General features: G+C 64.7%; 49 protein-coding genes and 1 pseudogene (2 of these 50 only partly in view). 35 read left to right on the top strand and 15 right to left on the bottom strand.

Annotated features, from left to right (window positions below):
- Positions 1 to 245: the beginning of a class I SAM-dependent methyltransferase gene (locus E0E39_RS12490; protein WP_130875037.1), read on the bottom strand. The gene continues 520 nt to the left of window position 1, outside the view; 245 of the gene's 765 nt are visible here — the first part of the coding sequence; its start codon is at positions 243 to 245; its stop codon lies off the left edge, out of view.
- Positions 246 to 340: 95 nt separating this feature from the next.
- On the opposite strand from E0E39_RS12490, the gene ssd reads away from it, so the two are divergent.
- The 5 genes from ssd (at position 341) to E0E39_RS12465 (ending at position 6,459) form a co-directional block, all read left to right on the top strand.
- Positions 341 to 1,363 (top strand): septum site-determining protein Ssd, encoded by a 1,023-nt coding sequence (gene ssd / locus E0E39_RS12485; RefSeq protein WP_165444782.1) that lies wholly within the window; start codon positions 341 to 343, stop codon positions 1,361 to 1,363.
- Complete coding sequence (locus E0E39_RS12480) at positions 1,363 to 2,502, top strand: TadA family conjugal transfer-associated ATPase (protein WP_130875035.1); 1,140 nt, start codon at positions 1,363 to 1,365, stop codon at positions 2,500 to 2,502. The genes ssd and E0E39_RS12480 overlap by 1 nt, the downstream gene beginning before the upstream one ends.
- A 5-nt stretch (positions 2,503 to 2,507) precedes the next feature.
- Positions 2,508 to 3,296, top strand: coding sequence for a type II secretion system F family protein (locus E0E39_RS12475; protein WP_207302493.1), 789 nt, complete (start codon positions 2,508 to 2,510; stop codon positions 3,294 to 3,296).
- Positions 3,293 to 3,904 carry a type II secretion system F family protein gene (locus E0E39_RS12470; RefSeq protein ID WP_130875033.1) on the top strand — a complete coding sequence of 204 codons (612 nt, stop codon included), beginning with the start codon at positions 3,293 to 3,295 and terminating at the stop codon, positions 3,902 to 3,904. The genes E0E39_RS12475 and E0E39_RS12470 overlap by 4 nt, the downstream gene beginning before the upstream one ends.
- A gap of 260 nt (positions 3,905 to 4,164) precedes the next feature.
- Positions 4,165 to 6,459, top strand: coding sequence for a DEAD/DEAH box helicase (locus tag E0E39_RS12465; RefSeq protein WP_165444781.1), 2,295 nt, complete (start codon positions 4,165 to 4,167; stop codon positions 6,457 to 6,459).
- 18 nt (positions 6,460 to 6,477) lie between these two features.
- Here E0E39_RS12465 and E0E39_RS12460 read toward each other — a convergent pair whose 3' ends face one another.
- The 3 genes from E0E39_RS12460 to E0E39_RS12450 are packed head-to-tail and all read right to left on the bottom strand — an operon-like array spanning position 6,478 to position 7,552.
- The gene (locus E0E39_RS12460; protein WP_165444780.1) at positions 6,478 to 6,834 is read right to left on the bottom strand and encodes an Rv3654c family TadE-like protein; all 357 of its coding nucleotides are present in this window, start codon (positions 6,832 to 6,834) and stop codon (positions 6,478 to 6,480) included.
- Positions 6,831 to 7,325 carry a hypothetical protein gene (locus tag E0E39_RS12455; protein ID WP_130875031.1) on the bottom strand — a complete coding sequence of 165 codons (495 nt, stop codon included), beginning with the start codon at positions 7,323 to 7,325 and terminating at the stop codon, positions 6,831 to 6,833. Before E0E39_RS12455 ends, E0E39_RS12460 begins: the two co-directional genes overlap by 4 nt.
- Positions 7,326 to 7,330: 5 nt before the next feature.
- Entirely contained in the window at positions 7,331 to 7,552 is a 222-nt protein-coding gene (locus E0E39_RS12450) for a DUF4244 domain-containing protein (protein WP_130875030.1), read from the bottom strand.
- Positions 7,553 to 7,887: 335 nt separating this feature from the next.
- On the opposite strand from E0E39_RS12450, the gene E0E39_RS12445 reads away from it, so the two are divergent.
- The 3 genes from E0E39_RS12445 to E0E39_RS12435 are packed head-to-tail and all read left to right on the top strand — an operon-like array spanning position 7,888 to position 12,110.
- Complete coding sequence (locus tag E0E39_RS12445; RefSeq protein WP_130875029.1) at positions 7,888 to 9,381, top strand: SIP domain-containing protein; 1,494 nt, start codon at positions 7,888 to 7,890, stop codon at positions 9,379 to 9,381.
- A gap of 12 nt (positions 9,382 to 9,393) precedes the next feature.
- Positions 9,394 to 10,395, top strand: a complete 1,002-nt coding sequence (locus E0E39_RS12440; protein ID WP_130875028.1) for an ABC transporter ATP-binding protein — start codon at positions 9,394 to 9,396, stop codon at positions 10,393 to 10,395.
- Entirely contained in the window at positions 10,395 to 12,110 is a 1,716-nt protein-coding gene (locus E0E39_RS12435) for an ABC transporter ATP-binding protein (protein WP_130875027.1), read from the top strand. The genes E0E39_RS12440 and E0E39_RS12435 overlap by 1 nt, the downstream gene beginning before the upstream one ends.
- 78 nt (positions 12,111 to 12,188) lie before the next feature.
- On the opposite strand, the gene E0E39_RS12430 is transcribed toward E0E39_RS12435, so the two are convergent.
- The gene (locus tag E0E39_RS12430) at positions 12,189 to 12,593 is read right to left on the bottom strand and encodes a carboxypeptidase-like regulatory domain-containing protein (protein ID WP_130875026.1); all 405 of its coding nucleotides are present in this window, start codon (positions 12,591 to 12,593) and stop codon (positions 12,189 to 12,191) included.
- Between the two features lie 282 nt (positions 12,594 to 12,875).
- Between E0E39_RS12430 and E0E39_RS12425 the strand changes: the two genes are divergently transcribed.
- From E0E39_RS12425 to E0E39_RS12410, 4 genes are all read left to right on the top strand, one after another.
- Positions 12,876 to 14,342: a DUF7059 domain-containing protein gene (locus E0E39_RS12425; protein ID WP_130875025.1), complete on the top strand. Its 1,467-nt coding sequence runs from the start codon at positions 12,876 to 12,878 to the stop codon at positions 14,340 to 14,342.
- 145 nt (positions 14,343 to 14,487) lie between these two features.
- Positions 14,488 to 15,957 (top strand): leucine-rich repeat protein, encoded by a 1,470-nt coding sequence (locus tag E0E39_RS12420; RefSeq protein WP_165444779.1) that lies wholly within the window; start codon positions 14,488 to 14,490, stop codon positions 15,955 to 15,957.
- A 244-nt stretch (positions 15,958 to 16,201) separates the two neighbouring features.
- Positions 16,202 to 16,525: an immunity 53 family protein gene (locus tag E0E39_RS12415; protein ID WP_130875023.1), complete on the top strand. Its 324-nt coding sequence runs from the start codon at positions 16,202 to 16,204 to the stop codon at positions 16,523 to 16,525.
- A complete protein-coding gene (locus E0E39_RS12410) occupies positions 16,522 to 17,481 on the top strand; it encodes a hypothetical protein (RefSeq protein ID WP_130875022.1) in 960 nt (319 codons plus the stop codon). Before E0E39_RS12415 ends, E0E39_RS12410 begins: the two co-directional genes overlap by 4 nt.
- Positions 17,482 to 17,493: 12 nt before the next feature.
- Here the strand turns inward: E0E39_RS12410 and E0E39_RS12405 are convergent, their stop codons facing one another.
- Positions 17,494 to 17,886: a DUF1304 domain-containing protein gene (locus E0E39_RS12405; RefSeq protein WP_130875021.1), complete on the bottom strand. Its 393-nt coding sequence runs from the start codon at positions 17,884 to 17,886 to the stop codon at positions 17,494 to 17,496.
- Positions 17,887 to 17,976: 90 nt separating this feature from the next.
- Between E0E39_RS12405 and E0E39_RS12400 the strand changes: the two genes are divergently transcribed.
- Positions 17,977 to 18,597, top strand: a complete 621-nt coding sequence (locus E0E39_RS12400; RefSeq protein ID WP_130875020.1) for a TetR/AcrR family transcriptional regulator — start codon at positions 17,977 to 17,979, stop codon at positions 18,595 to 18,597.
- Positions 18,598 to 19,613: 1,016 nt separating this feature from the next.
- Here E0E39_RS12400 and E0E39_RS12395 read toward each other — a convergent pair.
- From E0E39_RS12395 to mutA, 5 genes are all read right to left on the bottom strand, one after another.
- A complete protein-coding gene (locus tag E0E39_RS12395; protein ID WP_130875019.1) occupies positions 19,614 to 20,075 on the bottom strand; it encodes a hypothetical protein in 462 nt (153 codons plus the stop codon).
- A 17-nt stretch (positions 20,076 to 20,092) separates the two neighbouring features.
- Entirely contained in the window at positions 20,093 to 20,503 is a 411-nt protein-coding gene (locus E0E39_RS12390; RefSeq protein ID WP_245988312.1) for a helix-turn-helix domain-containing protein, read from the bottom strand.
- 33 nt (positions 20,504 to 20,536) lie between these two features.
- Positions 20,537 to 21,037 (bottom strand): hypothetical protein, encoded by a 501-nt coding sequence (locus tag E0E39_RS12385; RefSeq protein WP_130875018.1) that lies wholly within the window; start codon positions 21,035 to 21,037, stop codon positions 20,537 to 20,539.
- A 98-nt stretch (positions 21,038 to 21,135) separates the two neighbouring features.
- Positions 21,136 to 23,328: a methylmalonyl-CoA mutase gene (gene scpA / locus E0E39_RS12380; protein ID WP_061787214.1), complete on the bottom strand. Its 2,193-nt coding sequence runs from the start codon at positions 23,326 to 23,328 to the stop codon at positions 21,136 to 21,138.
- 3 nt (positions 23,329 to 23,331) lie between these two features.
- Positions 23,332 to 25,200, bottom strand: coding sequence for a methylmalonyl-CoA mutase small subunit (gene mutA / locus E0E39_RS12375; RefSeq protein WP_130875017.1), 1,869 nt, complete (start codon positions 25,198 to 25,200; stop codon positions 23,332 to 23,334).
- 285 nt (positions 25,201 to 25,485) lie between these two features.
- Between mutA and E0E39_RS12370 the strand changes: the two genes are divergently transcribed.
- Positions 25,486 to 25,863, top strand: coding sequence for a DUF2218 domain-containing protein (locus E0E39_RS12370; protein WP_130875016.1), 378 nt, complete (start codon positions 25,486 to 25,488; stop codon positions 25,861 to 25,863).
- Positions 25,864 to 25,900: 37 nt separating this feature from the next.
- Here E0E39_RS12370 and E0E39_RS12365 read toward each other — a convergent pair whose 3' ends face one another.
- A complete protein-coding gene (locus tag E0E39_RS12365; RefSeq protein WP_130875015.1) occupies positions 25,901 to 26,488 on the bottom strand; it encodes a histidine phosphatase family protein in 588 nt (195 codons plus the stop codon).
- Between the two features lie 111 nt (positions 26,489 to 26,599).
- On the opposite strand from E0E39_RS12365, the gene hpt reads away from it, so the two are divergent.
- Both hpt and E0E39_RS12355 read left to right on the top strand, forming a co-directional pair.
- The gene (gene hpt, locus E0E39_RS12360) at positions 26,600 to 27,151 is read left to right on the top strand and encodes a hypoxanthine phosphoribosyltransferase (RefSeq protein WP_130875014.1); all 552 of its coding nucleotides are present in this window, start codon (positions 26,600 to 26,602) and stop codon (positions 27,149 to 27,151) included.
- Positions 27,152 to 28,013: 862 nt separating this feature from the next.
- Positions 28,014 to 28,802 carry an AfsR/SARP family transcriptional regulator gene (locus tag E0E39_RS12355; protein WP_130875013.1) on the top strand — a complete coding sequence of 263 codons (789 nt, stop codon included), beginning with the start codon at positions 28,014 to 28,016 and terminating at the stop codon, positions 28,800 to 28,802.
- A gap of 64 nt (positions 28,803 to 28,866) precedes the next feature.
- On the opposite strand, the gene E0E39_RS12350 is transcribed toward E0E39_RS12355, so the two are convergent.
- From E0E39_RS12350 to E0E39_RS12340, 3 genes are all read right to left on the bottom strand, one after another.
- Positions 28,867 to 29,739, bottom strand: a complete 873-nt coding sequence (locus E0E39_RS12350; protein WP_130875012.1) for an SDR family oxidoreductase — start codon at positions 29,737 to 29,739, stop codon at positions 28,867 to 28,869.
- A gap of 237 nt (positions 29,740 to 29,976) precedes the next feature.
- Positions 29,977 to 30,861 carry a nitroreductase family protein gene (locus E0E39_RS12345; protein WP_165444778.1) on the bottom strand — a complete coding sequence of 295 codons (885 nt, stop codon included), beginning with the start codon at positions 30,859 to 30,861 and terminating at the stop codon, positions 29,977 to 29,979.
- A gap of 179 nt (positions 30,862 to 31,040) precedes the next feature.
- A complete protein-coding gene (locus tag E0E39_RS12340) occupies positions 31,041 to 31,688 on the bottom strand; it encodes a 4'-phosphopantetheinyl transferase family protein (protein WP_130875010.1) in 648 nt (215 codons plus the stop codon).
- Between the two features lie 240 nt (positions 31,689 to 31,928).
- Between E0E39_RS12340 and E0E39_RS12335 the strand changes: the two genes are divergently transcribed.
- The 19 genes and pseudogenes from E0E39_RS12335 to E0E39_RS12245 all read left to right on the top strand — a co-directional run.
- Positions 31,929 to 32,183, top strand: a complete 255-nt coding sequence (locus tag E0E39_RS12335; RefSeq protein WP_165444777.1) for an acyl carrier protein — start codon at positions 31,929 to 31,931, stop codon at positions 32,181 to 32,183.
- Positions 32,180 to 33,796, top strand: coding sequence for an aminotransferase class I/II-fold pyridoxal phosphate-dependent enzyme (locus tag E0E39_RS12330; protein ID WP_207302492.1), 1,617 nt, complete (start codon positions 32,180 to 32,182; stop codon positions 33,794 to 33,796). Before E0E39_RS12335 ends, E0E39_RS12330 begins: the two co-directional genes overlap by 4 nt.
- Positions 33,793 to 35,337 carry an amino acid adenylation domain-containing protein gene (locus E0E39_RS12325; protein WP_130875008.1) on the top strand — a complete coding sequence of 515 codons (1,545 nt, stop codon included), beginning with the start codon at positions 33,793 to 33,795 and terminating at the stop codon, positions 35,335 to 35,337. The genes E0E39_RS12330 and E0E39_RS12325 overlap by 4 nt, the downstream gene beginning before the upstream one ends.
- Positions 35,321 to 42,556 carry a type I polyketide synthase gene (locus tag E0E39_RS12320; RefSeq protein WP_130875007.1) on the top strand — a complete coding sequence of 2,412 codons (7,236 nt, stop codon included), beginning with the start codon at positions 35,321 to 35,323 and terminating at the stop codon, positions 42,554 to 42,556. Before E0E39_RS12325 ends, E0E39_RS12320 begins: the two co-directional genes overlap by 17 nt.
- A complete protein-coding gene (locus E0E39_RS12315) occupies positions 42,499 to 43,353 on the top strand; it encodes a thioesterase II family protein (protein ID WP_342770201.1) in 855 nt (284 codons plus the stop codon). Before E0E39_RS12320 ends, E0E39_RS12315 begins: the two co-directional genes overlap by 58 nt.
- Positions 43,341 to 44,375: an SAM-dependent methyltransferase gene (locus tag E0E39_RS12310; RefSeq protein ID WP_130875005.1), complete on the top strand. Its 1,035-nt coding sequence runs from the start codon at positions 43,341 to 43,343 to the stop codon at positions 44,373 to 44,375. Before E0E39_RS12315 ends, E0E39_RS12310 begins: the two co-directional genes overlap by 13 nt.
- Entirely contained in the window at positions 44,372 to 47,008 is a 2,637-nt protein-coding gene (locus E0E39_RS12305) for a PEP/pyruvate-binding domain-containing protein (protein ID WP_130875004.1), read from the top strand. The genes E0E39_RS12310 and E0E39_RS12305 overlap by 4 nt, the downstream gene beginning before the upstream one ends.
- Positions 47,005 to 49,272 (top strand): polyketide synthase, encoded by a 2,268-nt coding sequence (locus E0E39_RS12300; protein WP_130875003.1) that lies wholly within the window; start codon positions 47,005 to 47,007, stop codon positions 49,270 to 49,272. Before E0E39_RS12305 ends, E0E39_RS12300 begins: the two co-directional genes overlap by 4 nt.
- Positions 49,269 to 50,426 (top strand): acyl-CoA dehydrogenase family protein, encoded by a 1,158-nt coding sequence (locus E0E39_RS12295; RefSeq protein ID WP_130875002.1) that lies wholly within the window; start codon positions 49,269 to 49,271, stop codon positions 50,424 to 50,426. The genes E0E39_RS12300 and E0E39_RS12295 overlap by 4 nt, the downstream gene beginning before the upstream one ends.
- Positions 50,427 to 50,432: 6 nt before the next feature.
- Positions 50,433 to 50,768: a RedY protein gene (locus E0E39_RS12290; RefSeq protein ID WP_130875001.1), complete on the top strand. Its 336-nt coding sequence runs from the start codon at positions 50,433 to 50,435 to the stop codon at positions 50,766 to 50,768.
- Positions 50,765 to 51,991 (top strand): class I SAM-dependent methyltransferase, encoded by a 1,227-nt coding sequence (locus E0E39_RS12285; protein WP_130875000.1) that lies wholly within the window; start codon positions 50,765 to 50,767, stop codon positions 51,989 to 51,991. The genes E0E39_RS12290 and E0E39_RS12285 overlap by 4 nt, the downstream gene beginning before the upstream one ends.
- Positions 51,972 to 52,403: a DUF6041 domain-containing protein gene (locus E0E39_RS12280; RefSeq protein ID WP_130874999.1), complete on the top strand. Its 432-nt coding sequence runs from the start codon at positions 51,972 to 51,974 to the stop codon at positions 52,401 to 52,403. Before E0E39_RS12285 ends, E0E39_RS12280 begins: the two co-directional genes overlap by 20 nt.
- A 295-nt stretch (positions 52,404 to 52,698) precedes the next feature.
- A pseudogene (gene ftsH, locus E0E39_RS12275) lies at positions 52,699 to 54,787 on the top strand (ATP-dependent zinc metalloprotease FtsH); the annotation flags it as partial.
- Positions 54,702 to 55,268, top strand: a complete 567-nt coding sequence (gene folE / locus E0E39_RS12270) for a GTP cyclohydrolase I FolE (protein ID WP_014845543.1) — start codon at positions 54,702 to 54,704, stop codon at positions 55,266 to 55,268. The pseudogene ftsH and the gene folE, both read left to right, overlap by 86 nt.
- 4 nt (positions 55,269 to 55,272) lie before the next feature.
- The gene (gene folP / locus E0E39_RS12265; RefSeq protein WP_130874997.1) at positions 55,273 to 56,073 is read left to right on the top strand and encodes a dihydropteroate synthase; all 801 of its coding nucleotides are present in this window, start codon (positions 55,273 to 55,275) and stop codon (positions 56,071 to 56,073) included.
- A 72-nt stretch (positions 56,074 to 56,145) separates the two neighbouring features.
- The gene (folB, locus tag E0E39_RS12260; RefSeq protein ID WP_130874996.1) at positions 56,146 to 56,514 is read left to right on the top strand and encodes a dihydroneopterin aldolase; all 369 of its coding nucleotides are present in this window, start codon (positions 56,146 to 56,148) and stop codon (positions 56,512 to 56,514) included.
- On the top strand, positions 56,495 to 57,058 hold the full coding sequence (gene folK, locus E0E39_RS12255) for a 2-amino-4-hydroxy-6-hydroxymethyldihydropteridine diphosphokinase (RefSeq protein WP_130874995.1): 564 nt from the start codon (positions 56,495 to 56,497) through the stop codon (positions 57,056 to 57,058). The genes folB and folK overlap by 20 nt, the downstream gene beginning before the upstream one ends.
- On the top strand, positions 57,055 to 57,552 hold the full coding sequence (locus E0E39_RS12250) for a DUF3180 domain-containing protein (RefSeq protein WP_130874994.1): 498 nt from the start codon (positions 57,055 to 57,057) through the stop codon (positions 57,550 to 57,552). The genes folK and E0E39_RS12250 overlap by 4 nt, the downstream gene beginning before the upstream one ends.
- Positions 57,553 to 57,638: 86 nt before the next feature.
- Positions 57,639 to 57,671, top strand: partial view of a cell division topological specificity factor MinE gene (locus tag E0E39_RS12245; RefSeq protein ID WP_130874993.1) — the beginning only. The gene runs 624 nt beyond the window's last position; 33 of the gene's 657 nt are visible here — the first part of the coding sequence; the start codon lies at positions 57,639 to 57,641; its stop codon lies beyond the right edge, outside the window.

Raw genomic sequence — 57,671 nt, 5'->3', positions numbered from 1 at the left:
AACACCACGTCGAACTGGCAGGGATCGATCGGGATGGCCTCGGGGCGCGCCCAGAAGGGGGTGATGCCCTGGAGGGCGAGCAGGCGACGCATGTCGCGGTCGGTGTCGGCCATGGCGAAGACGGTGTGGCCCGCCTCCTCGAGGCGCTGGGGCAGCAGGCTGCCCCCAAAGGTCAACCCCCGCACCCCCGGCCAGACGGCAAGCCAGGTCAGTGCTTCAGGAGGCAGGGGATCGGTGGTGGTCATCTCTTCCCGGGTCGTTCTTCAGGTACATCAAACAGGTTATCCACACCCTCGAGCGGAAACGGAGAATCAACCCCGCCGGTTCCCACAGTGAGGACGTGAACACATCGGAGATTACCGGTCCATTGCTTGCGACGCGGGAAGCCGCGCTCGCGGATTCCGTGCTCGCCACCACGCTGGCCCTCGGAGTCGATCTGGAGGTCGTCACGGACCGGGAAGAGCTCAGGCGACGCTGGCGCACCGCCACGCTGCGTCTGGTGGGCGCGGACATGGCGTCGCGGGCCGCGACGTTCGGGGCCGTGCCCGGGGTGTGGGTGGTCGGTTTCGACTCCGAGGAGTTGCTGCAGGCCTCGGCGGAGCTGGGAGCGCCCGCGCTGCTGCTGCCCGGCGAGTCGCAACGCCTGGCGGAGGTCCTCACCAACGAACTACCGGGCCGGGACGCGGCGCAGATACTGGCACTGACCGGGGCCTCCGGCGGGCTGGGGGTCAGCTCCCTTGCGGTGGCGGTGGCGACACGGGCCGCAGAGACGGGTCTGCGCTCGGCGGTGGTGGAGCTGGCGAGCTGCGGTGGCGGCCTGGATCTGCTGTTCGGGGCCGAAACCCAGGAGGGCATGACCTGGGAGGAGCTGCGGCACGCCGTCGGTGAGATCGGCGACCTCACCCCACACCTGGTCCCGGCGGAACGGGTCTCGGTGCTGGCGCTGGGCAGACCCCACGGAGACTCCCCCGACGAGGCGGCGTTGTCGGCGGTGCTCAGGTCGCTGGAACGCAGCCACGACCTGGTGGTGATGGACATGGGCGACGGCGCACGCCTGGCGGAGCTGGGACGTCGCGCCGTTGCGTTGCTGATGGTCGGCGCGGACGTGCGGTCGGTGGCCGCGGCCCGGATGCGGGCCCGCCGGATCGACCTGACCGGGGCGCTGCTGGTGGTGCGGGTCGGAAAGGGTCGCGGGCTGCCGCCCGACGCAGTCTCCGATGCGCTGGGGTTGCCGCTGGCCGGGGTGGTGCGCGACGACCCGAGGGTGCCGCGGCTCGCCGCCCAGGGAGCCAGCGTCGGGTCACGGCCCGCGGCCCGGCTGCGCCGGGACTCGGCACGGCTGCTGAAGGAGGTGCGTCTGTGATGCTGGAGGAGCTGCAGGCCAGGCTGGGCAGGCTCGGACGTCCCCACACGGCCGCGGACGTCGCCACCGCGATGCGCGGCATGGGTTTGGTGGTCACCGACACGGCCCTGCGGCAGGCCATGGACCAGCTGCGCCGAAACTCCGTCGGCGCCGGGCCGCTGGAGGAGCTGCTGCGGGAACCCGGGGTCTCCGACGTGCTCGTCAACGGCCCGGACGCGGTGTTCGTGGATCGCGGCGCCGGGTTGGAGGCCGCGGATGTGCGGTTCGTCCACGACGAGGCGGTCCGCAGACTCGCCATCCGGTTGGCAGCCACCGCGGGCAGACGCCTGGACGACGCCCAACCATTCGTCGACGGCCGGCTACCGGGCGGGGTGCGGCTGCACGCCGTGCTGGCGCCGCTGGCCAGCCCGGGGACGTGCATCTCGCTGCGGGTCCCGGCGTCGCGGACCCTGACCCTGGAGGAACTGCACACCGCCGGGTCGCTCACCGACGAGGCCCTGGAGCTGTGCCGGAGGGTGATCGCCCGCAAGGTGCCGTTCCTGATCTCCGGCGGCACCGGGACCGGCAAGACCACGCTGCTGGCGGCGCTGCTGGCCGAGGTGCCGGCGACGGAACGGATCGTCGTGGTGGAGGACGCCCGGGAACTGACCCCCCGGCACCCGCACTGCGTGCGCATGGAGGGCAGACCCCCCAACAACGAGGGCAGGGGCGCGATCACGCTCACCACCCTGGTGCGGCAGGCCCTCAGGATGCGCCCCGACCGGGTGGTGCTGGGTGAGGTGCGCGGCGCGGAACTCACCGACCTGCTCTCGGCGCTCAACACCGGGCACGAGGGCGGTTGCGGCACCGTCCACGCCAACTCCGTCGCCGACGTTCCCGCCCGCCTGGAGGCCCTCGCGGCGCTCGGCGGGCTGGGTCGCGAGGCCTGTCACGCGCAGCTCGCCGCGGCCCTGCGGCTGGTGCTGCACCTGCGTCGCGGCCCCGACGGGAAACGCTGGCTGGCGGAGGTGGGGGCGTTCAGGCGGGGCACGGACGGGCTGGTCGGGATCGTGCCCGCCATGACCTTCACCGACGGGAAGACCACCCGGGGGCCGGGAGCGGACCTCGTGTGCGACTGGCTGGGGTGGTCGCGATGCTGATCTGCGTGGTGTTTTTTGCCCTCGCTGCTGCGCTGCTCGTCGGGAAGGAGCAGAATTTGAAGAGGCTGGGAGACCCAGCCCGTCGCGGGTCGGGACGTGACAGCTCAGCTGCTGTGAGGAAGACGTCCCGGCCCGTGGTGCTCATCCTCGGCTCCGGTCTGGCCGCGGTGGCCGTGGTGTTCGGCATCAGGGAAGCGGGGTGGGGGCTCGTCGCCGTCATCGCCGCCGGAACCGCCGCGTGGGTGCTGCGGCGTTCCGCCCAGGAACGCGCCCGGCGCAACCGGGCCGACGAGACCACCCGGGTGACGGTGGGCCTGGCCATGCTGCTGCGTGCCGGGCAGATCCCCACGGCAGCACTCGCCGAGGCCGCCACGGACTGCGACGCCCTGGCACCCGTCGCGGCCGTCGCCAACCTGGGTGGGGACGTTCCCGCGGCGCTGCAGGAGGTGGCGCAGACACCGGGACGCGAGGGTCTGGCGCGGGTCGCGGGGGCGTGGCGGGTGGCGGAACGCACCGGAGCGCCCGTCGCCTCCGTGCTGCTGCAGGTCGCGGAGGGGCTGCGGGCCGAACGGGAACTCGCGGGGGTGGTCGAGGCCGAACTGGCGATGGCGCGCGGCAGCGCCCGGATCATGGCCTTCCTGCCGCTCGGGGCGCTGCTGCTCGGCTCCTTCGTCGGGGCCAATCCCCTCGGTTTTCTGCTGGAGAACCCGCTCGGGCTGGTGCTGGCGCTCTGCGGGGTGGGGTTGGCGGCCGCCGGGGTGGTCTGGACCGAGAAACGGGCGGCCCGCCAATGAGCACCGCGGTCCTGATCGGTTTCCTCGTCGCCGCGGCCGTCCTGGCGTGGTGGGCCCCGCCGCCCCTGAGCAGGCTGGAACCCCGGCCGTCGCCGCTGCCCGGCTGGGTGGGGAAGGCGTGCGATTGGGCGGCGAAACGGTGGAGTGGTCGCAGGAAGGCGGACCGCGCCGTGGTGCGGGAGCTTCCCGAAACCCTGGATCTGCTGGCCGTCTGCCTGGAGGCCGGAGCCCCCATGATCAACGCCATCACCACGGTGGCCGAGATCAGCCCAGCCGCCACGGCCGCGATCCTGCACGGGGTCCACGCGCAACTGCAGGTCGGCAGGGACCCGCAGGACGCCTGGGGCAGCCTCGCCGATCACCCCGACTGGGGCCCACCGGCCCGCGACGCCGCCCGCTCGGCCCGCTCCGGAACCAGCCTGGTGGAATGCCTCCGCGTCCACGCCGACGAGGCGCGCCGCCGCCGTCGCGAACAGGAAACCAAACGGGCCAGGTCGGTGGGGGTGAAATCGGTGCAGCCACTCGCGCTGTGCTTCCTGCCCGCCTTCGTGCTCATCGGGGTGGTGCCGCTGGTGGCGTCGCTGCTCGGCACCTTCACGGGCCGCTGAACCGGAAAACCGAAAGTCGGTTGAGCCGGCCTGCTCACTTTGCGAGTGGGGCGTGTCGATGGTGGTTGAGCCGGCCTGCGAGCGGCAGCGAGTGGGGCGTGTCGAAACCATGGTGACCTTGTTCGGGGATTTGTGGTCGGGTGTGTTTTTCGGGCGCGGGTGGTTTCGACTCGGGCTGCTCGTTCCTCGCGGCCCGGCTCAACCGGCTTCATGAAGTGGGTCCGGCCCATTCAGTGGGCGGGGGTGGCAGAGTTGGGCGGGTGAACTGGGAGTGGGTGACCGGGGCCGAGGAGGCGGTGGTGGTGCGCCGTCGGCCCGCGTCCCCGGGGGTACGGGCCGATTGGCCCGGTTGGCTCGATGCGGAACTCGTCGACGGGTTCCGGGCCGCGGGCATCGACCGGCCCTGGCGGCACCAGGTGGAGTTCGCGGAACTGGCCCGCGCGGGCAGGCACACCGCGATCTGTACCCCCACCGGTTCCGGGAAGTCGCTGGCCTACCTGATGCCGGTGCTCGCCGCGCTACGGGAACCCCGGGCGGGCCGAGGGAGGGGATTCGCGCTGCGCCGCCCCACCGCGTTGTACCTGGCGCCCACCAAGGCCCTGGCCCACGACCAGGCCCGGGCGGCCGAGACCCTGGTCTCGGGGTTGGTGCGGATCGGTGCCCTCGACGGCGACTCCGACGAGGCCGAGCGGCGGTTCGCCCGCGAACACGCCACCCTGGTGCTCACCAACCCCGACATGCTGCACTTCTCCGTGCTGCCGAACCACCGGCGCTGGTCGGCGCTGCTGGGCGGGCTGCGCTACGTCGTCGTCGACGAGGCCCACCGCTACCAGGGGGTCTTCGGGGCGCACGTCGCGCAGGTGCTGCGGCGGTTGCGGCGCCTCGCCGCCGCCCACGGTGCCGAACCGACGATCCTGCTCAGCTCCGCCACCGCGCCGAACGCCGCCGACTTCGGGGGCGCCCTGATCGGTGAGGAACGGGTGGACGTGATCGCCGACTCGGCCGCCCCGGCAGCCGCCCGCACCGTGGTGCTGTGGCAACCCTCCACCAATCTCAACCGCGACACCTCCCGGCTGCTGGCGGGCCTGGTCGACGACGCCACCCAGACCCTCGCCTTCGTCGCATCCCGGGCCGGCGCGGAACTGACCAGCCTGGAGGCCGCGGAACTGGCCGCCGAACCGGCGCGGATCGCGTCCTACCGCGGTGGCTACCTGGCCATGGAACGCCGCGATTTGGAGGCCGCGCTGCACACCGGTGAAATCCTCGGGCTGGCCACCACGAACGCGCTGGAGCTCGGCATCGACGTCTCCGGCGTCGACGCGGTGCTCGTTTCCGGGTTCCCCGGGAAACTCTCGGCCTTCTGGCAGCAGGCCGGACGGGCGGGCCGCGCGGGCAGGGAGGCGCTGGTGGTGCTGCTGGCCCGCGAGAACCCCCTCGACGCCTACCTGCTGCAACACCCCGACCTGATCCTCGACGCCCCCGTCGAGGCCGCGGTCTGTCACCCGCAGAACCCGCACGTCCTCGGCCCACACCTGGCTGCCGCCGCGCAGGAACACCCGTTGACGGCCGCCGACGAACGCTGGTTCGGGCCCACCGCCCTGCCGCTGGCCGCGCACCTCGCCGCCGGGAAGGTGCTGCGGGACCGCGGCGGAACGTGGTACTGGACCCGAGCGGACCGCGCCGTCGACCACATCAACCTGCGTTCCACCGCGCCCCGGCCCGTGGAGATCATCGAACGCTCCACCGGGCAGGTGATCGGGGTGGTGGACCCGGCGGCCGCCGACCGCACCGTCCACCGGGGCGCCGTCTACCTCCACCGGGGACGCTCGTTCGTGGTGACCGAACTGGACGTCGAGGAGCGCCACGCCATGGTGGTGGCGGTCCACAACCCCTGGTACACCCAGGCCGAATCCACCCAGGACATCGCGGTGCTGCGGGAGCACCGGTCGCGACCACTCGGCTCGACGACCGTGCACTTCGGTGACGTGCGACTCAGCTGGCAGGTCACCGGATACCTGCGCCGCGACGAGACCACCCACGAGGTGCTCGACTCCACCCCACTCGACTGCCCGGAACACACCCTCACCACGCAGGCCGTGTGGTGGAGCGTCCCGGAGACCCTCGAACGGGAACTGGGCTGGGGTTCGCTGCGGCTCGGGGCCGCCGCGCACGCCGCCGAACACACCTCCATCGGACTGTTGCCGGCGTTCGCGCCCTGCGACCGCTGGGACATTGGCGGGGTCTCCACGGCTCGCCACCCGGACACCGGCCTGGCGACGGTGTTCGTTCACGACGGCCTGCCCGGGGGAGCGGGTTTCGCCGCCCGCGCCCACGAGGTGGCCGAGCAGTGGTTGGCGGCGACCTTGGAGCGGCTGCGCACCTGCCGCTGCGAATCGGGCTGCCCGGCCTGCGTCGTCTCCCCGAAATGCGGCAACGCCAACCAGGTCCTCGACAAGGCGGCGGCCGCCGAGCTGCTGCGCCGGATCCTCCGGGAACCCGGCGGGCGGGACGACCCGGCCGGATCCGGCGCGGCCCGTCCACGGAACCCCGGATGATTTTCACACCGCCTCCTTTCACACCGTCCCCGCGGTGGCGCTGCGCTCCACGTCGGCGGGGTTGAAACCACGCCCCTCCAGCAGCGGCAGGGCCGTCGTCACCTCGACCACGAACCGGGGACGCTGCCCCCGCACCTCGCAGCCGGTGAGGCGCCCACCGTTCTCGGCGGCCACCCTCGCGGCCTCGGCGCAGGCGTCACCACCATCCGCCTCGACCGCTGCGGCGGCCAGGGCCGTCAGGTCGGCGACATCCTGGGCCTTCTCCGCGCGGGCCAGCCACCCGACGATCAGTGCGGCGGTGGCCGCGACCATCACCAACCCCAGGCAGATCCCCGCGACCAGCACCGTCCCCACTCCCCGCTCGTCGTGCGTCACGGCCCGACCCCCGGCTCCCAGTGCGCCCAGGCGGTGGCCTCAAGTGGAATGACACCGACGTTGAGAACCGGGACGTCCAGGCGGGTCGTCACCCGCACCCCGGCCTCGGCGCGTTCGATCTCGATGCGCGCCCGCTCGGGCGCCTTCTGCCTGGTTCTCTCCGCCAGCGCGTCATCGCCCCGGGACAGGTGCTTGGCCAGGTCAGAGCTGATGGTCTGGATGCCCGACTGGCACACCCCCAGCAGGACGATCCCGACCAGGGCCGAGACCAGCAGCACGATGGTGATCAGTCCGATGGCGAACTCCACCGTCACCATTCCCCGCTGCCCACGACGGGCCCTGCGCCGCCCGAACCAGCCGACGCGCCCCGCTCGTCCTCGGCGAGGTGCCGGGGAAACCGGGGGTGCGGCTTCAGCCGTCGCTGTCTCCTCGCCCCACGCCCCCGGCTCACCCACCCGGAGGCGTGGGGCGGATGCATCCGCCCCACGCATGCCGATCAGTTGTCCTGCTGGGCGACGTTGACGAAGATGTCGGTGACCCACTTCATGATCGTGTCGAAGATCGAGTTGTCATGGAAGACGCGGATCAGCAGCATTGCCGCGGCCGCGGCGCCCAGCAGACCGATGGCGTATTCGACGGTGGTGAGCCCCCGTTCGGCAAAACGACGGGACAGCGGTTTCTTCTCGATGCGGGCGATGCTCGTGGTGGACTCGTTCATGGCTTCCCCTTTCACACGTCCACCGGACGCCTTTCATCCGGTGACACCCTCACCTTGGGCATCGTGATCCCCGCGAATTGCCTTTTCCACATTCAGCCGTCCGGGTGACAACACCCGGACTCTCCCGGACAACACATTCGGTTTTCGCAACAACACCACCCGTAGGAGGAGGCCGAGGTCCGTTTCGACGACGGACGACCCTGCCGTTGCTCCTCGCCCGGTCGATGAGATGGAAGGCCTGTGCCCGCGTCCTGTCGCCTCGGACAGGGCCAGGCTGGGTGACGAATTCCCATTCGCCACTATGGATGGGCAAAACTTCCTGAAAGGATTCAGCCATGGGTAAAGGGATCCAGGGGGCGGTGCTCAAGAGCCTCGGGGCCACGGAGCACGTTGTGACGGTGATGGGGCGCGAACACCGCGCGGATCACTTCGTACGTGTGTTCCTGCGGTCCGACACGCTGCTCGCTCCTGCCGGGGAGGCGCCCGGGAACTGGGTGCGTGCCTGGTTTCCTGATCCCGATGGCGGGGCGAAACAGTTCCAACGTGGGTATACGTTGGCCGAGGCGGATCCGGGGACCGGTGAATTTGCCATTGACTTCGTCATTCACCATCCGATGGGTCCTGCGGCATATTGGGCCACGACGTGTGAGCCGGGTGATCAGATCGTGGCGATGCGGTTCGGCGAGGAACCCTTCGAGCTGCTGGATCCCGCACCCAGGGGGTATCTCTTCCTGGTAGATCTGGCGTCCTACCCTGCGATCCATTCCCTGGCCTGCTCGATCCCACCGGAACATCCGGTCGTGGTGTACCTGGAGCAGCATGATGAGCGCGACGCCGAGCTGCCGCTACCGGAGGGGCCGAACATCACGGCCAGCTGGGTGGAGGAATTGCCCGACGGGCAGGGTTTGGCGCAGGCCATTTCCGGGCGGGACTGGACCGGGTGGTACGCGTGGGTGACGGCTGAGTCCCTCGCGACCCGGCGTGCCCGCACCCCGCTGGAGCGTGAGTTCGGTTTGAACCGGGCAACGCTCCATGCTCAGGCCTACTGGGTGAAGGGGCGAGCCATGGGTAAATCGCGTGTCCTGGAACAGGCCGCTCGGGAACAGGAACCACACCCCACGGCGCCGTCCACCGTTTCACCCGCCCCGGAGCGGGTCCTGGCCCCGGCTCGTGGCGCGTTGGTCGTGGGTGGCACAGCGCAGGGTCTGCTCGCCGTGTTGCAGGTCGTACCGCTCGTCCTGTTCGCCGAGGTGGCCCGCCTCTTCCTTCGTGGCGCAGGTGTGGACGAGTTCATCGCGGTGGGCTTCACGGCCCTGTGGGTCATGGCCCTGAGCGCTATCGGCACCACGGCGTTGCTGTTCGGCATGCACATCTACGACGCCCGATTCGCTGCTGCGTTGCGACAGCGTCTGATGGACAAGCTGAGCACACTGCCACTGGGCTGGTTCACCAACCGCAAAGCAGCTGATGTGAAAACTTTGGTCGGCGACGACGTGGCAGCGCTGCACCATGTGGTCACTCATTCGGTGCTCGACCTCGTAGCTGCGGTCGTCACACCGGTTGTGACCCTGGGGTACCTGTTCGTGGTGCAGTGGCAGCTCGCCCTGGTGCTGCTGCTTCCGCTGGTCGTGTTCCTGTCCGTGATGATTCGGATCTCCCGGCGCGACGCCGACGCAAACGTTCTCGTGCAGCGCACCTCGGCTCTGGCCTCGGGGCAGGCACAGACCTTCCTCAGCACGATCGACCAGGCCCGGGTGTTCGGTCCGAAGGCTGTTGTCGACCTGCAGGGCACACTGCGCCGGATGGGTGATGTCGTGGAACAGTGGTAGGAGGAAACCTCGGTGGCGAAAACCCAGGCCGTCATGATCAACCGCCCGACGACGGTGCTGGGCCTGTTGGTGCTGGCCGGATGGACATTCATCTCGGCGGGCTGGATGCGTCCTGAGGAGTTGATCATCTTCCTGATCGTGGGCACCTCGTGCGGGGTCCAGCTGATCGGGATCGCGTCGAGCATCGGTGTCCTGACGCAATCCTTCGCGGCCCGCGACTCCCTGGAATGGCTGCTCGGCACGCCGGGTCTGACCTCCTCCGACAACCGGCACGAGCCCCCGGGGCACGTCCGATTCTCAGGCGTCAGGTTCAGCTATGGGGCGGGACCCACGGTGCTACCGGCGTTGGACCTGGAACTTCAACCCGGTCAGGTCACGGCACTGGTCGGTCCCTCCGGAGCAGGTAAATCAACGGTGGCCGCGCTGCTGGCGCGGATGTGGGATCCGCAGGCCGGAATCGTCAGCATCGACGGTGTCGACATTCGCAGCCTCTCCTCCGACGAGCTGTACTCCAAGGTCGCGATCCTGCTGCAGGACGTGCAGCTGCTGCGAGCCAGCGTGCGCGACAACATCGCCTTGAGCCGGCCGAGCGCCACCGACGAGCAGGTGCGGGCCGCGGCGACGGCGGCCCAGATCCACGAGCGCATCATGCAGTTGCCTCAGGGCTACGACACCATGGTCGACAACACGCGCCTCTCTGGCGGGGAACGTCAACGCATCGGGATCGCCCGAACGCTGCTGGCCGACACCCCGATCGTGGTCCTGGACGAAGCCACCGCCGCGGCCGATCCGGACTCCGAATGGGCGATCCGCCAAGGGCTGGACCATCTGCTCACGGGACGCACCGTTCTCATGATCGCCCACCGGCTCCACACCATACGGGACGCCGACCGGATCGTCGTGCTGCGCGACGGCGCCATCGCCGAATCCGGCACCCATCAGGAACTGCTCGACCGGGACGGAATCTACACCGAGTTGTGGCGCGCAGGCTCCGCGCATGAGGGGAGTCGGTAATGCTGCGACACCTGCACGCCATCACAGCCAAACGTGATTTCTGGACCTACTTGGTCTTGGCCGTCGTCTCCGCGACACTCCAGGCGGCCGCGATCCTGGTGTTGTTCCCCCTGGGCAGATCCCTGTTCGGCGGCTTCCCGGCCAGCGGCGCCCCGTGGGTGGCGGCGCTGCTGGGGTTGATCGTCGCGGCCTGGGGCATGGACGTGCTCACCGCTCGGCGCGGACTGCGTCTCGGGGTCAGCATGATGCGCACCATCCAGCAGCGCACCCCCGGAGCGGTCCTGGCGTGGCCCGACGTGACTCCGCAACGGGCCGCGGCACTGCGCACCCTGATGGCCAGCGGGGCCACCGAGGCCACATCCGGGGTGATCCTGCTGATCACCCCGGTGGTAACCGCCGTGGCTTTCACGCTGGCGCTTGGAATTGGGCTCCTGGCCATCTCGCCTCCCGTTGGGGCGGTCACCCTGGTTGGCGGAATCCTGGCGTTGGCGGCGTTGTGGGCCAGCACCGCGCTGGAATCGCGATCCCAACACGCCTACACTGCAGCGACCCAGGAACTCGACGACCGGCTCTTCGAGTTCGCCTGGGCCCAGCCGTCACTGCGCACAGCACGCAACCTGTCCTTGGGGAACCGGTTGGTCACCGACGCCATAGGGAAAACTCAACGCCGGATACTGAAACTCCTGCTGTGGCAGATCCCCAGCGAGTTCCTGTTCAGCCTCGTCCTACAAGCGGTGCTGCTCGGTTTCGGTTTCACGGCGTGGCTGGCCCTCGACTCCGGTGCGATCGATGCGATCACCGCAGCCACCCTGATCATCGTGCTGCTGCGAGTCCTCGAGCAGGTCACCACGGTGGCGGGTACCGTCGCCGGAGTTGTCGCGATCAACCGCAACCTCCGAGAAGTCCACGCCATCATCGACACCACCCCGATCAACCTCTCACCTCCCATGTCCGAGGCACCGCACCTGCGGGCCCGGAATCTGAAACTGACCTACCCCGACGGCACCGTCGGCCTCGCGGATGTGAACCTGGACCTGTTACCGGGAACAGTCACCGTGGTGATCGGAAGGTCCGGCTCGGGCAAAACCACCCTCATCAGAACCCTGGCAGGGCTGAGCACTCCCGACACGGGCACCATCGCACTGGGCGGAAACAACAGCCCAACCGAGACCACGACGAGCCACCTGCGAAGCAATGCGGCCATGGTCTTCCAGGACACGGTCCTGGCCGACGCGTCCCTGCGGGACAACCTACTGGCCATCAACCCCGAACTCGACCAGGCCGACCTCGATCACATTGCCGACGCCGCCATGCTGGCCCCTCTCCTGAATGGGACACCCGCAGGCTGGGACACACCGGTGGGTGAACTGGGCAGCCAGCTTTCCGGCGGGGAACGCCAACGGGTGGGCATCGCCCGCGCCCTGGCGAAAAAAGCACCCCTGCTCCTGATCGACGAGGCCACCTCGGCCCTCGATTTCCGCAACGAACAGGCCATCATCGACAGCATCAACCAGATCCGCCACAACCACACCACCGTGGTGGTGACCCACCGGCCCGCGATGCTGGAACTCGCCGATATCGTCGTCGTCATGAGCGAAGGACGCATCGTCGAACAAGGCGTCCCGGCCGTTCTGGCGGCGGCATCCGGGGAATACGCACGACTCCTCCGGGAATGGCGAGCAGCCGCGCAGTGGAGTCTCCGGGCAACACGGTGATGCGGCACTCAACGCGGAAAACGCCCCGTTCCACGCCCGGAAACGCGTCGAGCGCTGCGCTACCGGGGAAACCTTGGGCTATTTCCTGCGGACCGTGAAGGTCTGCTCGAACGTGTCGGTTTCCGGCACCTGAACCGGGAACTCCTCCTCCTGGTGGATCTGGTGCTTGTCGCAGTTGATGACGATGCGCTGCGGGCCGCGGCGGATTCCGACGGAGAACATCCCCGAGGTGTCGGTGACGATGGCCATTTCCCTCGAATCCCCCTTGATCGCGATGAGGCAGTCCTCGACCGGCTCGCCGTTCTCGTCGAGGACCGTGCCCTTCAGTGTGGCGCCGGATTTGTCCCCGCTGGGCTGGGGATCCGTGTTGCTGATGGGGCTGGCCTGCATGGTTTCGCTGGAGGGGGTCGCGGGGACAGTGGTTGAGCAGCCGAGCAGGCAGAGCGCCGGCAGCAGCCCCGTGATGATGTGCCTGGTGTTCATGTTCTCGCCTCGTTCCGGTTCTCGGGTCGATGGGAGACGCTCCGGTGGTCCCGGCCCGCTGGGTCGCGCGTTGCGGGACGCCGTGTTCTCGACGCTAAACGCCGGCGAAAACGAAGTCAAGGCGCTCGCAGGCGGGTCCGCGAGACGACCGGGAAGCGCGGGGGAGTTGTGTTGGCGCGGATGACTCCACGGGCGGGGAAACGGCTCGCGGGCACTCGTGGCTCGCGGGCACTCGTTTCGCGGATACCACGAACGCCGGCGCGAGGGTCCTATGGTTTCGGCATGGACATTTCCCGGCTGCGCGACCGGCTGATTGAGATCGACTACACCACCGACTCCGTGCTGGAACGCATCGGGCAGGCCGGGCAGGCCGGGTTGCACCGCAACTGCACCCTGCCCGCCGACGTCACCCTGGCCGGGGCGGACGACTCCCTCGCGACGCTGATCCGCCTGTTCCTGCTGAGGCAGCAGGTTCCATCCGGGGCGGCGGAACGCGCCTTCGGCGGGTGTTTCCCGGACGTGGTGGCGCAGGGAATCATCGCCGCGGACGGGGGATCCGCGCGGGCCGTGGTCGAACTGCGGCCCTACGCCTCACCCGACGACGGCGCCTCCGGGTGGCTGGTCAGCGACCTCACCCCCGGGCTCGACGGCATCGTGGAACCCACCCGGCCCGACTACGTGCTGGGTGCCTCGCCCGCGTCCCTGACCCTGGCGGAGATCACCATGCGGCGCCACGTCGGCCGGGCCCTCGACCTCGGCACGGGATGCGGGGTGCAGAGCTACCACCTGTCCCGCCACGCCGACCGGGTGGTCGCCACCGACCTCAACCCGCGCGCCCTGCGTCTCGCGCGCCTCGGCGCGGCGCTGAGCGGCATGGACGTCGACTTCCGGGAGGGATCGCTGTACGAGCCGGTGGCAGGGGAGCGGTTCGACCTGATCGTCTCCAACCCGCCCTACGTGATGAGCCCACCCGGCGGGGAACGCCTCACCTACCGGGAATCCACCTTCACCGCCGACGGCCTGGTTGAGGCCGTCGTCCGCGACGCCCCCGCCCACCTGAACCCGGGGGGCAGCCTCCAGCTGCTGACGAACTGGGCCATCCTCCGGGAGCAGCCGTGGGAGGAGCGGCTCGCCTCGTGGGTTGAGGGCTCCGGCTGCGACCTGTTCGCCATCGAACGCGAACGCCTCGACAGATTCGCCTACATCGAGATGTGGCTGACCGACGCGGGCCTGACGGGCCGTCCCGAATGGGAACCCACCTATCGCACATGGCTGGCCTACTTCGACCGCCTCGGCATCGACGAGGTCGGCATGGGCTGGATCCTGCTCACTAACGCCGGCCGCGAGACACCCGAGGTCCGGTGCGAGTCGTGGCCGCACGCCGTCGCTCAGCCCGTCGGGGAGGTGTTCGCCGCCCATGCCGCGGCCGTCGACGCCGCCCGCCTCGAAGCCGCCGAGCTGCTGTCGCTCACCCCACGCCTGACCGACGCTGTCGTCGAGACCACCGGCCGGCCCGGGGCCGCCGACCCCGAGTATCTGGTGCTGCGGCAACGCACGGGACTGCTGCGCGGGATGCGGCTGAGCACCGTCACGGGCGCGGTGCTGGGGGCCCTCGACGGTGACCTCACGGTCGGACGCACCATCGCCGCCGTGGCCCACCTGCTGGAGATCCCGGCCGCGCAGGTCGCATCCGAGGCGATCCCCGCTCTCCGGCGGGCCCTGGCGGAGCAGTACCTCACCGCCCACTGACCGAGGCCCGGTCCGTCAATCCCGAGGACGGCCCGAAACCTACCGGTGCTGGAACGTGCACCCGCCACTTTCGTTGATTGCTGGATGACCGGGCCGTGGATTCCGTGGCATGCTTTCCCGGTCCAGTAGGAAAGGCAAACCTCATATGTCTCGTCTGTTCTTCCGTCGAGGGTTCGTGATGGCCCTCGTGGCCGGCCTGGGATTCGCTTTCCAGGCCCCGGGCGCCCACGCCGCCACCGTCGACGTCGAGGTGGACGCGGTGACCTATCGCGTCGACCCGGATGCGCCCGGGCAGGGGGCGACGGTGGTCGGTTTCAACCGCACCGGGATCGCCCGCACCCTCACCATCCCCGCCAGCGTCACCCACGACGGCACCTCCTACCCGGTCAAACGTATCGGCGAGGAGGGGCTGCGTTCGGCCCGTCTGAAGGCCGTCACGCTGCCCGACGGGCTCGAGGAGATCGGCAAGGCCGCCTTCTACGGCAACTCCATCGACGACCTGGTGATCCCGGACTCGGTGACCGGCATCGGCGAGCAGGCTTTCATGAACAACCACATGAAAACCGTCGTGCTGCCGAAGAAACTCACCGAGATCAAGGCGTCCACGTTCGTCAACAACAACCTCACCTCGATCGACCTTCCCGCCGGGCTCACGACCATCGGCCCGGCGGCCTTCGCGTCGTGCCGCCTGACCTCGCTGGCGCTGCCCGAGTCGGTCACCTCCGTCGGCGCCTCCGCGTTCGAGGCGAACGCCCTGACCAGCGTCACCATCCCCAGGGGGTTGACGTCGCTGGCAGCCGGGGTTTTCTCCAACAACAAACTCACATCCGTGGAGATCCCGGAAACCGTGACGTCGCTGGGCAAGGAGGCGTTCGCGGGCAACAAACTCACCTCGCTGAAACTGCCGGGATCCATCACCACCATCCCGGAGCGGGCCTTCCACAGCAACGACCTGACCTCCGTGACCCTGCCGGAGGAGCTCACCGAGATCCAGGAGGCCGCATTCGAGTACAACAACCTCACCTCACTGACCATCCCGGCCAAGGTCACCACCATCGCGAAACGCGCCTTCGGCAGCAACGCCCTGACCTCGGTGAGGATGGAGGGTCCCGCACCCACCATCCAGGCGCCCGGCCGCTGGAGCCCCAACACCGGTTCCTTCGGTGATCCCCGTGACCTGAAGGTCAGCCACTACTGCCATCTCGCCGACGGCTACACCAAACCCACGTGGAGCGGCTACACCATCGCCGACGAGTGCATCGTCGTCACCGACAAGGGCGACGGCGCGACGGAACCGGCCAGGCCGTCCTTCGACGTGAACGCCGACGACGACGGCGACGGTTTCACCAACGGCGAGGAGGTGGAGGCCGGAACCGACCCGTTCGACCCGGACAGCCACCCGACCCGGCCCGCTCCGGTTCCCTCCACCTCGCCCTCGGCGACGGCCTCCCCGGCTCCCTCGGAGTCCCCGTCGCCCCTCAACCCCGGGACCCAGGACCCGACGGACCCGGCTCCGACGAGCACACCGCCCGCGTCGACACCGTCGGGTGCGGCGGCCAGCCGGGCCGTCACACCGGTTCATCCGGGTCTGCCGAAAACCGGGGCCTTCCTGTGAGAATGCGCTGTGGGGCCGGCCTCCAGCCACCGAATCCCGCAATGAGGGCTGTCAATTTTTCCCATCCCGGGGTGCGGTCTGTGACACTGTCGCCGATTGCAGATGAGCAGGAAACACAACATGGACATGCAACGGACAATCCCGCCGGGTGAACGGGGCGAGGGCGACTGGGGGGCGTTATGCGAATCATCCTGATGAGCGCGGGACCGTACCGCGATATTCCGGACCGCGTGGGGAAGGACTCGTGAACGCGCTGGAACGTCTCCAGGACTGGTACGTCACACAATGCGACGGGGTGTGGGAGCGCGACCGCGGGATCACGGTGGAAACCCTCGACAATCCGGGATGGAAGGTCGTGGTGGATCTGACGGGAACCGACCTGGAGAACGTCTCCTTCGAGGAGTTCGTCGTGGAGCGTCTCGGGGACGACTGGGTTCACGCCCGCGTCGCGGACACCGGGGAAACGGCCGTGCGACGTCGATTCGAGGTGTTCTGCGGACCCGGAAGCCTCGCGGAGGCCGTGGAAATCTTCCTTGACTGGGCCGCCGAGGCCCAGGAGGGACTGTGAGCCGGCTGCTCCGCCAACGCGACGCCCGCATACTTCTGTGGATCCTGATCGGCTGCGCCGTGGCGTGGCAGCTGTGGCGCTGGTTGCCGGCCGTTCCCGGGTCCGTTCCGTGGTGGGACGGCGCCGTCTCGACGGATTCCCGCGGCGGGAACGTCGTGGGCGGCTGGGACCCCCGGGCCCTGCTCACCCCTCAGGCGTTGCTGCCACTGCTGGCCTATGGCCTCGGGATCGTGATCACACTCCTGCTGGTGCGGCGCTTCCAGCACCGCCCGGGGTTCCGGTGGGCGACGGCGGGGTCACTGCAGGTGCTGGCGCTGCTGGCCGGGTTCGCCACCAGCGGTTGGGAGATCCTGCTGGGGCTCGTGGACCTCGAGGACCCGAACAGCCGGGCCGGCGATCCGGGAGGGGTCGGCCTGAGCTGGGTGGCCGCCCCACTGCTGAGCTGTCTGCTCACTGGTGGGTACGGCCGGCGCCTCGCCACATCCGGGAAACGCTCCAGGAAGGGGCTCACCGATCTGCAGATCTGGGCGGTGGTTCTGGTGCCCGCGGGTCTGGTGATTGTCGCCGTGCTCTGCTCGGTGTCGTTTCCCGGCGGCACGACACTGGCCTCGGTGATCCCGATGCTCGGGCTCTACTGCGTCGGGATGTGGATCTTCCTGCACGTCATCCGAGCCCTCCCGGGGCTGCGGCCCGCGAAACTGATGCTGATCAACTGCCTGGTTCCGGTCCTCGCGGTGGTGCAGCCCGCTCTGGCCGTGCTGCTGGACAGCGTTCCCGGCCTGGGGTGGCTGACCGGGCTGCCCCTCCGGGCGTTCGAGGGGGCCGCGCAGCTGCTGTCCGGAGTGGGCGTCACGCTGAACGGTGGGCACTACGGGTTGCTGCCGATCGCGGAATCACTGGTGGTGCTGCTGATCTACCTGAGCCGGCTGAGGGGGTCAGCGGCCAGGGGGCGGTGAACCCGGGCCGTGTCAGCCGGCGATCACGCCGATGATCAGCGCGACGACACCGAGAGCGGGGATCACGCCCTGTTTGAGGGCCGCGGAGGCCTTGTCCGGGCTCGACAGCAGCAGGACGAGGCTGGCGGCCACCATCGAACCCGCACCGGCGAACACCAGCGTCGCCCCCACCGTCTGCTGCCCCGCGAGATGGAGCACGATGCCGAGCGCCGCCACCACCGCCAGGAAGAGGTTGTAGAAACCTTGGTTGAAGGCGAGCTGCCGCTGCGCCTCGGCCTGCTCGACGCTCCCGGTGCCGAAGATTCTCCGGGCCCGTTCACCCGTCCACGCGACGGATTCGAGGTAGAAGATGAACACGTGCACGAGCGCGGCGATTCCCGCGAGCACGAGACCGACGGTAGTCATGGATCCCCCTTTCGTGCGGCCCGAGCCGCTTTCTGTATCGACCGGTCCACTATATTCTGGATTGATCAATCCGCAAAGTGGAGGAACGACATGGGACGAACGCAGGCCTTCGACACCGACGAGGTGGTCCGCGCCGCCCGCGACCTCTTCTGGGACCTGGGCTTCGAGAACACGCCACTGCCGGAGCTGGAACGTGTCACGGGTCTGAGCCGGTCGAGCATCTACAACACCTTCGGCTCGAAGCGGGGCCTGTTCGACGCGGCCGTCGCCAGCTACCTCGACGAGGTCGTCCGGCCGCTGCTGAGGCCTCTGGCCGTTGACGACGTCCCTCCGGGGGCGCTGCAGGAGTACCTCGCGGGGTTGCGTACGGCGGTGCTCCGTGGGGAATCGGGGGCGGCGAGCGGGTGCCTGCTGATCAGGGCAGCGAACACCCCTGTCGGGCGTGACGACGCCGTGGCCCGCGTGATCGCCGGCTACCGGGAGGATCTGCGAACCGCCCTCTGCAGGGGCGTGCGGGCCTGGTTCCCCCAGCTGCCGCCGGCCGAACAGGACGTTCTCGCGGAGGTGTGCACCGGCCTGGTCGTCGCCGCCCTGGCGCTGGCGCCGGTCGATGCCCGGCTCGCGGCGGGATCGCTGGATGCGGCCCTCGATCTGCTGCGGATGAGCGAACACGAGGCCTCACGCCACGAGTGCAGGGGAAGCCGTCGCTGACCGGCATGCCTCCCGCACGTGGATGTCTGGCGGCCTCGAGTTCCTGTCGACGTGAGATTCATCCCGGGGATGCCGTCATGGGGAGCTCGGCCGGTTCGGGTGAGCTCGACACTCGAGTTCGGTTCCCCGGGCCCGATGCCGTCGCCCGCGAGCAGCCATTCGGCCTTCGTTGCCCCGGTGCCCCCTTGGTACCGCGACATCACCGATCGCGGCTGCCGTTCGGGAATCCGGAAAGCGCAGGGACGCCGCGACGGGTGGAGGCCTGGTACGCCGATGGTGCCGCTGATACTCCCGGGAAACCCGGTTGCGCAGCACTCGACACGGAAAGCGCTTCGTTTCGCCCCCAAAACCGGGTTGAGTGCTGCGTAACCAGGGAACCCGCGGATACAGACCGGCGCCTTCCGACTGGGGATCGGCGAGGCAAAGTGGAACTGCAAAGTGTAAGTGCTGTGCCCACAGTTACACTTTAAGTGTGACTTGGAGACTTATTCACAGGCGACGTGTCGACCAGCGAAACCCCTAGTCAGAGCGCGCTTGAGGATGACTGTGAATAAGCTTCTTGGGGCGATGTGGCTCTGGAAACGGTGGCCCGGGAACTGCGGATGTCAAGCGGTGGAGGCAGTAAGTAGGCGTTGACATGCTTGACATGGGGAGATTTATTCACAGGCGGGGCGCCGGCCAACGTACTCTTTTGGTGGTCGTGTCCTGGGAATTGCGGCGGGCTCTGGTGGTTTCGAGGTGGACTGCTCCTTTGTCCCGGTCCGGCTCAGCCGGCTTCGGAGAGGCTGTGAATAAGCCTCGGGGTGAGCCACATGAGCGCAGGTCCTGGCTAGTTCCTCCAAGAAAGCTTGTGTGCATCCATCCTCAAGTGCGCCCTGACTAGGGATTTTGCTGGCATTCGTGCTGCCTGTGAATAGGACTCAAGGTTGGGGTGATGTATGGCACGTCACGCGCCCAGTCTGAAAGTGTCAGCTTTTTCCAGCGGCAACTGCGATGAAGGGCTGGAAATCTGGGCCTCAGCTTGTTGAGGGAGGGCAAACGTCTGTGGGGGGACGCTTGATGAGTTCGAATTCTCCTTGCCTCAGAACTCCCAGAGTGAGAGTGCCGAGGCGCAGGTCGGCCACTTGATGCTGCAGTTCGGCTCGTAGGTACGGGTACGCGGTCATGACCGCAACGCGTTCAATGAAATCTTTCTGTACATCAGAATCAACCTCGTCTTTGGGCTCGCGTTGGTAAACCACAGCCACGGCACACCGAACCGTCATGTGCTCGTTCGTGAGCTGCATACGAAACCAGATCTCGATGATGTCGCTCCAAGAGATCGGGTTGATGTCGAGAGCCAGATCCCCTTCAGGCGTTGCGTCCGACAGGCTTTGCAAACCGTGGCCCGGGGAAGGATCCAGCAGCAGCTGAGCATTTCGTTCGATCAGGCGAACTTCTTTGAGATCGACTTGTTCGAGGAGTTCGTGGATGTCCATGGCTGCTCCTCCGGAGGTCAGGCGACGTCGCTGCGGACCCGAAGACGCGATGGGGGGACACGCTCGGCGTGGTTGCTCTGAGATGGAATTGAGACAACGTTGGTGGGCATGCGGACTGGAATCCAAGAGTCGCCATCCTGTCGCCGCTCGCTGTCGGTCGTGACGACGTGCGTGACGAGCGCCCCGATGGCGTGTGCGTAGCGGCGAATGCTGGCGAGCGTCGGGTTGCTGTCGTACGCCTCGAACTTGGCGATCGTGGGCTGGGTCACCCCCATCCGGTCCGCAACATCCTGCTGGGTCAACCCCTGATCGCCCCGGAGCTGAATGAGCCTGCGCAGCAGCGCGCGGTCGTTCTCCACGAGCTGGGTCGCGCGCCGCATGGAGGGGGAGTCGGGATCGATGCCGAGCAGCTCTTCAAGCGTGTTCATAGATTTTAGTTTATAACACGCCGTCAAGCTGGGTCATCGGTCTCCCAGGAGCGGCCGGGTCCAGCCCAGCCCCCAGTCATTGCCCTGCCCGGTCGTGAGTCGACACCGTGCTCTCTCTATGAAGAAGTTCTGCGCTGAGGCGATAGCCTCTGACGTGGGAAGCGACGTGTCCTTGATGTGGAAGAGCAGCACCACCGTTTGGTCCGTGCGTTGCCGTGGCTCGTGAAAGTAGGCACGAACCTTGATGTCCTGGTCTCCCCACAGCAGCCGGAACTCCCAGAGGCGCGGGTCGCGGTTGACGTACTCCCAGCCCGCTGCCGAGAGCCGCCCATGCTCTGCATAGTTGACCTGGCTTTTGAACTCGGCCAACCGCATTTCGAGTTCATGTCTAGGAACGGGAGAGCCGTCACGAGTCGCCGTGAGAACATCACGTAGCTCTTCCCTGAGGGTTGGGTCTCCCTCGACCTCTTCGTAGAGGTGCCAGCGCCGGGCCCCACCGCTGGCAGCTTCGGGCAGTCCGGTGCGCGATGACATGGCAAGCATCATATTACCGGTGACCGACATTCTGGGGGCCGAATCCGAGCACACCAAGCGGCCCGCCCCTTTCCGGGGCGGGCCGCTTGGTCACGGGGTCACTTGTCGCCGTGGAGGCGCTTGTGCAGGACCTCGAGGAGGTCGATCGCGGCCTCCGGGATGTTGGTGCCCGGCGGGTAGATCGCGTCCGCGCCTTTCTCGCGGAGCTCCTGGAAGTCCTGGCTCGGGATCACACCGCCGACCACGACCATGATGTCCTGCCGGCCCAGCTTGTCCAGCTCCTTGCGCAGCTCGGGAACCAGGGTGAGGTGACCAGCCGCCAGGGAGGAGGCGCCCACGACGTGCACGTCGGACTCGACGGCCTGCCGCGCGGCCTCCTCGGGGGTCTGGAACAGGGGGCCGACATCTACGTCCATGCCGAGATCGGCGTAGGCCGTGGCGATGACCTTCTGGCCGCGGTCGTGACCGTCCTGGCCCATCTTCGCGATCAGGATACGGGGACGACGTCCCTCCTCCTGCTCGAACTCCTCGACGAGCCTGCGGGCTTTCGCGACCGCAGCGGACGAACCGGATTCCTTGTTGTACACACCGGAAATGGTACGGATCTGCGCGGTGTAGCGCCCGTAGACCTTCTCCAGCGCGTCGGAGATCTCGCCGACGGAGGCCTTCGCGCGGGCCGCGTCGATCGCCACCTTCAGCAGGTTGCGGTCCGGGTCCGTCGGATCCGGGTTCCCCGCCGCCCAGGTGACGCGCTCCAGCATCTGCTGGGTGACCTCCTCGTCACGTTCGGCGCGCAGCCGCTCCAACTTCGCGATCTGCTGCTCACGGACCGCACGGTTGTCGACCTTCAGCACTTCCAGCTCGTCCTCGTGGTCGAGGGTGAACTTGTTGACGCCGATCACGGGCTGGCGGCCCGAGTCGATGCGGGCCTGGGTGCGGGCCGCGGCTTCCTCGATGCGCATCTTCGGGATGCCCTGCTCGATGGCCTTGGCCATGCCGCCGGCCTGCTCGACCTCCTGGATGCGTTCCCAGCCCTTGCGGGCCAGCTGCTCGGTGAGTTTTTCCACGTACGCCGAACCGGCCCACGGATCCACCGTCTGGCAGGTCTTCGACTCCTGCTGGATGAACAGCTGGGTGTTGCGGGCGATGCGGGCGGAGAAGTCCGTCGGCAACGCGATGGCCTCGTCGAGGGCGTTGGTGTGCAGCGACTGCGTGTGTCCCTGCGTGGCGCCCATGGCCTCGATGCAGGTGCGCACCACGTTGTTGTAGACGTCCTGGGCGGTCAACGACCAGCCGGAGGTCTGCGAGTGCGTGCGCAGGCTCATCGACTTCGGGTTCTTCGGGTTGAAGCCGCGAACCAGACGCGCCCACAGCATGCGGGCGGCGCGCATCTTCGCGACCTCCATGAAGAAGTTCATGCCGATCGCCCAGAAGAACGACAGCCGCGGCGCGAAGGCGTCGACCGTCAGGCCCACCGACTCACCGGCGCGGATGTACTCCACGCCGTCGGCCAGGGTGTAGGCCATCTCGATGTCGGCGGTCGCGCCGGCCTCCTGCATGTGGTAGCCGGAGATGGAGATGGAGTTGAATCGCGGCATGTTCGCGCTGGTGAAGGCGAAGATGTCGGCGATGATCTTCATCGACGGCTGCGGCGGGTAGATGTAGGTGTTGCGGACCATGAACTCCTTCAGAATGTCGTTCTGAATGGTTCCGGCCAGCTGCTCGGGCTTGACGCCCTGCTCCTCGGCGGCGATGACGTAGAGCGCCAGCACCGGGAGCACCGCGCCGTTCATGGTCATCGAAACCGACATCTGGTCCAGCGGGATGCCGTCGAACAGCTGCCGCATGTCCAGGATGGAGTCGACGGCCACGCCGGCCATGCCGACGTCACCGGCCACGCGCGGGTGGTCGGAGTCGTAGCCGCGGTGGGTGGCCAGGTCGAAGGCGATCGACAGGCCCTTCTGGCCGGCCGCGAGGTTGCGGCGGTAGAAAGCGTTCGACTCCTCGGCGGTGGAGAACCCGGCGTACTGGCGGATCGTCCACGGCTGGTTCACGTACATCGTCGCGTAGGGGCCGCGCAGGTAGGGCGCGATGCCGGGGCGGGTGGTGAGGAAGTCCAGGCCCTCCAGGTCGCCGCTGCCGAACAGCGGCGGCACCAGGATGTGCTCCGGGGTCTGCCAGCCGGCGGAGTGACCGACCTGGTGGAAGTGGTCGTCGAACTGTTTCTTGGCGTCGGCAGGGATGCCGTCGCCGTTCAGGTCGACCGAGCCGAAACGGGGAATCGTGGTCATTGCTCAGGCCTCCAGCTTGTCCAGGGTGGAGGTCAGCAACTCCACCACATTCATTCCGTCGAAGACGTTGCCGTCGATCACGGCGTTCACCTCGGCCTCGTCGCCGCCGAGTTCCTTCAGCTGCCCGGCGAGCCGCACCTCCTGGGCGCCCGCCTCCTTCAGGGCCTTCGCGACGGCGAGACCGTGGGCGGCGTAGACCTTCGCGCTGGAGCACAGGACCGCGATGTCGGTGCCCGCCTCCTGCATGGCCTTGACGAACACCTCCGGGTTGGTGCCCTCCGCGATCACGGTGTTGATGCCACCCACGTGGTACAGGTTCGAGGTGAAGCCCTCGCGACCACCGAAGTCGCGCCGGGTGCCGAGGCAGGCCAGCAGCACGGTCGGGGTCTTCTTGGCGGCCTTGGAACGGTCCCGGAGGTCCTCGAAGACCTGGCTGTCGCGCACGAACGGGATGCCGCCGAGCTTCGGGGCCGCGGGGCGCGGGGCGCGTTCGAGGGCCTTCTCGAGGTGGTTCGGGAACATCGAGACGCCCGTCAGCGGCAGCTTGCGGGTGGCGAGCAGCTTGGCGCGGGCCTCGTTGATTTCCTTGAGCTGGTCGGCCACGGTGCCATCGGCGATGGCGGCAGCCATACCCTTCTCGTCGAGCTGACCGAACAGCTCCCAGGCCTTCTCGCAGAGCTGCTTGGTCATGGACTCGACGAACCATGCGCCGCCGGCCGGGTCGTTGACGCGGCCGATGTTCGACTCCTCGGCCAGCACCACCTGGGTGTTGCGGGCGATACGGCGGGTCAGGACGTCGGGAAGACCGATCACGGTGTCGAGCGGCAACACGGTGATGAACTCGGCCTGGCCGACGGCCGCGGCGAAGGCCGAGATGGTGCCGCGCAGCACGTTGACGTAGGCGTCGTCGCGGGTGATCTCGCGCAGCGACGTGACGGCGTGCTGCACCGCGCCGCGTTTCTCCGGGCTCACCCCGAGCACCTCGCCGACCCGGTTCCACAGGGTGCGCAGCGCGCGCAGCCGGGAGATGGTGATGAACTGGTTGGTGTTCGCGGAGACCCGGAACAGGATGCTGTCGAAGGCCTCGTCGGCGCTCAGCCCGAGATCGGTGAGGGCGCGCACGTACTCGATGCCCGTGGCCAGCGCGTAGGCCAGCTGGGCGACGTCACCGGCGCCCATGGAATCGTAACGGGAGGCGTCCACGACGATGGGACGCACGCCCGGGAACGGCTTTGCAAGCTCCACGGCCCTCGCGATCACCGAGAGGTCGGGGATGGTTCCGTTGAGGGCGGCGAAACCGATCGGGTCGATGCCGAGGCTGCCGCGGATGTTCTCCTTACCGGAGGCGGCGAAAGCCGCGGCCAGGGCCTCGGCGGCCGCCAACTCATCGGTGTTGGAGGAAACATGTGTGGGGGCAAGGTCGAACAGGACATCGCTCAGGACCTCAGCCAGCTTGTCTGCGGGGACCGCATCGGGATCCACGCGCACCCAGACCGCGGAGGTGCCGCGCTCCAGGTCGGTGTCCACGGCCTTGCGGGCCTCGGCCGGGTCGGGTTCCTCAATGAGCTGAGCACTGAACCAGCCCTCATCCATCTCTCCTGCACGGACCGTGGTGCCGCGCGTGAATGGGGCCACTCCGGGGAAACCAAGCTCCTTGACGCCATCGTCAATGGTGTACAGCGGCTTGATCACAAGCCCATCGACGGTGTGGCTCGTCAGGCGCTTGTATGCCTGCTCAATGTTGAGTTCCTTGCCCTCGGGACGTCTCCGGTTCAGTACCTTCAGCACCTCTTTCTCCCAGTCTGCAAGGCTGGGAGTGGCGAAGTCAGCGGCGAGACTGATCTCGGCCGCGCTCGTTGATTCTGCGCTCATCGCTCTCCGTCCAAATCCTTCTGACAAACCATTGCGGGGGTATGGCTGCCTGGTTTCGGGACTGCTAGTCCTCGACATCCCAACCCTAGCCCAGCCCGGGCGAAAGACCGACCTCGGGGGCGGATTGGTTCCGGGGAAAAGGTGCCTGCCGGGCAGAGGATGGGCGTAATGGTCCTACCAACGACGGGCCTCGGGCCCGGTGCCGCCGGGCGCTTCCCGGCGATGCGCCGGCCTCGTCAGGAGCCGTGGCGGAGACCCGCTTGGAGGATGGGTGAGGATGGGTTCATGAGCGCTTCCGAGACACACGTCTTTCCCCGCACCTCGACCGCGCGGGTGGCCACGGACCGCCCCGCCCGCTACGGCAAACAGCTGGCAAGCCACATGGGCCGCAAGATCACCACCACATGGGACGAGGACAGCAGGACCGGCTCCCTGGAGTTCAACCGCGAGGGCCCCACCACCGGCGTCGTCGAGCTCTCCTGCGACGGCGAGGTCCTGGTGCTGCGGCTGTCCGCGGCCGACGAGCACCTCGAACGACTGGAGGAGGTCGTGGGCATCCACCTGGCCCGATTCGGCGCCAAGCAGGGCATGGTGGTCCGCTGGGAACGTGGGGACGGGACGCCGGGCACCACCCAAGGCCCCGTGACACCCGGGGACCGCTGACCCCGGCGGCTTCTCGCCGGTTGATCCCCTGCCGGGGTCAGGCCACGGCCTCGCCCCAGCGTTCGATGCTCCAGCCGTCCCGGCAGGAACCGTTGATCACGATCCACTGGGTGTTGCTGAGCGGCGGTGCCTTCTTCAGGCCGAAACCGGGGTCCTGCGCCAGCGTCCACACCCGAAGCGCCGCCCCGTGGCTGACGACCGCGGCGCAGTCGTGGCCGGCCGACTCCACCCTGCAGATGGCCGAGGTGAAACGGGACATGAACTGCCGCGCCGTCTCGCCGCCCTCCAGGCAGGAGTCCATGTTCTCGGAGGACCAGGCTTGCAGCTCCGCCACGTAGGCCCGCCAGTCGTGGTTGAGCTCCTCCACGCCCGCCGAGATCTCCTGCACCCCGTCGAGGACCTGCACCTCCAGTCCCAGCGACTCGGCGAGGGGGGCAGCCGTCTGCTGCGCGCGTGTCAACGGGGATGCGTAGACCGCCTCGATCGGTTCGTCGGCAAGCCTTCCCGGCAGCGAGGCGGCCTGGGTCAGGCCGTGATTGGTCAACCGGTAGCCCGGGTAGGCGGTGTCAAGCCGGTGGTCGACGTTCGCCTGGGTTTCGCCGTGACGGATCAGGAGGAGTCGCATGGCTTGATCGTAAGCGGGTGAAGCCGGCCGAACAGGCGTTTCGGACCCAAGTCGCCGACTCGCCAACCAAGAAGACGGTGTCGGGGAGTGGGGGGTTCTAGGGTGACAAGGGTGGATGCAGCCGATGTGATCTCCGACCTGTCCGAAGTTCTCTACACCAGCGACCAGATCGCGGCACGCGTCGCTGAGATCGCCGTCCGGATCGATGCCGACTACGCCGGGCGTGACATCCTGCTCGTGGGGGTGCTTAACGGGGCGATTATGGTGGTCTCCGACCTGCAACGCGCCATGAAGAGCCACGTGGAGATGGACTGGATGGCCATCTCCTCCTACGGTTCCGGCACCCAGTCCAGTGGTGTGGTGCGCATCCTGAAGGACCTTGGCGTCGACATCGAGGGACGCCACGTCTTGGTCGTCGAGGACATCATCGACACCGGCCTGACGCTGAGCTACCTGATCTCGAACCTGACCAGCCGCAGGCCCGCCAGCCTCGAGATCATGACGATGTTCCGCAAGCCTGCGGCGGCTCAGATGGATGTGCCCGTCAAGTACGTCGGCTTCGACATCCCCAACGAGTTCGTCGTCGGCTATGGCCTCGACTACGCCAGCCGCTACCGTAACCTCCGCGACCTCGCGGTCCTGGCCCCCCACGTCTACTCCTGACTCTGCCCGCTTTCTTCTCGGACCGACACGGCATGTGTCGAAGTCGGTGCGCCACCCCTAGTCAGAGCGTGCTTTGAGGATGGCTGTGAACAAACCTTCCTCACGCCACCTTCACCCACCGACTTTGCCGTCCCTGCCTCGAACGCGATCGTGAAAACAGCGCCTTGGAGCCAAGGCAACTCGCGAGAAGTTGAGAAGTTCTTCGTAGCAGCGAGTGGTTCAGGGGTCTGAAGCCGCCTGTGTCGAGGAGGCTGCGGGCGATGTAACGGGTGAGGCTGCGGAATTCTCGGGCTGTTCCTCGGAGGTGTTCCAGGTCACCCTCAGCGTGTCAACGATCCCGGTGATGCAGAGGTGGTCAACGACGATCATCGTCACTGCCAACGTGATTGCGTCACGTGAGAGTTTCGCCCTGCCGGGTGGATATCGTGGCGTCAGACCCGAGGGCGAGTGGCACGGTGGTAATGCGGCACCACTGCCTGAACCATGGTGGGTTTCCATCCATGAGGGATATGCGCCAACCGGCGCAACACCGCGTCATGGCGGGTCCTCGGCTGGGTGCAACCCGATACGTCCCCGGTAGCGTGTCGGGCCGGCAGCGGAGCACGGTGTGATCGAGTTCAACCTGCTGGGCAGGCGCCGACAAGACCAGTCGGCAGAACGCGTCGAGGCAGGGTGGGATAGCGCATGATGTACGGGCTCTTGGGTTTCGGATGCTGCTTCAACACCTTCATCCTGACCCAAGAGCCCCTTTCGTACCAGCCTCCCCGCCGATGCCATACCCCAGCTACCCGCCACACCCTGCGAAGAGCTGGTTAAGATGCATGGTGGCAGGTACAACGTCGTTTAGTAGAAAGTGAAACCAATGGAGGTTGATCGCGCAAGTGGAGGAATGCGACTCAGATTATCGGGGCGCATCGCAATTTGTGTTGGTTCTGATTGCTTTCCCGTTCGTTCCGGTAAAGCTCGAGTGTGTCTGGCATTGCTGGGAATGGAAGCCGGGCGTCCGGTGTCGAAATCAGTCTTGGGGCAGGAGCTGTGGGGCGATGATCAGCCCCGGGATGCGGACAACGCCCTGCAGGCCACGATCGCGCGTACTCGTCGTCTCCTCCGAGAGTGCGGGGTTGCCGAGAGGGCCATCGTTTCAGTTCCAGGGGGATATTGCTTCGATGTTGATTCAGCGAATGTTGATGCGCTCGTCTTCAAAGCTGCTGTACGTAGAGTGCTCAATTCTCCAAACGTTCCCATCGAGGAGTGCTGCCGGATCTTGGTGGGGTGGACCGAGCCTTTTCTCATGGGTGTCACGGGCTCTGCTCGGTGCGATGCGTATGCACGAAACCTCGAACAACTTCGGCTTGACCTACGTGAACGTATCGTCCTGAAACAACTCATGGAAGGAGATGTCATGAGCGCTGACCACAACACGGCAGAGCTCGTGCTGGAACGACCTCTTGACGAACGATACTGCGAGTTGCGTATGATTTCCCTCTATCGGCGGGGTCGTCATGCGGCGGCTCTCGAGCATTTCAATGGCTTTGCATCAACTCTTGGGGCGAAGATGGGGATGGTTCCTGGGAAACGGCTGTATGCCGTTTACGACATCATCTTGAATGATCGAGGTGATGGCGAGGCTGTCGACAAGCTCATCGCATAACTCGTTGCGCCGAGCCATGGGACTTGGCGCAACGAGGGGCAGATGTGGGTTTGGTGTTGTTTGATCAGTGCTTGCCCGCGACAAGATCCTTGTAGAAGTCGAGCAGCCTGTGAGTGCCGAAGGGTTCACCTACGCAGTCGTGGAGCATGCTCCACGAGATGAAGCGCATCGTGTCTGCCTTTCTCCGGTTGAAGACTCCGAGAGTTCCGATGATGGGTGACAGGGTGGCGGGTGACATGGTTGCGATTTTTGCGGGCCGATTGAGAGCTTGGAAGGCGCACTCAGCGAGCCCTTTCCAGGTGAAGACCTCGGGGCCTCCCACGTTCCATGCGCCCTCCTCGCCGTCGGTCAAGCGGTCGATGCAGAACTTCGCGAGGTCGGCGCCGTGAATGGGATTGATCCTGGTTTCCGGGCGGAAGAGGAAGACGCGACCCTTTTTGGCCATCTGAAGAATCTGGGTCATGTCGGAGAAGTATCCGGGGGGATTGATGATCTGACTCGATATCCGGGAGGCTGTCAGTTCTTGGGCGAAAGCGGTCTTTGCCCGGGTCAGCTGTGCCGGGCACTGGTCGCCTCCGATGACGTTGACGAAGCAGAAGTGCTTGACGCCGTGCTTCTCCGCGGAGCGGAGGACGGCGAGATTGGCCTGGTGGTCGATGTCCCAAGGATTGGCCTTCTGCTTGGTGACCCCCAAGGCGGATATGACATCGTCGGCCCCTTCTGCGACATCGGCGACGAATGCGGGATTCGTGACCTCCCCGACGGCCCAGTCGTCGACGAGGCCATCCAGTGAGGGAGAATCCCAGGGGCCTGGAGAGACGGCCCGCTCGCGACTGCGGGTGATCGCGCGCACCTTGTGGCCACGGCGGTGCAGCTCGGCGACGACGAAACGTCCGAGATAGCCTGTGGCTCCGGCGACGAGGGTTGTTGTGGTCATGAGTTTTCCTGCTCTTTCTGCTGTGTGCGGACGTGGTGTGCGAGGAGCGTCGGTCTGCTTCTGCGCAGCATCGAGGAGAAGAGGGTCAGGGGCCGACCGGGACGCTTCTGGTCACATGTGTCACATCCTTGCTGTCTACTCGGGGCGAACCCTGACGATGGGTTCATCCATTTCTGGACAATGTTATCCAAGAATAGACCGATCGCGGCGTCGCAACTTCGAGTGGGCGAGATTTGGTCAAGAAGTTTCGCATTCAAGGATCTCCTGTGTCGGCCTACGAGGCGTGGGACGCCCGGGTGTTGGATTCTCTGGGTGGCCGATGCGTGCCACGAAGAACGGGTCTTGCACACCTGTGCGTCGGGCAAGCTCGGCGCGCAGGTCTCTGTACTGGATGAGAACGGAGACCGGGTGCAATCCCAGTCCGAGGGCTTCGGCTCCAAGCCAAACGCTGTGCATGGCGGCACCGGCATCGGCGCAGGTTTCGTCGTCGTTCAGGGCATCGGCTCCTGCCGTGAGTAGTAGAAGACCGGGACTATTTCTGATGAGTCGAGCCAGGCTGCCCGCCAAGATCCGTGCAAGGCCCAACCTTCCCGTGATCGGCATTGCACGGGGGGAGCACAGGAACTGGGCGAAAAAGGAAGCGATTCCGTGCTCTGGTCCGAAGATGTCTCTCCAGGCAAAACCATCGGGGCGTGAGACGAGTTCCGCTTCGGAGCGAAGGAAACTCCATGTTTCTCGCCATGCCGTGGGGTGCAGGAAATCTCGTGGTGCACCAACCGCCGCCAGCTTGGACACGTCGGTGATGACCTGCGGATCGGTAAGGACGACGGCCCGGACCGAGTTTGCTTCGTTGCTCCGGTGGGAGGACGACGTGACAGCGGCGACTACGGATCGGCATTCCTCGTCGCTCAGGGGGACGCGCAGATAGGGGCCGCGGGCGGTTCGCCGGGAGACGAGGAACTTCGTTTCGCGCGTTGGTCGCAGATCCGCTTCTGAACGGATGATGTGAGCGGCGAGCGGAGCGGAGAAGCTTTTCGGTGATGCGACTCGTTCAAGGCGCCACCCGCGATTCTGCATTTCCAGATCAATGGCGTGCCACAGCGCCCCCAGACTCAGGAGCATCTCCGTCCGATGAGAGGGGAGGGAGCGCAGTGATCGTTTCTCGTCGACATACGCACACAGGAGGGGGGAATCCCCATCGCTTCTCAGTTCGAGCCTCCAGGCCTGGGAATTGTGAGAAGAAGGACTCCTCACAGCCCGGATGAGTGCGTCTTCGAGATCGGCTCGGGGGTCTGAAACTGTCATGATTTTGCTCTCTCGTCGTTGTGTTGTTTGATGGGTTCCTGCTCCCAGACGAGAGCCAGTGAGTGGGATCCCAAGTTTTTGGCGAATCCGCAGAGTGGCGCGTCAACGCCGCGGCCTTCCCGTGGAGGATGTTCGGTCCATTCGAAGACACCCTCGTCGGTGAACCGGGTCAGATGAACCACGTCGATTCCCTGGCGGATCCCACAGCCGCGCTGTTTGAGAACTGCCTCGGCGCAACTCCACGCCATGGCGGGCAGGAGCCGGACCGGCCGGGGAAGGCGCTCCGTGACATGCGTGATGAGCTCCAATACGTTGAGTGGCCACCGGCGTTCATGTGCCTCGATGTCGACACCAACAGGTCGGGTTGATGCTGCGGCGACTGCGAGACCGTGGGAGTGTGAAATGCTGATGTGGTAGGGCGCGCATGTGAGCGGTCGGCCGTGATCTGAATCGGAGACACTCGTCGTGATCTCCGGCCAGAAGGCAGCACCGGTGGAAGCTGCACCGTGAAGTGCGATGACGGCGTCCTTGGCCGCGAGCCTGCCCGCGAGCCATTCATCGGAGCGCCGTCCCCGTAGCTGTCTCCAAGAGGTCTTCTCGAGTTGCGTGAGTCTCTCTGCTGCCCAGTCGTGTCTCTCGACCATGCGGTGCTTGGTGATCGGAGCGATGGGGAGAAACCGGAGCGCGAGGTGGTGGGCAGACACAAAAGGCAGCGTCCTTCCGAAGACTGATGGATGACTGATGACATGCTGTCAGGAGGCTGATGCAAAAGTGTCAGACACTTGTCACCGCCGTGCACGCCGTTCCGTCAGGCGAGGCCGTGAAACTGATTCCTCAGGAAGCTACTGTGCGGTGGCCAAACCGCGAACTTGAGGAGACGACACGTGGACACGGTCGAAGCAGCCCTGATCAGTTACCTTGCCGACGCCTATCTTGACGGGGAGGACGAGGAGCTTACCCCTGAGACGCCTCTTCTCGAACTCAACATCCTTGATTCGGTTGAGATACTCGGTGTGGTCAGGTTTATCCATGACCGCTTTGGGAAATCTGTTTCTCTCACAGACATCGTGCCAGAGAATTTCAGCACGGTCAGGAGAATTCGAGACCTTGTCGTCGCGGAGAAAGAAGGAAGCCTGTGAACCCGGTGACGAGCCGCATGCCCGCTGCGGAGGCAGTCGTTCGGCGTGTTATCGCTCGTCACACTGGTTATAGTGAGGAGGAACTCGTCCGAGAGTCCCTTCTCGAGGAAGACCTTGGGATCGACTCCGTGCTTCTTGAAGCCGTGATTTCTGAAATCGAAAAAGACACAGCCGAGACGCGTCTCAGTCGAGGAGTGGATACGGTTGGCGATGTCATCGACATTGCCTGTGCTGCTGGCGTCACGACGGGTGATCTCGTGGAAGACGCTGCACAGCGTGATGATGAAGAACCTCATGGGGCAGCCCCAGGCGTCGGAACCGGTGAAACTGATTCGCTTGAGGAGAAGTCTTTCTCCAAGATTTCTATGAGAGATTTCGGTCCGGATGGTTCCCGGGACCTGTTCGACAAGACCAATCGTTTTGCTGAGCATCGCCGAGGCATGGAGGAGCGACGACTCTACTGGTACGGGATGGCCTCTACGGGTTTGTTGCACGGGCGCGGTACATATCACGATGCCCAGACCGGGCATGATCGTGAGTACCTCCTTTTCTCGTCAAACAACTACTTGGGGCTTGCCGGCGACTCCCGAGTTTCCGAGGCCATTTCCGATGCGGCTCGTACATACGGGGCGACGAACACCGGGTGCCGGATAATCGGAGGTACGACGGCACTTCACCTCGAGCTTGAGCGTAGGCTTGCTGAATTCAAGGGCCGTGAGGCGTGCATCGTCTTTCCCGGAGGGTATGCGGCAAACCTCGGTACCATCTCTGCTTTGGCGGGGCCGGGTGATTGCATCATCGCAGATGCTCTCAATCACATGTCCATCACAGATGGAGCGCGCCTTTCGGGGGCGCGGCGGCTGTCTTTCGCTCACAACGAGGTGAACTCGCTTGAACGGCGTCTCCGTGAGATGACGTCACGACCGGGAGGTGTTCTCATCGCTGTTGATGGTGTCTTCAGCATGCACGGGGACATCTGCCCACTTCCAGAACTCGTCGCGTTGGCTAGGAAGTACGGGGCACGTCTTCTGGTCGACGATGCACATGCTACAGGAGTTCTCGGTCGTACCGGTGCGGGTACGGCGGAGCACTTCGGGTTGAAGGATGAGCCCGACCTGGAAGTAGGGACGATGAGCAAGGCGCTCGCCGGTATCGGTGGTTTCGTGACTGGGGATGGCGACGTGATCGAGTACCTCCGGTATTACGCCAACTCCTATGTTTTTGCCGCGACGATTCCCGCTCCCGTCGTAGCCGGTCTCATCGTTTCCCTCGAAATCCTGCGGGCCGAGCCGAACAGGATTGAACGTTTGTGGCAGAACATCCACCGACTGCGTTCCCGGCTGCAAGGCGACGGATTCGATCTCGGAGACTCGAACAGTGCCATTCTTCCCGTCGTTGTGGGCGATGAGTCCATGACCCTCGCTCTCGGACGGGAGGTCAGAAAACGTGGCATGTTCTGCCAGACCGTGGTGTTTCCTGGTGTACCGCTTGGCCAGGCGCGGTTACGCATCAGCGTTACGGCGGAGCATGAACCCCAGGATCTGGATGCTGCGGCGGATATCGTGCGTGATGCTGCGGACTCCATCGGGCTCGGTCGGAGGAAAGAGCGATGAATGGTCTTCTCGGGCCACTCGAGCAGGAACTACTACTTGTTCTTCCACCGGCTCTGGACGTTGCATCAAGACCTGCCATCCTCGGGGAGGACGGTTGCGATTACGCAGGCCTGTGGGACCGCGTGTCAGCAACGGCGGGCCAGCTCGCGTCATTCGGGGTGGGACCAGGGCAGCCGGTTGTTGTCTGGCTGCCGAAGGGGACCGCGTGCATGGCAAGCATCCTGAGTGTGCTGCGCGCAGGAGCCTGTTACGTTCCTGTGGACGTGACTCAGCCGATGACGCGCGTGGAGGTCATTCTCGACGATGTGGAACCGAGCGCGATCATCACGGCTCCTGAGCTGGCTGGTTTGCTCGGACCTCGATGGTCGGGTCTTGTCGTCGAACCATGCGATCGCGCCACGGGGACGCGGCCGAGTCCTGATCCGAAGCTGGAGCCCGAGGATCTCGCCGCGATTCTCTACACATCGGGGTCAACAGGTCGTCCCAAGGGGGTCTGTCTCACGCATCGCAACATCAGCGGCTTCGTCCGGTGGTGTATGCGTGTTTTCGAACCGACCCCTGAGGACCGTTTCGTGGGGCATGCTTCGGTCGCTTTCGATCTCAGCACACATGACCTCTTCGTCGCGATGGCTTCGGGCGCTTCGCTGCTTCCTGTCCCCGACCAGATGCGGGGAGATCCCGTCATGATCGAGGCCTTGCTGCGTCGCTGGCATCCCACGATCTGGTACTCCGTGCCGTCCGCCCTTGACCTGCTCGTGAGACGAACCAATTTTCCCGACGACGGCGGATCCCGCCTGAGAACCGTGCTCTTTGCGGGTGAAGCCTACCGCCCCGAACGGTTGCGGGAACTTGCCCGCCGTCTCCCGGGGAACACAAAACTGGGTAACCTCTACGGTCCCACGGAGACAAACGTGTGTCTCGCATCGATCTCGAATGCGCGAGAGGTTCTCGAGAACTCTGGCCAGCTCCATCTGGAGCAGTCCGTCGATGGAGCTCAGGTGGAGATCATCGGTGAATCCGGTGCGAGGATCGTGGAAGCCGGAGTGGTGGGAGAAATCGTGGTTACCGGGGCATGTGTCTCGCCGGGGTATCGAGGACAACCGAAACGTCCGGTCGTGGATACGGCTGGTCGCCGCGTCCACAGAACCGGGGATCTCGGTGAATATGGAGAACGTGGGGAGATCCGTCTGCACGGCAGGGTGGATCGGCAGGTTCAGGTGGGAGGGCATCGGGTTGAGCTCGGGGAGGTGGAGAAGGCAGTTTCATCATTTCCAGATGTGGCTGAAGCGGCAGTTGAAGCGATCGAGGTTGAGGGCCGGATGCTTCTTGTGGCGGCGGTTGTCAGCGAGAGAGGATTTCCCGTCCAGACTCTCACCCTCAAGAGGCACTGTGCACACCTGCTGCCCCGCTACATGATTCCGCATCGTGTGAAGAATCTCGACGAGCTGCCCAGGAGCAGCAACGGGAAAATCGACCACCGGGAGATCGTGATGATTTTACGGAAACTCACCGGAGGAGTGTGCGATGATGCCGACCGCTAACATGGATGCAATTCTCGAACAGCATCTCGCCGGGACGATTCCGGATTTGCTCGACCATTTCGCCGAGCGAACTCCCCATAAAAATGCCGTGCATTTCCTCGACTCGTCGGGCAAGACGCGGACAGTGTGCGCCGCTACGCTCAGGCATCAGGCGTGGGGGATCGCGCATCATCTCCTTGAGAAGGGTGCTCCCGGGGACAGGATCCTGCTTCTCCTTCCGCCCGGTATTGAGTACATCGCATCATTCATGGGCTGCCTCTATGCCGGAATGGTGGCAGTCCCCGCCTATCCGCTTGACACGTGGAACATCAGTTCATCACTTGAACGTCTCGGGGTCGTTGTCAGGGACTGCGCAGCGCAGGTCGCCCTGACAGATACTGCGAAGGGCGACGGGTTCACATCCCACTCCGCAGCTGGGGATTTGTTCACGAGACTCGCGTGCGTCGATGTTACGACGGTGTCGCACGCGGATGAACCGTTGAGGATTCCTAGTCCTGACCAAGAAACCCTCGCTTTTCTGCAGTACACGTCGGGTTCGACGGGGAATCCGCGTGGTGTAGAGATCACTCACAGGAACCTCCTCGAAAACCTTGCGGCGATGCATCTCGCGTTCGGCCACTCTGATTCCAGTGCCGTTGCCTCCTGGCTTCCTCCCTATCACGACATGGGGCTCATTGGCGGTATTCTCTTGCCAATTTTCGGGGGACTGACGGCTTGGCACATGTCTCCGACCACATTCATACGCAGGCCTGGACTCTGGCTCCGAACCATTTCGGAGGGGAAAGTCACGACCACGTTCGCTCCGAATTTTGCCTTGGACCACATCGTTGCCCGGCTCGGTCCGAAAGATGTCGAAGGACTCGACCTGAGCTGTTGGCGTCGGGCGGTCAACGGGGCTGAACCGATTCGTGCGGCGTCTCTTGAACGTTTTGCGAAACTTCTTGAAGCAGCCGGGTTTCGCCGTGAAGCCCTGACTCCCGGCTACGGACTCGCAGAGGGAACCCTCATGGTGACCTGTTTACCGCTAGATAGAGATCTTCGTGTCGTCGAACTCGACCGGGAGGCTCTTGCGGAGGGACGAGCCGTCCGGACTGAAGAGCGAGGTGGGGCAACGATGGTCGGCTGTGGGCGTCCGGCCAGAGCCACACAGGTACGGATTGTCGATCCCGATTCGTGTCGCCAACTCCCGGATGGGCGCATTGGTGAGGTATGGGTTACGGGACCCGGTGTTGCGCGGGGATACTGGGGGCATCCTGAACAGAGCAGGAAGACGTTCAGGGCGTGTCTTGTGGATGGTGATGAGGAACATCTTCGTACGGGAGATCTCGGTTTTCTCCTTGAGGGTGATCTTTTCCTGACCGGTCGGTGTAAAGACCTCATCATCCATGAGGGCCGGAACGTGTATCCGTCGGACATGGAAGAGCTTCTCGAAAACGAGCTACCTGAGCTCCGACGAGGCCACGGAGCGGTCTTCGGAACGATGCTAGACGGACGCGAACACGTCGTCGTCGCCTATGAACCCTCTCGCGGTCGCATCGATGATCCAAGGCGGTTGCTCGCTCGAGTGCGCGCGGTACTCGGCGCCCATGCGAGAATCACTCCACTAGCGGTTCTGCTCGTTCCTTTGGGGGCGTCGCCGCGGACGACCAGTGGGAAGATCAGGCGTGCGGGTTTTCGGGAACTCTTCGAATCCCTGCGGCTCGATGTCGTTGCTGCATCCGTTCTCGCCCCCGAGACGCTTGGGCTTGATGGTGCGCAAGAGCTGTCGCTGTCCGCCCATCCGCCAGAGACGCCTCTCGAGAGCCTTGACATTCGATTCGCCGACATCATGTTTCATGCAGCGGCGCAGCCGGGCATTGACGTCAGTGAGGTCCTGAAGAATCCTTCCCTCGCCACTCTCGGTTTCAGAGCAGAACCTGCAGATCAGGAAACCCCGGGAGACTGTTGTACATACGCGATCAGAGTAATTCTCGGAGAACTCTTGGGAATTCCTCCTGATCAGGTTGATGAGAACACCCCCCTGCGAGATCTTGGTGTCGATTCGCGTCAGACAGTGATTCTCTGCGAGCGTCTCTCGGAACGTGGCGGTGTCCGAGTGTCTCCGGAATTGGTCTTCGATCATCCGACAGTTGCGGAACTTGCTCGTTCTCTTACGGCGCTCCCGGCTGATTCCTCGCCTGAACCTTCCTCACCTGAACCCGACGGGATCGACTGCACCGTCGTCATCACAGGGGTCGCGTGCCGCGTTCCGGGGGCAGAAACGCCCCGTGAGTTCGAGAGGATGCTCCTTGAGGGGCGTACAGGGATCTGCTTGACGGGGCATGGAGGAGTTGAAGGGCGGCCCGCGGGCTGGATAGGCGCTCTTGGCACACTTGATGCCAAGAGCTTCGGTATTTCGGAGCGTGAAGCAGCGACATTGGACCCTCAACAGGCACTCGTGCTGGTTGCGTGCTGTCAGGCGTTGGAGGACGCGGGCCATGTCTGGAAAGAGCCACCGACGAGGCGAATGGGGGTTTTCGTCGGTGTGTCGTCATCCGACTCGGCCCTTGAACGTCAGGCTTCCGGTGCGCGTCCGGAGATCTACGAGGCCACGGGAGCGAGTCACGCCATCGTCGCCAACCGGATTTCCTATCTCTTGGACCTCACCGGTCCGAGCCTGGCTGTGGACACGGCGTGCTCCTCCTCGCTCACGGCGTTCCACATCGCGTTGCAATCCATCCGCCGGGGGGAGTGCGATGCGGCTCTCGTCGCAGGAGTCAACCACATGAGTTCGGCGCGCGTCTTCGAGGTTCTTGAGGATGGGGAGATGCTCGCTCCCGATGGTCGGCCTCGTGCCTTTTCCGAGGGAGCCGCGGGATATGTACGCGGCGAGGGCGTTGCCGCGCTCCTCCTGCGTCGGCGTGAAGATGCCCACGCATGTGGTGAGCGAGTGTACGCGACGGTCAGGGGAAGCGCTGTCTCGCACGCGGGAAGAACCAACGGGCTGACAGCACCCTCGTCTTCCTCGCAGGTGGCGGTACTGCGTGCCGCTCTCAAAGACGCCGAAACGGAGCCTGGCGAAATTGCCTTCGTCGAGTCCCATGGGACCGGTACCGCCCTTGGCGATCCCATCGAGCTCACGGCTCTAGCCGAGGTCTACGGCCGAGGACGTGAAGCATCTTCCCCCCTTCTCATCGGAGCCGTGAAAAACAATATTGGGCATCTCGAGGCGGCAGCCGGCTTGGTGGGGCTCGTCAAGGCTGCGCTTGTCCTCGAGAGCGGTGCCGTTCCCCCCGTCATAGGTGTGGACGTCCCGACACGGCATTTCAAGTGGGAAGGGAGCGGCCTCGTCATTCCCCGCGAACCCAAGACACTGGTTCCTCGCGCATCGTGCGTTGCGGTGAGCTCTTTCGGGTTCGGCGGAGCGCTCGGGCACGCGGTTCTCGGCCCCCCGGGAGATGCCGGGCCCGAAGGCCAGATGCCCCGTGTCCTCCGACTTGCGGCAACGGATGGCCGGGAGCTTCGTGAAATGGCCGCCCGGTTCGCTGACGAGGTGGAGAGATCCCGAGGAGTGGATATTCCGTGTCCCGCCGCGCCAGGTGCGCGGGAGCACGTAGTCGTCGTTGCATCGGATCCGAACAGGGCTTGTGAAGCACTTCGCGCGGTTGCCCACGATGAAGCGCATCCCGATGCGTTGTCCTGGCGTGATGCACCGGGTGGAGGGGTGCTCTTCCTTCTCCCGGGACAGGGTAGTACGTCGCCAGGAATCGCAGGACAGTTGAGAGACAGATCGGCGAGTTTCGCCGCTGCCTTGGACCGTCTCTGCGACGAGCTGGAGGCGCGAGGGGTCGGCGCCGCGAAGGAGTTTCTCACAGATCCGACTGCGGATCCGCTGGTCTTCCGGCGTACGGAGATGCAGCAACCCCTTCTTGTCGCGTTACAACTGGCCTTGGCAGAAACGCTGGCTGCACACGGCATATTTGCGGATCTGCTGTTGGGGCACAGCGTCGGTGAGATCACTGCGGCGGCGCTTTCCGGAGCCCTCAGCGAGGCCGAGGCATTGGATCTCGCCGTTCTGCGGGGGAAGGCCATGGGGAAGGCGCCTGCTGGTGCCATGATCGCATGCCGGGCTGCTGCTTCCGAACTCGAGGAAATTCTGGCGGCACATTCTGACTGGGCCGTTGCGGCTTTCAACGAACCGGAAGTAGTTGTAATCGCGGGACCGCAACGGGACGTGACCCCACTTCTTGGTGCGTTCGCCCGGAAACGGATCCCGGCGCAGCTGCTCCCAGTAGACCATGCATTTCACACCCCGGCCGTCACCGAGGCGGCAGAGGTCTTGCGCGACATGAGCCGGGATTTGGCGGGACGTAGTCCCGCCCTCGCATGGTTCTCCTCCACAACGGGCGCCCTCATGACCGAACTTGGAGCAGATCACTGGGTACTGCACGCCATCGGACCTGTGCGTTTCGGGGAAGCCTTTGCCCATATACGCGACAGGAAGCCGGCCATCGCGCTGGAGCTGGGCGACAGCACACTGGTGGGCTCTGCGCGACGGGTTCTTTCGGGTTCTGCGCGGGTGGCGCCGCTACTGGCCACTGAGCATGGTGTGGAGGCCTTCCTCCGTGCTCTTGCGACAGCCGAGGCCGGTGGGGTCGAGGTTGACTGGGGGACGGAAACGCATTTTTCGACACGCCGTCCGCGTCGGGCTTTCGTAGGTTTCACGAGGACACCAGAAGACTTGTGTCCCGGGCCGGAGCGAGCAGAGCAGACAACGACGACGGTTCCGCGGAGCGCGCAGGGGTTGAACCGAGAGATCATCTTGACCGAGCTCGCTGGAATAAGTGGTTTCCCCGTTGAACGGCTTGGCGCGCAAGATCGACTCCACAGCGATCTCGGGTTGGATTCGCTCATGATCAGTGCCCTTGCCCGATCGCTTGCCGCGTACGGATCGTCTCCGCAAGAACAGCTGATGAAGAACCTTGTGGGGGATCCGACGCTCGAGGCTGTTCTGTCCGCACTGAGCAGCACCGAGCCGGTGGCTGAGAAGGATGTTCCTTGGGCGTCTGTCCGTCCTGATACCACCAAACCGTTGTCCAGCCCGGAGCAATTTTCGGAGAACGTTTCCATGAGATCCACACTCGTACAGGCCTGTCAGGAGTCGACTCGGAATGTCGCGTCCTGGCCCGAGGCTCGGGAAGTGGCTGACCGCTTTGCCCGCGTGCTGAACGGGACGTCGAATCCGTACGAACGTGTCCACGAGGATTTCAACGGTGCACGCATAACGGTTCGTGGGCGTTCGATGGTGAATTTTGCCAGCTTCGATTATCTTGGGTTCTCGCATCACCCTGAGGTGCGGCGTAGGGCGATCGAAGCGGTCGACCTCTATGGCACCTCAGCCGCGGCGACGCCTCTCCTTCACGGGGAGACGCCGCTCCATCGTGACCTCGAGTCAGCCATAGCGGACTTGGTCGGGACCGAGGCAGCGCTCATCTTCGCGAGTGGGCACTCGACGAATGTGGGAACGATCTCGCATCTCATGGGATCCGAGGATCTCATCGTTCATGACGAATGGTCCCACGACAGCTGCGTGCGAGGGGCACTCATGTCGGGGGCGGTCCGCCGTTCCTTCCGGCACAACGATTTGGACTCACTCGACGTTTTGCTCACACGGATGCGAGGTTCGCATCGACGTGCTCTCATCTGCGCGGAAGGGGCATACAGTCAGGACGGGGATCTTCCCGATCTACCTGGTTTGGTGACCCTTGCTGAGAAACATGATGCACTGCTCATGATCGATGAAGCACATTCGATCGGGGTGCTCGGTGAAACGGGCCGAGGAATAGGTGAATCCCAGTGCGTTCCTGGAGAAGCCGTCAACCTGTGGATGGGTACCCTGAGCAAGGCCCTCGGCAGCCTCGGAGGCTATATCGCGGGCTCGCGCGACATGATCGACTACCTGCGGTATTCGGCGCCACTGTATCTCTTCAGCACAGGCCCTTCACCTGCGAACGCAGCAGCTGCATTGGCTGCTATCGAGGTCCTGCGCAGGGAACCCAAGCGGGTACAAGATCTTCATGACCGGGCCGATGCGTTCCGTCAGCTTGCCCGGGAAGCTGGACTCAACATCGGTGTCTCGCGCGAATCTGCCGTGGTTCCGGTCATCATCGGGGAATGGTCTCGAACGGTGAAAATCTCAGATGAGCTGTTTAGGCGTGGCTTCAATGCCATGCCGATCGGATACCCCGCAGTTCCCCGGGATGCCGCTCGAATCCGTTTCTTCATCAACGCCGAGCACGATGAACGCGACCTCAAGAGCGTCGTGACGTGCCTGGCTGATTTGGCTTGCGGGTCTCACCCCGTGATGGCGCACTGCTCCGTGGACACGCAGCGTGCTCCTCGGAGTCCTGCCGTGCCGCGGCGGACCACGATTCCACAGGACCGCTCCTCGGGGGTGAGTCTTGAAGAAGAGAAGAAGAAACAAGGTATGGCGGGGGAGGGCGTTACTGCGCACGTAATCAACCCGGAATCCGCCCTCGGCCATCAGCTGGTCGAACATCTGAGAGCCATGGAAATCTCGGTGATAGAGGGAAGACCGGGAACCGAAAAACCGGGACTCGTCTTCGATTGCGTTGGCGTGGATGGTCCTGATCCCCTTGGGCCTGGTGGGTTTGCTCGAGGAACCCGCCTTGTCCGCGTGTCCTGGTCGGATAGGACTCCTTCGGGTTTCACCGGGTCCGACAAGTGTGAGCGAGGTCTGCGCGGGGAGGGCGATGCGACGGTATTCGCGGAGGCCAGAGCCTGTGGGGTGCACTTCACGGTGTTGGTGGCCCGAGCCGTTTATGGCCCGGGGTGTCGTGGCACCGTGGTGACCGCGGCGGCCTTGGCCCGGGCTGGGCTCGTCAACGGAGAAATGGTTTCCGCGCCCGCGCCACTCGTCTGTACCGCGAACCTCGCCGCAGCGGCCGCGCAGGCGGCCGGTTCCGAGGCTACATACGGCCGCTGCTTGGAGATCGTGGATCCACACGGACTCACGTGGGGACGGTATCTGCGTGATCTCGCCGTGCTCACGAACGGCATGGACGAAGCCTCTCACCTATTGGAGGAAGGTTCCATGACCGATCCTGGAGTCGGGCTCCGCGCAGGTATCGAGGCGATGGACACCTTCTGGACCGACAGACCGTGGAGTTACCGGCGTGCCCTTGCCGAGACCGCTGCTTGGTGGTGGTCCCGGTGTTGACGTGGAGACCGCCGGTCAGGCCATCCTGTACGACAAGCAGCACTGGGCTTGGGAACCGTCGTCCGAGTTTCATCCTTCTTCACCATGCTGGGGGAGCAAGTTCCATCTTCCATTCGTGGCTGGAGCCGCTCGGAGCTCATGGCGACGTGTTCGCCATTGACCTGCCCGGACGGCGACGGCGCATACGAGAGCCCTTGATCCGGGATGCGGCTGTGGCGGTTGAGGACATCGTGATGACCATACGCGCCGTTCTCGGACCACCGCCGATCCCACCTTTCGCCGTGCTGGGGCACAGCATGGGGGCTCTTCTGGCGCATGAAATTGCATGCGTCCTCCGGAACGAGGGATACGGGGAACCCGGCATTCTTTTCGTGTCGGGCAGCCGCGCACCTGCAGAGTATGGCAAGTCTTTTCGGGTTCCGGGTATCGACGGTGCCGATGGGTCAGCCGAGTCATTGGGTCTCTGCGACGAACTCGCAGCTCTTGGAGCGCGGGTGCCGAGCCCGGAGCGGCTGGCCCTGCTCCAGGCAGACCTTGAGATTTGTCGCAGTCATCGGCCGAGAAACGACGGGCTGCTGTCGTGTCCCATCGTCGCACTGACAGGGGCCGGGGATCCGATCGCAACCGGTGCACAGGTCGAGAAGTGGGCCATGTGCACGACGGGAGCGTTCTCGCGGCGCGAATATCCGGGGTCGCATTTCTTCCTTTTCGACGCCGCTGCCGCATCAGAAGTCATCGGGGATTTTGCACGCTGGGCCGATGAGGTCGTTAGGAGACCTGAAACGTGGGAGTACTGAAGAATCTGATGGACATGGTCCGGGCGAGCTGGATGCCGGGGCTCGCTGCTGTTCAGACACGTCTGATGGGGCCTTACTACAAGGCTGTGTTCCTTGCATCGATCGCCCGGAGCGACCTGTTGGGAGCGTTTGCGGGAAACCGCGCCCTCGGCGTGGATGATGTGGCACTCCGAATCGGGGCGGGTTCGAGGCCTGATCTCGTGGCTCCGTGGCTTGAGCTGGGTGTTTCGACCGGAGTGCTTCGGCGGGATCCGAGCGGTCGGTTCCGGTTGCGGTCAGTCGAGGCTCGGTTGCTCGCCCGGGACGCGAGTGGGATTGGTCCGGCAGGACTACTTGAGGTTGTCCTGTACCACTGCGAGGCGATCCTCGCCGCACCCCGACTCGCCTCTTCGGGAGCTGCCCTCCGTCTTGGAGAACAGGGGCCTGCCATCATCGCTCGCTCCACTCGCCTCGTGGAACCTCTTGTCAAAGCCACGGTTCGTCAACTCGTGCAGCAGGCGAGGCCACGCACGTGGCTCGAGGTCGGGGCCGGGGACGGTGAGTACGCGCTTTACGCGCAGAAGCAGGAACCCAACTTGCAGGTGACCTGTCTTGAAATCGAGGAGGAGCTCGTCGAACAGATGCGGGACAAATTTCTGCAAAGGGGAGTTTCCGGGAATGTGACGGTCGAGCACGGTGACGTTCGTGAACTGAAGGGACGTCGATTCGATGTCGTGACTCTCCACAACCTCATCTATTACTTTTCCCGAGGGGAGCGTGTAGAACTTCTGAGGCACTGCGCAGAACTACTCGAATCAGGAGGCACTCTCCTCCTGACGACCTCAGTGCCAGGTCGCGTCACGGCGGTTTCTGCACTTGATCTGTGGTTCCGGTGTTCCGATGGCAGGTCCGGTCTGCCCCATGAAGAGGAGATCTTCTGCGCCTTCCGGGAAGCTGGCTTCACCCAGATCACCCGCACAAAACCTCTGCCGGGGTTCTCTCTCGTTGCGTTCATGGCCTGCAAGGAAGGAGTGAGGGGATGATGAGAGAAACAGTGGGTACCGCGGCTCAAGAAAATGTCGTTCCGCTTGGTGAGGGCGTGGAAATGCCCTCAAGACTCGAGCAGTTGGGGGGCAAAGGGGCGTCCCTTGATCTACTCACGGCCTGGGGACTGCCCGTCCCCTCGGGTTTCTGTGTCACGAGCGGTCTTCTGCGTGGAGGACTGGACGAGAAAGGAAGGACGCTCGTCCTTGAGGCGTATCGTCGACTTGGTAATCCGGTCGTCGCGGTGCGCAGTTCCGCTCCGGGCGAGGACGGGAGGACGAAGTCCGCGGCGGGTATCCACGAGACGGTGCTGGGGGTGAGCAGCGAGAAGGAGCTTCTCGATGCGATCGCGAGCTGTGTCGCCTCGGAGCGTTCCGAAAGGGCCGATGCGTACTACAGGAACGGGGCGGAACCTGCTGGTATGGCTGTTGTCGTCCAAGAGATGGTTGACGCTCGCACCTCAGGTGTCCTCTTCACCGTTGATCCGCTGGAACCTGAGAGCGGGAAAATGGTCGTGGAAGCGAGCTGGGGTGCGGGCGAAGGCGTTGTTCAGGGTCATGTCGTCGTGGACAGGTTCTGGCTCGACCCCAGGAGTGGGGAAACGCTGCGAGCTGAGGTAGGGGAGAAAACCGAGAAGATCATGGTTCGTCCCGGTGAGGGACCCGTGGCAGTAGGCGTTGATCGGGAACACCGACGCGAACCGAGCCTTTCCGATGAAGAGAGGAAACAACTGTGCTCACTCGCGAGGCAGGTCCGTGAACGGTTCGAGGCTCCCGTGGACATCGAGTTTTGTGTTGATCAGGAAGGGATCCGGCTCCTCCAGGCACGCAATGTCACCACGGTCGATGCACACTCCCGGGGGCTGTCGCCTTACGAGGTGGCTGTCTCCCCCGGGATACGGGCCGGAACGATGTGGTCTCGGATGGACATCGGGGAGATCTTCAATGGGATGATGACCCCGATGGGCCTCAGCTTCGCGCGCTACTACCAGTACTGGGTTCACTGTGATTGTGTCCGCGCCACGGGTATTGCTGACTGCGGAAAACCTGAATTGCACATGGGATACCTGCGTGGATACGTATACCTCAACATTTCTTACACGGCGCGGATGCTTCAGCAGTCGTTGGCTACGCGGAACCAGTCCACTTTCACCGAACGATTCCGCAGCTGCGACACCGCGAATGAGATGTACAGCAATCCGTTTGGTGAAAGTCCTGGAGTGACTGAGTCCGTCAAAGGGGCAGTTTACTGGGTGTTGTCGACCCTGCGTGAGACGGCGAGCATGCGTTCTCGGGCCCGGCGCCTCGAGAAATGGCGACGCGAGGTACTCAGGTCCTCGTGTGGAGAAGACCTGTCGGTGCTGTCCCGCGGTCAGCTCGGGGTAAAACTCGAGGAAGCGCTCGAGGCTTTTCACAAGACGCATGTCGGTTACATGCCTTATTATCTCAATGCTGCTGGCGTGTATCAGCTTCTTGCGAAGCTCGGAAGTACTTGGCTCGGGGGGGCTTCCGTGGATGATCTCGTCCACGGGGTAAAAGCTGACATGTCGGCACTGCGAACTGTGAGGACAGCGGGAGATCTTGCTGTTCTTGCGCGGAAGGCACAGAAAATACCGGCTGTTTCACAAATTCTCCAAGCTGGAAATTCTTCACATCTCTTGGAAGCTCTTTCCAATGATGTTGAGGGGCGGAGGTTTATTAAGTCGCACGTAGAGGAATTTCTCCGGGAACATGGCACCCGCGGCCGCCAAGAGATGGAGCTTTCCCGCCCCAGGTGGTTGGATGATCCAACCTATGTCCTGACCATACTCTCGGCGTATCTCACTCAACCCGGATTGCTTGAAACGGTGGAGCATCATGTGAATGACCGTAGAAATCCGGTTGATATTTTGAAGAGGTTGCCGCGTCATCGGGCTCTTGTCCTTGGAGCGGTTGTGCGAGCCTATACTGAGTTCAGTCGGTTGCGAGAAGTGACGCGGATGCCCATGGTCACGGCGATCTGGCTCATTCGTCGTATCGTTGTTGAATGTGCCCGGCGCGCTGCAGCGGACGGGTTCTTGAACTCCGCGGATGAAATCTGGCTTCTCAATTTTGAGGATTTCCGGCGCTGTCTCGCGAATGAGGCTGCGTGGGAAAGCTTTTTCTCTCCGGAGGCTGTTGAGCGAGGACGTGCCGAGTACGAGCGCAATCTTCGGGGACCTGAGCCCCCACTGACCATCATCGGTACGTGGGACGGGAGCCTTCAGGGGGAGGCTGGAGAGTCTGCCGGGAGCAGCAGGGATGTGCTGACTGGGCTGGGAACGAGCCCTGGTGTTGTCGAGGGCAGGGCTCGTGTCGTCGTCGACCTTGACTCTCAGGCCGGGGAGATGCAAGCGGGAGAAATTCTCGTCACGACTTTCACGGATGCTTCCTGGACGCCGCTTTTTGCCATGGCAGCCGGAGTCGTCGCCGATACCGGCTCCTTGCTCTCCCACTCGTCGATCGTCGCGCGCGAACTGGGTGTCCCGTCGGTTGTGAACACGCACTCCGGAACTTCATGGATTCGCACTGGTGACCGGATTCGTGTGGATGGAGTCCGGGGTGTCGTGGAGATATTGGGCAGTGGTGAAGAGGAAGAAAGGGAGCGGCGGTGAATGCACTCGTCGTGACTCGTTCGGCCGAGTGCTCTGAATCCGATATCGGGGATGTCTCCGCCCTGCTTCGGCGTTGTCGCGTCCCCCTAACCTACCGGAGTTCGTTGTCGCAGGCACAGATCTTGGCATTTCGGGCTACGGAGAAATGCCTCGACTATCCTGACAGGCCAACAGGAGAGCATACCGGGGTTCTCGTCGGGATCACAGGGAATACGGCGGTTCAGCGGCGCAACGCGATGAGAATCGCGTGCGGGGCTTCCACGTTCTGGGGCGAAATGGGAGTGGATCCCAACGAAGCGCTTGATGCTACGGCGAGAATTTTTGGCGGTGGTTCTCAGGACAAGATCGGTGAGATGGCGAGCAGTATCCCGGCACGTCTCGCTGTGGCCTTCCGCCTGCGTGGTCGTGTTCTGGCGCTTGATGCACACGAGACCACGGTCGCGGTCGCACTTTCCCATGCTCTTCTGCTCCTGGGGGACGGCGTCGTCGATTCTCTCCTTCTCGTGTTCGTTGATGAGCACGAGGGCATTTCCGACGCGCGGGCCCCGGTTGTGGAGGTCGGTCGAGAGTCGGGGTTGCCCCGGGAAGGACGGGCCGTCGCGATACTTGTCCGTCAGGCTAGGACAGAAGATATTTATTCACGCATTCTCGAGGTACGCTTCCGTCGTCGGCCCCGTGGAGCACTGCTTCAGCGTGCGCTGGAACAGGGGGCCTGTGGGACTGACGTTCGCATTCGTGGGACGGGGTCTGCCCGTGTCACGGATGCGGCGCTCGCCATCCTCAAGGCCTTGGATGAGTGCGATGGGAAGGACGCCGAGCGTGAGATCTCAACGGTGTCGGGGAGCGGAGCGGTTGCCGTTGTGCGCGTCGTAGGCGGAACCTGCTGCGTCAATGCGTCCGGGGAACGGGACAAACATGGGGTGGTGGTGACCGGAACGAGTGCGTGGTTCGCAGACGCACGGGGCAGGGAGGCCTTTGACCGGATCAGCCAACCGTTCTTTCGGGAGCTGAAGGATCGCATACCTCGGCAACTGTGTTCCGAGGGAAGCGTGAGTTCGGGCCGCACCTACTGCATGCGTGGAGCCGTTTCATCTTTGATGGACAACCCGCCCAGTGAAAGTGCGATCTCGGCCGGCCGGTTGCGCCTGCTGGAGCCCGTGCGTCTCGCTGCGCTGCACGTGTGCAGTGAGGCCGTCGACACTAGTGGGTGTGATCTCACGGGCAGGAACGGCATGGTCGTTGTCGCAACTCCGCTCGGCATTCCGTGTGGCCGGTTGAGCGATCTCGGAACGGAGGAAACGCGAAGAATTCTCGAACGACTGTGCAGCGAGTTAGGCATGGACGCCGCGACCTCGTCACGCCTCCAGGAACACCTGGTGGCAGAATCCTCCGAGGTCAGATCCAGCGCGATGCATTCGATTGACGCGCGTTCCTCCTGCTCGGTCGCCGCATTCGTCGCGGATGAACTGGGGCTTGACGCTTTGCCCTTGGCGGTCGAGGCCGCGTGTGCCTCCAGTCTTGCCGCCCTGGACGTCGCATTCCGGTCTCTGCGCTTGAGCAGAACCGACTACGTGCTGGTGTGCGGCGTCGAGTTTCCCACAGGAATACGGGACCTCGTTCTTTGCTCTGCACTGGGCATGTTGAGTCGTAGCACCGCCATGACGCCGTTCTCCGAGGCGGCTGACGGTTTCCTCCCGGGGGACGGAGCGGGCGCCGTGCTCCTGCTTCCCGATTATGAGACCGAAAACGGTGTCAGGGTCCTGGGTGTAGGGGGTTCCTGCGATGCACGGTCCATGTTGGCTCCGGATGCAAATGGCCAGAGGGTTGCCATGGAGATGGCCTTGGCGGAAGCCGGTGTTGAGGCCGTATCCATTGGATATGTCGAGGCGCACGGTACGGGGACAGTGCGTGGTGATGCCGTTGAACTCGAATCGATGACGGCTGCCTACGGAATCAACGGAGCCTACGGAATCAACGGGCTGTGTATCGGATCGGTGAAATCCAGCATCGGACACACCTTTTCAGCTGCCGGACTCGCAGGGTTTCTCCGTGTGGAAGCCGCGGTTCGGGAAGGAACGGTGCCGCGTACCCCGGGACTGACGGAGAAGGATCGCCGACGGCTCCAGGGACGGGGCTTCCACGTGCCTTCCGGAACCGAGTTCCTTCCGGTGTCGGGCGAGGGTATCGGCCGGGCCGCAGTTAGCGCCTTCGGCACAGGGGGCATCAACTACCACGTGATAGTAGAAGAAGGAGGAAAGAAATGATGAGACTCCCTAGAGCATTCTATTCGGAGGATCATGAAGAGTTGCTGTCCTGGGCGCGTGAGATGGGAGCGCGGCTCGAAGCGCGAGGTAGTTTCCGCGACCGGTTCCGTCAGGCCGGTGAGCTGGGGCTGGCGGGCCTGGGCGTTCCTGAGGAATATGGTGGCGCAGGGCTCCCGGCACGCATGTCGGTGGCAGTCGTCGAAGCGCTCAGCGAAAGTAGTGACGACACGGGTTTCCTTTTTGCTCTGTGCGCCCACAATTTTGCTTGTGCCCTGCCCATCGCAGTCTTCGGGAGGCGTGAGCAGCGAGAAAAATGGCTCCCCGGACTCGTCGGGGGATCCCTCATCGGGGCGTTTGCTGTCACTGAGCCGGAGGCCGGTTCTGATGCCATGGCCGGTCGGGCATCGGCGCAGCACGAGAGCGATGGATGGTGTCTTAATGGGGCCAAGGCGATGATCACGAATGCTTCCGAAGCCGATCTCGTACTTGTCATCGCTAAAACCGCGCAGGGGCGGTCATTCTTCGCTTCATCAGGTTTCCTCGTTCCTGCCAGTACAACCGGTTTTGAAGCCGGTGTTTCCTGCGAGAAGCCGTTCATGCCCTCGACGCCGCTCGGCGACCTGAGACTGGATGATTGCCGTGTCGCTCTGGATGCGATACTCGGGGGCGAAGGAGCTGGTGGCGCGGTTTTCAGCACGGCGATGGCCTGGGAACGTGTCTGTCTTCACGGGCTTTACCTGGGGCAGTGTCGTCGTGCTCTCAAGGAGGCGCAGGAATACTTGGCCGCTCGAAAGCAGTTTGGGCGACGACTCATCGACCTCCAGGCGGTGAGCCATGCTCTTGCAGAGGCGGCAACAGGTCTCGAGGGGGCGAGGTCACTCCTGTTCAGGGCTGCCGCGGCACTCGACGCGAATTCCCCAGACGCCGTCGTTCTCGGGGATATGGCCAAAATCGTCGTCAGTCGGACGGCCATCGAGGTGGGGCTTGTATGTACGCGTCTTCAAGGCGGCGCGGGTCTTTTCGGCTCTACTGCGCAGAGACTTGTTCGAGATGCACTCCCGGCGCAGGTTTTCTCCGGGTCGAACGACGCACTGCTCGACAACATCGCCAAGTCTCTCGAAATCACTCGTCAAAGTTCTAGGCAAGAAGGGTGACAAACAGTGTTTCTTCTCATTTCACATGACATTTCTCTGCACCCGGACACCGACCCGGAAGAGTTTGAACGGTTCGTCCGGGATGTCGACTACCCGACCTGTCCCGCGTTTCGTAGTCTCCTCGCGTTTACGGTTGTTCGCGATCCCAAGGGTCCGGGCCTCTACCGTGAGCTGATCTTCACCACCGGATCGGATGCGTTTGCGAAGGACATGGAATCCAAGGAATTTCGAGAACTCGAGAAAAGATTCAGCGCTTTGGCAACCGTGACTTCGGAGACGGTTGAAGAGGTTGTTGGTGAAGGCTATGGGGTCCCGCTTGGGGTTGAGCGGAAGGAAGCATGATGAAACTCGATGCTCTCGATGAGAAACGTGAGACCCAGGCTGTTCATCGGGGGCTTGACGGCAACGTTCGATCCGTTGTTGAAAGGGCGCGTGAAGATCTTGCAGATGCCCCAGAGACTGCCTCGTTGGCCGTGTTCTCCCGGGTTCGTGGTTTCCTCCGCAAGATCGTTCTTGACGTAATTGGTGATTACGTCGTTGAGGGAGTGATCCGACCTCGTCCTGAGTGGGATAAAATAATCTGGGGAGAGTTCTCCGTGTTGGCCCGACGGCTTGGGGTCTTTGAGGACGGTGAATGGGGTGGCGAAGCTCGTCTTCGACCTTCGTACGCGTGGGCCATGGCTAGTGGGCAACTGCCTGATCAGGTGTCTGAGGATCGCGAGGACTACTTCTTCATGGTCCACTTCGCGGAAAAAGCCCGCGCCGATGGCGCCTCTGCGTGGATGCAGCGTGATGACGTGGCGTATTTTCCTTGGATGATCGACTATTTCCGAGAGATCGAGGAAATTGATTTTACCGGTCGGGGTCCCATAAGGCAAGGAACAGCGTTCTGCTCGGATCTCGGGGAGATGGCATTCGTCAGGTTCACTCATGAAACCTTCCGGGCGCTCCTGGATGTCTTGCGACCTGGTGTGTTCGTCGATGTCGGATGCGGCGAGGGTCGTCACGTCGCAGCTGCTTCTGCGCATCCGGCCACACGCAGGGTTCTCGGCGTTGAAAAGGACCCGGTCGTTGCAGCCTCGGCTCGTGAGCGGCTTGCCGGGGAAAACGGCGAGATCATCACGGGCGACATCCGCGACTGTCATGTTGCCGAGCCCGTTGACATGGTCTTTGCCTGCTACATGCTCTTCTACCTCGATGAGGCCGAGCAGCTCGAGGCGTTGAGGAAGATCCACGGGATGCTTGCGCCCGATGGGGTTCTCGTCTTCTGCCAGTATTTCCCTGACTTCGAGGAGTACCAAGATATCTTCGTCGGTGAAGTAACCGAGGGCGTCTCTTCAGCGCGATATGTCGCGGAGGTCGCGCGAGCATGCGTCGACGCTGAGGTCCTCCTCAACAGGATCCTCGCCCACTTCCGCTCCCCGGTGTACTGGGCAGGTCTTCAGAAGATGCTGCGAAGGGTAGACTTCCGGGTAAGGGAGATTCTACCTGCCGATCCCCTCTTCTACTCCTTTTATGTCATCGTAGAGAAAGGAAGGACAAGTCATGATCAAGAAAAGCACTGAGAGCCGGGCCACGCTTCGGGCACGGAGGGTGCTCGGTGCATGCTACTTGGCCGCCGGCGTCGGGAAGTGTTTTCCCTCTTGGGAGAGCACCGAGGGGCGGCTTGAGCAGGCTCTCGAAGCCAATCGGGGCACGGCCATCGAAGAGCCCACGGCATGGCTTCTCCGCGAACATCAGCCGATCAACGCTCTGGTGGCGTCGGCGATGACCGGAGCGGGAGTGGCGATGGTGGCGGGGGAAGGGCCGCTCGTGGACGCAGCCCTCATCGGAACCCTTCCCATGCTCGGCGCATTCGTCACTGTGCTTCATCGGGCTCTCCCGGTCGTCATTCCCGTGGATCTCGCCTTCGCTGGGGCCGCGCTCTGGATCCTGCACAAGCGTCGTAGGAGCCGGCGCGAGAACCGGGGTGCCTGATAGATTGAAGTGACTTTGGGTACAGGTGCCGGGCGAGTTCGTCCCGCCGGTGCGTTCCCCGCTCCGCGTCATCCGTGACGTGGGGCGGGGACCCGCCGGGGGAGACCGCTACCGCTGAACCTTGGTTTCGCAACATCGGGTCTCCCGGCCTCGATGAACAGCAGTTCGTGTTCCCGAAGCGAGAGTAGGGCGCCGGTCGTCGGGATGCGGCATTACTGTCCTCTTGGCGGGCGCTGGTAGCCTTCCAGTGCTTACGTACATCTTCTTCTAGGGAACCCCGCCGTTGCAGAAAATCATGAAGAACCCGATGAGTTGGGTCACCTGGGTTGTCGTCATCATCCTTCTTGGGACGCTGGTCATGCAGTTCTTCAACGGGCTGCTCGGAGTCCGGGAAGTCTCGATGGACCAGATCATGAGCGTCTTGCAGAGCGACGAGAAGCTCAGTGAGGTCGCCCTCAATGACGGCGACCAGGTCATCCGGATCACCACGGAGGCAGGGCAGCGCATCCAGTCCAGCTGGGTGGGACGCCAGGTCGACGGTTTCGTGGAGATCCTCCAGCAGCGTTCCACCGCCGGAACGCTCGACCGCTGGACGACCCAACACCCCACCGCGAACCTGTTCACCTCCCTGCTCTACACGGGCCTGCCCTTCCTGCTTCTCATCATCGGTTTCTTCGTGGTGATGCGAATGGTCAACGGAGGCGGTTCGGGCAGCCCGCTCAGCTTCGGCAAATCGAAGGCGAAACTCGCTAGCAAGGACATGCCCAAGACCACCTTCGCCGACGTCGCAGGAGTCGACGAGGCCGTCGAGGAGCTGCAGGAGATCAAGGAATTCCTCGCGGAGCCCGCGAAATTCCAGAAACTCGGTGCGAAGATCCCCAAGGGCGTGCTGCTCTATGGCCCGCCCGGGACCGGCAAGACCCTCCTGGCGCGCGCCGTCGCGGGGGAGGCCGGGGTGCCGTTCTTCTCAATCTCCGGTTCCGATTTCGTCGAGATGTTCGTCGGTGTCGGCGCCAGCCGGGTCCGCGACCTGTTCGAGCAGGCCAAGGAGGCCGCGCCCGCCATCGTCTTCATCGACGAGATCGACGCCGTCGGCCGCCACCGCGGCGCCGGCATGGGCGGCGGCCACGACGAACGCGAACAGACCCTCAACCAGCTGCTGGTCGAGATGGACGGGTTCGACGTGCGCGGCGGGGTGATCCTGATCGCCGCGACGAACCGCCCCGACGTGCTCGACCCGGCGCTGCTGCGCCCGGGCCGTTTTGACCGCCAGATCTCCGTCGAGGCACCCGACCTGACCGGCCGTTCCCACATCCTCCAGGTGCACGCCGTCGGCAAACCCCTCGCCAAGGACGTCGATCTCGCCTCCGTGGCCCGCCGCACCCCCGGTTTCTCCGGCGCCGACCTGGCCAACGTCCTCAACGAGGCCGCACTGCTCGCAGCGCGCATGAACCTGAACGAGATCGGCCAGCCGCAGCTCGACGAGGCCATCGACCGGGTGATCGCGGGACCGCAGAAACGCACCCGCCTGATGAACGACCGTGAACGCCTCATCACCGCCTACCACGAGGGCGGGCACGCCCTCGTGGCGGCCGCGATGCCCGGCAACGATCCCGTCCAGAAGGTCACGATCCTGCCGCGCGGCCGCGCGCTCGGCTACACGATGGTGATGCCCGACGACGACAAGTACTCGCACACCCGCGGCGAGCTGCTGGACCAGATGGCCTACATGATGGGCGGCCGGGCCGCGGAGGAAATGATCTTCCACGATCCCACCACCGGCGCCCAGAACGACATCGAGAAGGCCACGAAGGTGGCGCGGGCCATGGTCACCCAGTACGGCATGAGCGAGCGAGTCGGCGCCGTCCAGCTCGGCGGCGGCGATTCCGAACCGTTCATGGGGATGCGCGGGGCGCAGCCGTCGAAGGACTTCTCGGAGGCCTCCGCGGCGATCATCGACGAGGAGGTGGCCAAGCTCATCAACGCCGCCCACCAGGAGGCCTACGACGTGCTGGTGGAGAACCGCGAGGTGCTCGACGAGCTGGTCCGGCAGCTGTTCGCGAAGGAGACCCTCAACAAGGCCGAGGTCGCGGAGGTGTTCAAGAACCTCAAGCGCCGCGACAAACGGCCCGCCTGGACCGGCTCCGAGCTGCGCGTGCCCTCCACCATCCCGCCCGTCGAGGTGCCGGGATCCCCCGGTCCCTCCGGGCAGGAAACCCCACCCAGGCAGATCACGCACCGCCCGCTCCCGGACGGTCCCCCCGACCGTTGGGCACCGCCCGCTCCCGAGGATCGGCGGTGAGCCACGTCGACCAGCCCCGGATCGAGGAGGCGGTTCGCGAGATCCTCCTCGCGGTCGGCGAGGACCCGGATCGCGACGGGCTGTCCGAAACCCCGGGGCGCGTCGCCCGCGCCTACCGGGAGTTGTTCTCCGGGCTGGCGCAGGACCCCGCCGAATTGCTGTCGACCACCTTCGACATCGACCACGAGGAGCTCGTGCTCGTCCGCGACATCGAGCTGACGAGCTGCTGCGAGCACCACCTGCTGCCCTTCTTCGGGGTGGCGCACGTCGGCTACATCCCCGGCGGGGGACGGGTGACGGGACTGTCGAAACTGGCCCGGCTGGTCGACATCTACGCCCGCCGCCCGCAGGTGCAGGAACGCCTCACCACGCAGGTCGCCGACGCGCTCGTCACCCACCTGGGTGCGCAGGGCGTGATCGTCGTGATCGAGGCCGAACACACGTGCATGACGATGCGGGGGGTGCGCAAACCGGGCAGCAGAACCATCACCAGCGCCGTGCGAGGGCAGCTGCGCAACGCCGCCACCCGCGCCGAGGCCATGAGCCTGATCATGGCGAGGTGACCTCATGACCATCGTGATGGGTGTGCTCAACGTCACCCCCGACTCGTTCTCCGACGGTGGGCGGCACGACGACGCCGAGGCCGCCATCGCCCACGGCAGGCTCCTGGCATCCCAGGGGGCGGGGATCGTCGACGTCGGGGGCGAATCCACCCGTCCCGGGGCCGCGCGGGTCCCCGAGGCGGAGGAAATGGCGCGCGTGATCCCGGTGGTCGCGGCCCTGGCGGCCCACGGGATCACCTGTTCCGTTGACACCATGCGCGCCTCCGTCGCCCGGGCCGCGGTCGCGGCGGGGGCCCGGATCGTCAACGACGTCTCCGGTGGGCTCGCCGACCCCGGCATGCTGGGCGCGGTCGCGGATCTCGGTGTCGACTATGTCGCCATGCACTGGCGCGGCCACTCCGAGGTCATGCAGCAACACACCGACTACACCGATGTCGTCGCCGACGTGGCCGCGGAACTTGCTACCCGCCGCGACGCCGCCCTGGCCGCGGGCATCGCGGCCGAACGCATCATCCTCGACCCGGGGATCGGGTTCGCCAAGACCTCCGAACAGAACTGGCAGCTGCTGCGCGGCCTGGATGTCCTCCAGGCCATGGGACACCGGCTGCTGGTCGGGGTCAGTCGCAAACGTTTCCTGGGTGAGCTGCTGGACGGCAGGCCCGCCACGGACCGCGACGCCGCCACCGCCGCAGTCACCACCTGGTGCGCCCTGCGCGGGATCTGGGCGGTTCGCACCCACGAGGTGACCACACAGCGCGACGCGGCCCGGGTCGGACAGTGTCTCGGGATCCGTGCGGCAGGCTGACAGGCTCCCTCGGGACGCCTTCACCAGGACCCGGTATTCTCGGTTCAATGCGATCCGTGAGGAGGTGAAGGTGTGGATTCCATCAGCATCACAGGTCTGAGCGCGACAGGTTTCCACGGGGTGTTTCCCGAGGAGCGGCGCAATGGGCAGCTCTTCATCGTCGACGTCGAACTCGGAGTACACCTAGAGACCCGGTCCGACGAACTCTCGGACACGGTTGACTATGTCGGGATCGCCGACCTGATCCGCGCCGAGATCGAGGGCGAGCCCTGCCGGCTCATAGAAACCCTCGCGGGAAGGATCGCCGACCGGTGTCTGTCCAATTCGCTGGTTCAGCAGGTTCGTGTGACGGTGCACAAACCGCAGGCTCCCGTACCTCACGAATTGTCAGATCTGTCAGTCACCATCACCAGGAGCAGCCATGAGCAACGGTCCCTTTGACATTGATGTCGACACCTTGGGAAACATGCGTCCCATCTCCAAGGTCGTTTTCTCCCTTGGCTCCAACACGGGGGACTCGCCCACCATCCTCGCGCAGGCCGTTGACGTGCTCGCGGAAACCCCGGACCTGATTGTCGTTGACGTTTCTCCCGTCTACCAGACACCTTTCATCGGGGAGGGGCCGGAACAGAATGACTACCTGAACCTCGTGGTGGTCGCGGAATCCACCCTGGAGCCGATGACCCTGCTGGACCGGGCCTTCGCCATAGAAGAGAGCTTCGGTCGGGAACGCACGGTCCCCAACGGGCCGCGCACCCTGGATATCGACATCATCATGGTCGGCAAACGCCGCAGCGAGGAGGACATAGAACTTCCCCATCCGCGAGCCCACGAAAGGGCTTTCGTGCTGGTCCCGTGGCTTGACATCGATCCCGCGGGCGAAATAGCGGGTGTCGGGCCGATAGCGGAACTCGTCACGCACGTGGACAGAACCGGTGTCGTCAGGCGCGATGACGTCGTCATAGCGAATCCCGGTCGGCATTGACACGGAAACCGGGGCTGACCCCCACCACCGGGCGTCAGGTAGTTGTCGCGGTCCTGGCGGGCACCGTCGTCGGCTGGATGATCCTGAGCATCTTCGATCTCGCGAACGCCTTCCTGCCCGTGACACCGTGGAGCCTGCCGGCGCTCCTGACTCTGCTGGCGATCGCAGCCATCCTCTACGCCCGTGCCCTTCCGAAGCGACTGGAGCAACACCGGGTCCCCGCGCTGGAAGCGGTTCGGGCGATGGTGATGGCGAAGTCGCTGATCGCCACGGGTGCCCTGCTCGCAGGAGGGCACGTGATCTACGTGGGTCGTTGGCTGGCGTCAATGGCTGCCGCAGTACCCGCGGCCCGGGTCTGGCACGGCCTCGTGACCATCGGCGCCGCCGCCTTCTGCTCATGGGGTGGATGGATACTGGAACGTGCCTGCATGATCGACGGTGATGGCAACGACGTTGACCCCGGAGAGGACCAGGAGATCTCGGAGCCCGCCTGAGGAAAACCCGAATGTCGAACGTCCAGAACTTCGGTTTTCGGCGTTTCGCTGCCGAAAGGCCCGCATGGCTGGTTTAATCTGTCGACATGTCAGGTCGTCACGTTGCGAAGTCCTCCTCC

The organism is [Pseudopropionibacterium] massiliense (assembly GCF_900607225.1).
Taxonomy (GTDB): Bacteria; Actinomycetota; Actinomycetes; order Propionibacteriales; family Propionibacteriaceae; genus Arachnia; species Arachnia massiliensis.
The sequence above is the reverse complement of the archived record's forward strand: the minus strand, read 5'-3'. Positions and strand labels throughout refer to the sequence as shown.

Coding starts and splice junctions, on each gene's coding strand:
- E0E39_RS12480 (WP_130875035.1), top strand. CDS start 1,363: ATGCTGGAGGAGCTGCAGGCCAGGCTGGGCAGGCTCGGACGTCCCCAC.
- E0E39_RS12470 (WP_130875033.1), top strand. CDS start 3,293: ATGAGCACCGCGGTCCTGATCGGTTTCCTCGTCGCCGCGGCCGTCCTG.
- E0E39_RS12455 (WP_130875031.1), bottom strand. CDS start 7,325: ATGCGTGGGGCGGATGCATCCGCCCCACGCCTCCGGGTGGGTGAGCCG.
- E0E39_RS12450 (WP_130875030.1), bottom strand. CDS start 7,552: ATGAACGAGTCCACCACGAGCATCGCCCGCATCGAGAAGAAACCGCTG.
- E0E39_RS12445 (WP_130875029.1), top strand. CDS start 7,888: ATGGGTAAAGGGATCCAGGGGGCGGTGCTCAAGAGCCTCGGGGCCACG.
- E0E39_RS12435 (WP_130875027.1), top strand. CDS start 10,395: ATGCTGCGACACCTGCACGCCATCACAGCCAAACGTGATTTCTGGACC.
- E0E39_RS12430 (WP_130875026.1), bottom strand. CDS start 12,593: ATGAACACCAGGCACATCATCACGGGGCTGCTGCCGGCGCTCTGCCTG.
- E0E39_RS12425 (WP_130875025.1), top strand. CDS start 12,876: ATGGACATTTCCCGGCTGCGCGACCGGCTGATTGAGATCGACTACACC.
- E0E39_RS12420 (WP_165444779.1), top strand. CDS start 14,488: ATGTCTCGTCTGTTCTTCCGTCGAGGGTTCGTGATGGCCCTCGTGGCC.
- E0E39_RS12405 (WP_130875021.1), bottom strand. CDS start 17,886: ATGACTACCGTCGGTCTCGTGCTCGCGGGAATCGCCGCGCTCGTGCAC.
- E0E39_RS12400 (WP_130875020.1), top strand. CDS start 17,977: ATGGGACGAACGCAGGCCTTCGACACCGACGAGGTGGTCCGCGCCGCC.
- E0E39_RS12395 (WP_130875019.1), bottom strand. CDS start 20,075: ATGGACATCCACGAACTCCTCGAACAAGTCGATCTCAAAGAAGTTCGC.
- E0E39_RS12390 (WP_245988312.1), bottom strand. CDS start 20,503: ATGAACACGCTTGAAGAGCTGCTCGGCATCGATCCCGACTCCCCCTCC.
- E0E39_RS12385 (WP_130875018.1), bottom strand. CDS start 21,037: ATGTCATCGCGCACCGGACTGCCCGAAGCTGCCAGCGGTGGGGCCCGG.
- scpA (WP_061787214.1), bottom strand. CDS start 23,328: ATGACCACGATTCCCCGTTTCGGCTCGGTCGACCTGAACGGCGACGGC.
- mutA (WP_130875017.1), bottom strand. CDS start 25,200: ATGAGCGCAGAATCAACGAGCGCGGCCGAGATCAGTCTCGCCGCTGAC.
- E0E39_RS12370 (WP_130875016.1), top strand. CDS start 25,486: ATGAGCGCTTCCGAGACACACGTCTTTCCCCGCACCTCGACCGCGCGG.
- E0E39_RS12365 (WP_130875015.1), bottom strand. CDS start 26,488: ATGCGACTCCTCCTGATCCGTCACGGCGAAACCCAGGCGAACGTCGAC.
- E0E39_RS12355 (WP_130875013.1), top strand. CDS start 28,014: ATGGAGGTTGATCGCGCAAGTGGAGGAATGCGACTCAGATTATCGGGG.
- E0E39_RS12350 (WP_130875012.1), bottom strand. CDS start 29,739: ATGACCACAACAACCCTCGTCGCCGGAGCCACAGGCTATCTCGGACGT.
- E0E39_RS12345 (WP_165444778.1), bottom strand. CDS start 30,861: ATGCTCCTGAGTCTGGGGGCGCTGTGGCACGCCATTGATCTGGAAATG.
- E0E39_RS12340 (WP_130875010.1), bottom strand. CDS start 31,688: ATGGTCGAGAGACACGACTGGGCAGCAGAGAGACTCACGCAACTCGAG.
- E0E39_RS12325 (WP_130875008.1), top strand. CDS start 33,793: ATGAATGGTCTTCTCGGGCCACTCGAGCAGGAACTACTACTTGTTCTT.
- E0E39_RS12320 (WP_130875007.1), top strand. CDS start 35,321: ATGATGCCGACCGCTAACATGGATGCAATTCTCGAACAGCATCTCGCC.
- E0E39_RS12305 (WP_130875004.1), top strand. CDS start 44,372: ATGATGAGAGAAACAGTGGGTACCGCGGCTCAAGAAAATGTCGTTCCG.
- E0E39_RS12295 (WP_130875002.1), top strand. CDS start 49,269: ATGATGAGACTCCCTAGAGCATTCTATTCGGAGGATCATGAAGAGTTG.
- E0E39_RS12285 (WP_130875000.1), top strand. CDS start 50,765: ATGATGAAACTCGATGCTCTCGATGAGAAACGTGAGACCCAGGCTGTT.
- E0E39_RS12280 (WP_130874999.1), top strand. CDS start 51,972: ATGATCAAGAAAAGCACTGAGAGCCGGGCCACGCTTCGGGCACGGAGG.
- folP (WP_130874997.1), top strand. CDS start 55,273: ATGACCATCGTGATGGGTGTGCTCAACGTCACCCCCGACTCGTTCTCC.
- folK (WP_130874995.1), top strand. CDS start 56,495: ATGAGCAACGGTCCCTTTGACATTGATGTCGACACCTTGGGAAACATG.